Source organism: Lachnoclostridium phytofermentans (assembly GCF_000733755.1).
In the GTDB taxonomy this organism is placed as follows: domain Bacteria; phylum Bacillota; class Clostridia; order Lachnospirales; family Lachnospiraceae; genus Lachnoclostridium; species Lachnoclostridium phytofermentans_A.
The window spans coordinates 1-57671 of sequence record NZ_JPOF01000008.1 but is presented as its reverse complement, the minus strand read 5'-3'; the positions used below and the strand labels follow the sequence as shown (position 1 = coordinate 57671).

Here is a 57671-nt window from a genome sequence, read left to right as displayed (position 1 = left end):
TTGGATTTGTGGTAGAGTTGCTGGTGTTGCAGTAAAGTCATCAATATAAAAGTCTAAAAAATCCTGAGTTGTAGGTGAGGACTTCCATTCTGTTTCGACATAAACTTTTACATTAACAGCATCCGTAGGAATTGTATATTCGCCTTGAAGTAATGTCCATTGGTCTTTTGTAACTGCTAAAGTCTTGATTGTTTTGTACTGATCATTTACTCCATCATTGTACTGTAGCTGTAAACTAAACTTTTGTGTACTAGAATAAGAACTACCTATGTATTTTAAATAAATTCCAAATACATAGGTTTCACCTAACGTAAGTTCTGTTGTCATATCACAGGTTGCTCCATGCCATGTCTTTGAGCGATTGCTGATTTTTAAGCTGTTTAGCCCTGAATATGCTTCTTCGGTACTTTGTGCCACAACCTCTGCATTGTCACCTCTTGGCCCCCATCCATAGGTGCTAGCTTCATAGTCGTGATAAATAAGATTTCCATAGGTTACTGCTTCTTTCGTAGTTTCCGCCTCAACCTTTTGTATGTTATTAACGTTCATTGGAATAACAATGGCAACTGCCATTGCGAGTGCAACTAGTTTCTTGAAAAACATAAACACACCTCCTGATTGTTAATGAACAGTGACTTATTACCCCTTATTAAGCTTTTCGCTTGTCCGTCTGGTAATACCATTATTTTACTATAAATTGATAGATTTTTATAGTGCTATTTTACAATTTTTACTGTTTTTTAACCGCATAATTCGAGTTGTCAAACTGTGGTATACTATTTGAATGATAAAAGTAACAATTTAATCTATTTTCTAGAGACAGATCTCTTAATCCATCATAAACTTGTCATTCAATGTATTGGTGATTAAACGATAAGAAATCTACATAAATTTTTAGTGGTTAAAAAGGTTGCTCTAAGGTTTTAGTGGTGTATCCACTTTTCTATTAGACTCATATTAAATAAAAAGGTGACTTGTGATACTAATGCTATATTTCTTCGTTAAATGTCGTTTAGTGACTTTATAGTTATTTCACAGTTCTAATATCTATTTTGTTATGTGTAATAGATTAATAAAAATCATGTATTTATAAGCTTATTCACTTGGATTATTACTTATCATAATTTTCATACAAAAAAAGGAAAGCTGGAATCATGTTTTTTTCTTAGTCATAGAATATAAAAAAGGAACGTATCATCTAAATTGAATACATTCCTTTTTATCATGTTATATGGTACTAATTAGCACGTTATACAAAACTAAATCGTACTTTTAATAATTTCAATAATCTTCCTTTTCGTTCCCCTTGGAGCATAAGTAACTTCTGTGATAGGATGACCTGTAAAAAATCGATACCATATCAAGGCCGCAGCATAACGCCCATAATCGAAGGAAAGATGATAGCCGTCTCTGCATAGAGATCGACCACCTCTTAAATAATCAAATTCCTCTACCTCTGTACGAAGCTTTTGGATGGCATCACCGGCTGGTACAATTGGTAAGCTATATTTTTTCGCGTAATGCTCGATTACCTCACCTATCTTTTCATACATGATTTTTTGATTATTATCATACCGACCAAAATCCTGATGCGTCGATTCATGTTCATAAGCCCAGGTTTTATGTAAGATTATCTTTGCAAATGGATTGCTCTTCTTTATATGCGATATCAGCTGTCCTAGGTATGGTTCGTAGGAATCTTCAATACCAGATAAACCACTCACTTGTTGTACCGTTATGTAATCCCAATCTTTGTAGGAAAGTGCCTCCCTAATCGATATCTTTCTTAACGCCTTACCATCTTTTTGAAAATCATATTCTTTCAAATCGCCGATTAGACACTCTATATGCTTCTCAAGACTACAGCCACCAATGTATAGATTTCTTACATAAAGTTCACCTTGTGAAATTCTTTGTAAATAGCAGGTTGCATCTTCAGAAAAACTATTTCCAATCGCTAATATTTTCATTATAGTTATCCCCCATTCTAACCTTGTCGTTCCATTATACATTCACAATTTCCCGTATCCTTATACCATTAATCCAGCCATCCTTAGAATATGTTTCGCATTTGTTGTCCTACATCTTCCAGGCTTTATTTTATAATCAAAATGTAGTTCATTATTTCTATAGAATTCTTCAAAGTGATAATTACTACCTAAAATCTCAGCTTTCTCAACTAAACTACATAATTCAAAATCATGAGTGGAAACTAAACATATGATATGCTCTTTATTTAGCGCTTTAATAATCTCGGTTGCACCAACAATTCGATCCGCAGAATTCGTACCTTTAAAGATCTCATCGATTAAAACTAACATTGGTTCGTTTTTATAAGAATATTCTATGATCTGCTTTATTCTTAATACCTCAGCGTAAAAGGTCGAAATTCCTTTTGAGACATCATCTTGAACTCTCATCGAAGTAAATATCTTCATATTCGATACTATCATTTTATTCGCACAGACCGGAGCACCTGCATAAGCCAAGATGCAATTCACACCAATTGTTCTCATGAATGTAGTTTTTCCAGACATATTAGATCCCGTTATGATGCCAGTTGCTTTATGAATTTTAATAGAATTCGATACAACTGCATCTAATGGAATTAATGGGTGAGAAATATTATCCGCCTCAAATATAACGGAACTTTCTTCATCAAACGTTGGGAAACAAATGTCTCTGTTATAAGCAATTGCTGTTAAGCTAGTCAGTGCTTCTACTTCACCAATGATAGAAAAGAGGTCTTTTATACTATCCTTATAATTCTTTTTCCATTTCTCAAGAGCGAAAATACAATGAATATCATACATAAGAAAAAGTTGAAGAACGATATGTATATAAGGATTGCTACGTACCAAAAAAGCTTCCTTTAAGAAATTTAATTTCTTAATTCCTTTGGTAGCTTCTTTGCTGCTTTTTATAGGAGCGCAAAGTTTGTTGATATAAGTAGATTCAAATTTAACCGTTTGAATATACTCTACTATATTATAATACTCTTCCATGTTATTGCAAAAACGAAATACATCGTTAATAACTTTATTATTTTTATAGCTACTGTAGTAACCTAGCGCTAACTGGATGAAAAAAAGCATAAGTGCATAGCTGACAGAAAAATATCCTTTTAAACTAAGTACAAACATAAGTAATGTAAACAAAGAAAATAGAATGGAACCTCTATATAGTCTTTTAGAAATTAAGCTATCCTCCCGCTTTAAATAACTGACAAAAGCTTCATACCATTCCTTTGTATTCTTCTTACAATTGATTCCAATTACTCTGCTCAATGTTTCAATCTCAGTAGTAATATCATTTTTATCAATTAACTCTTTGACAGCTTCCTGTCGTAAACTGATATTTTCTTTATCAAACTCTTGATTTTTAAGGTAGTCCGCTAAGATTTTTCTTCCTTCCTGCGTATGAGCAGTACAAATATATTGATATAGTGAATTTAAACCATAAATATCCAAATCACTTTCCACTACCATTTCTTCCTCTAAAAAATCATTCCCGTTCTCATCAAATTCGCGCCAAGTATTCTGAATACGCGCATTCCTTTTTTGAAATACCCATAACTTCGCTTCCAAATATATCTTTTTCTTTTTAATTGCTTCATGTATAATAATTAAAGTAATAAAAACGAGGCACGAAAATACAAAAAAAATAAAAGAAATTCTATTCTTTTCTAGAATACTTATAATAAAACATAGGATTCCTATAAAGGTTATTAATAGCCTAGTATTCGCAATTCGATTACTTAATCTGCAAATTTTGTAATAGTTTTTATCAATATCTTTTATGATTTCGTTATTATCTAACATTGCATCTCCTATCATGTCTAAAACGTGTACTACAAAATAACACGTTTACATTTATTAACATACTATCACATAATACAAATTTCCGCACTATAAATACACATGTTACATTGCAAAGTGATACACATAAGGCATGATTTCATACTCTTTTGCTTCCTTATAAAATTCTTCTAGCTCCTAATAACCAACCTGTACCTAACTCATTTATTTTTTTTTGTAATTCTTCCATTGAATGATAATGAAATATCCTATATTCTTATTCATTGGCGATATTACTAATAGCATCTACAAAAGAACTTACTGATTTATCTATATCGTCTTTCGTTGTTACCCAAGAACAGACACTTAATCGAATGGCATATGTCTCATGCCACTTTGTTTCTCCACACCAACATATTCTAGAATCTTGTACCTGCTTGAGTATATTTTTAGTCGTTTGCTCGTCCTTATAGTTCACTAATACCTGATTAAAAACCACATCATTTAGCACTTGGAAACCTACTTTTCTTAACTGTTTGGCGAAATAAACTGCATTTTCATGCAAATTATTCACTAAGCATTGGATTCCTTCTCGCCCTAGATATTTTATTGCAGCCCAAAGCTCTACCGCACGCGCTCTTCGAGACATATCTGATGTATATAACATTCCGTCTCTCTTAGATCCATACAGAATATATTCACCTCTGGCCTGCATAGCTGCAATAATCTTATCTCTATGTTTACATAAAACAATTCCACAATCATATGGTACATTCAACGTCTTATGTGCATCGACAGACCAGGAATCTGCTTTGCTTATCCCTTTGGTTAGATGCTTTGTATTATCTGAAGCAGCTGCCCACAATCCAAAAGCTCCATCAATATGTATCCAAGCTCCTTCTTTTTGAGCAATGTCACATAAGGTATCAAAGTCATCATAGGCTCCTGTATTCACATTCCCTGCTTGAAGTATCAATATTGTCTTTTCATCTAACGATGGAAGCTTATCTATCATCAACCTTCCTTGACTATCTGATTCAACTTTTACTATTTGATTGTATCCAATCCCCAACAGGGAAAGAGCTTTTATAATGGTTGCATGCGCGTCCTGTGAAAGTACAACTTTTATTTCAGGAGCACCAAATAAACCTTGTTTACTTATATCCCATCCTGCTCTATTAAGTAATGTATTTCTTGCTGCCGCTAAGGCACATAATGCAGCATTGGAAGATCCACTTACAAATCCTGCTGCTGTACCTTCTGGAAGTCCCAATAATTCAACAATCCATTTTTCACAGATTTCTTCTAATTTTGAGGTAATGGGGGACGCTATGTGAAGTACTGCATTCTGGTCCCATACATCCGTTAACCATCTAGTTGCCAATGAAATCGGTAATGCACCGCCATTTACGAATCCAAAATATCGCCCACCTGTCTGAGCAACCGTATTACTCGATCCATAGTCGTGAAGCATCTTTAGTATTTCAGTATCCTTACATCCCTCAGTTGGCAAAGCTTCTTCGAATCGTTTTAACAATTCTAAATCATCTTTCTTAGGATAGACTTCTCTTTCCCCCACATTATCCATATAGGAAAATGCACACTCTTTTGCATATTCATATATATCTTTTTCTTCCATTTGTTTTTTCATATCTCTGATGATATTGTTACCCATTTTGGCCTCCTTATTTTTGTAGTACAAAGTTACTCCCCTTAGTACCTTTGTGACAAAGTACAGAGGCGAACAGGCGATTAACCCTGCAAATGATTTCCACGACTAAAAGAGCAAAAAACCTTTTTCAAATATTTTTTCTCCGATAATATAGATTTTCATTTAATAAAAATCCTTTATGCTCCCAGAAATTATTTCCCTCATGATTATTAATAACGGACAATAAATCTATTTCTTTTACCTCTTTAGATTTAAATTCATCTAATACCTTATCAATTAACTTATTCCCAATACCTTTACTTCTGTAATCACTTCTGACAATGGTATGGTATATATGCCCCCTTCTTCCATCATATCCAGCTAACACAGATCCTATTATTTCAGAATTTTCTATAGAAACAATACATAAATGGGGATTATAATCAATGAATTTAGATATTTTTTCATATGTATCATCTTGAATATTAATTCTTATTTCTCTTGACGAACTCCATAACTCATAAATTTCATAATAATCTTCCTTTTTCATATATCTTATAATCATTTTTTTTCTTTCTATGGCTTAACAATTTATCATTATGATAGACGTTATTCCACTTAGCATAATCTTCTCAAAGAGAACCTCCTAATATGGCAGCGCATATTGCAAATCCAAGTGCTGCACCATTTGCTTCTTCACTTTCATATATATCACCCCATACGCATCGCTGTTTTTTCATAAGTAAAGTCATTATAACCACTAATTATTATCGGGACAAAAACATAGGATTCTTCTTGTAGTTTTTGAATCAAATCCAATCCATCCATTACTGGCATTCGAATATCTGTCAGTAATATATCAGCTGGATTCTGTATAAATTCTTCATAAGCTTGGTAACCATTACCACAAACTGACACGATTTCTAACTCTGGATGTTTTCTATGTACATAATTACTAACGAAGTCTGTGCCAATAATCTTATACATCCTTCCCCTCCAATCCTTTTCCACTTTTTATTATCATTTTATCATCTATTAGACTTTCTTGAAAGACTACGTATAAATTGGTGTATCATAGTTTGATTTATGGTATGGTTACAACGGATTCGCTATAGCGTATATGAGTGGTGATTAAGGAAAAATCAGATACCAGAATAAGACATAATTAGAATATAACTAATATCTACAGTATAATTAGCGATTACAATTAAGTATTAAAAATAATCCTAGTACAATTGCAGTTCTCATTCGTCTGTAAGACTAAACCATCGATGCTAACAATAGGGTGCTCAATATCATTTGGCATGATAATATCAATCGTACCAATTGTTCCGTTTGACATCAGTACATTTCTATTCCTTAAATTGACACACATATTATTAACAAAAACATCGCTAAGCGAGTTATCAAGACCGGAATACTCTTGATAATTAACTCCTGGAAAGTTTTCGTATGTACACAAATATTTCTATAATCGTGATTGAATTTCTTTAACTTCCATATTTTATATTCATCTAGCACTTCTCCCTTTGGCAATAGCATTGTTCTTCCATTATAATTATATATAGATTCTGTAAGCACCAATCCCTCATATAGATACTCAATAGCCAAAGGATGTAAATTCTTATGAAACCTCTTCATTAGCATATACCTTTTTTCTTTCTGTTTTAATAAATTTGCATCCAAAATAAGAATATTTAGTATCTATCTTTGAATTCCATACTAATAAGCATGTTACAGTTAAGTCTTGCTTTAGAAAAATTAGATCAAAAGGTATATCTTGATAGAACGTATTGCTTAAGGCTTTTATCATGACTCCTGTTTTACTTATGTTTTCAATATCCACTTCAATATATTGATTTAGCTTAACTTTTTGTCCACGGATATACAGTTTATCCACTAGACCCTTCGCTTTTATTGAATATCTTTGTGCACGTCGATGCTCTACATGTCTTCCTTTGTATAGTCCTATTTCAATATGATCAGAAAATGAACGTTTTACTTTGCCATGGTATTCAAAGACTTGATTTTTACATAAAATAAGCAAATTCAATTCTTTATAGGTAGTAACATCGAATTTGTTAGGAATTTGAATTGATAAAAGTTCATTATCAAAATCAGTAATTTTAGTATCAGTTAGTACTATGTTATAATTAGCATCTTTTATGATAACCCTACAATTATTATAATTATGATATCCAATCAAATTAGTCACCTCAACTTTGTAACTTCATAAGTCACTTATTTGCTGTTTTATATTTCCAGACTATTCTGGTGTAAAGTCATAAATCAGTAAAAAATAAATTACTGTTAGGAATAAAACTGTTCCTTCGTATTCTAAAGAGATAAATCTCATCATTGTTGCAATTGCTTTTCCTTCTTACAAATCACGCAATAGAAACTTTCCTATAAAATCACTACAATGACTCCTAATAAATATCACTGTGCTTAGATTTATACATCCGTTTATTATCATACATACGTTGATCCGCAAGCTCTATTGCTCTAACTAAATCCCCCTTTGCTTCATTCATGGTTGCATACCCCATGGCATAACTTATTTTCACTTTTAAGTTTCTTTTTTTGTTCTCCTTTAACGTAAAATCTTTCATTTTCTTCATATAGTTTTTAATCTGGTTTACGTTTAATATATTACAAAATACCCAAAACTCATCGCCTCCCACTCGGTAACATTTCCCTTTAGATTCAAAGGTATCTCGAAGTATGGCTCCAAAAATTTGCAGTAATAAATCCCCTTCTGAATGTCCATAGGAATCGTTTGTTTGCTTTAAATTATTTAGATCGAATACTAAAATTGTCATTTCCTCTAGTTGAGATAAATTTTTCTTATCTATTTCATATGCCACTCGTGAATAGCATAAAGTTAACGAATCTTTTAGCGCTAGCATTTTATAATATTCTTCTCTTGCCTTTTCGGTACTTTGAACTACAACGGTTCGTATGAATTGCAATATTTGAAAAAACATACAGAATAAAATTGCTATTTTAACAAAAAAAATATTATCTTTATTTTTTTCGAAAGCAAATAAAACAAGGTCAACAAAACCTCCCAATGATATAATTCCCATACTATAAAGAAACGGAGTATAATTTTTTTCTTTTATATTGTATATGATACATAATATTACTAATAGAATCCCTACTAATTGTATGATATGTGTAACTCTAAGCATTATCCTTAACTCAATGTTAAAACATAAGCATAAAATAATTTGCATTATACTATTGACCAATCCAAGATATGCTAAAGTCTTGCACAGCTTGGACTGAAATGCATTTAAATCCCAACTAATTAGCATGAGCAAAATAGGCATTATCATAGAAAAGCAAATCATATCTAAGATATAGATAATTCTAGATGCAGGAATTAAATATACAATCGTATAGGTTTCGCACATAAAATAAATTGCGCAAGTTAAAGCCCAAAGACCTCTTAATAACATTTTCGGGCAATTTTCATGACTGCGTTCCATAAAAGCAAAAATAAACATAAAGAAACTAGAAAATAAAATTAGTAAATTAACAAGTAAGGATGGCAAATCTGAAGCTATCACTGATTCTAAATGTTCGGATTGTGGTAAAATTATAATTTGGGGAACTTGAATTCTAGATAATCCATGTTTCACTACCTTTATATGAATTTCTAAAACTTCGCCATTCGCTCGTGAAGGTAAAGGAATTTTTGCAAAATAATTGCCCAAAGAATATGGTTCATTTTTTACTGAGTATAATTCTTTGTCATCGAAATAGAACGTCATAAAGGTATGATTCGCCTGCAAAATTAAAGATGGATTCCTTTAGTTATCAAACTGATATGTTAAAGATGCCCGAAGAATTATCTCCCCTTCTACCTCTAAATATGCTGGAAGATAAACATTTTGAATGCCATTTATAGATTCTACTTCTACTTGATTAATTACAATTTTTTTAGAACTAGTAGGATTTTTTATTTGATAAGATTGATACTTTATCATACTATATCCAAATAATATCAAGAGTAATGATATGGTCAAAGAAATAAAAAAAAAGTGTTTTTTTCTCAATTGTGTGTTCTCCTAATGATAGAAATCTTTTTTTCTTAAAATCATAGTCTTTCATAATATATAGTAGCACGTGTAATATGCTGCTAAGATAACAATACGGTTTATATCAAACCGATGCTTAAGTTCTATAAAGACATTATCGTTTAAAACTTTCTTTTTCCTGCATACTCTTCCAAATAATCTTTCTGATGAAAACCTAGTATTCTTCCAATTATAGAGACTGGGAATATTCTGATTTCACGATTTAACTTGGTTACACTGTGGTTATAAACTAATCGGCTGGTGCGTATCATATTCTCAAAGGTTTCCACTGCATTCATTGCCTTTTTGTAGTTTAAATCTGCTATTAATTCGGGATACTGATCACTCATCATGACAATTCCACTAAGAGTCTCAGAAATAATCCCCTCCTGCCAATACACATCATCGGGGGTGGATTTTACTGTTATGGCACTTCTACTAGATTTAATGGTTCCAATCAGCATTTCACTTTCCTGCTTGGCATAGCCTTTCGTCAAATCCAAAAGTGTAGTTAGGGCATCAAAACGACCGGAAAGTTGCACACTAATTTGATTCATGGTATTGTTAATATCTTCAACTAATGCGACAATCTTTCGTTTGGTGGATCTTACCCAGAGGAAAGCTGTCACAACGATTATAAATATCACTATTATTGTTGACAACATGAAATCTCCTTCCCATAAATAAGAGTATCATTAAAATCTTATAGCAAAAGTATAACAAAAAAACTTATTCATAACCGTTTGCAGTATGAAACACCTTGTTTTCGACACGAATCATGTATATAATGATTTCGAAGCTTAATATTTCATAATAAAATTTGATAATAAAATTAGGTATAAAGGAGGTTTTTATGTTACATATTGCCTTATGTGATGATAATATAGATGAACTTTCTACTATGGTTACCTTGCTTGGTGAGTATAAAGAATCTAAACCAATCCAGTTTGAATACGCTGTTTATCATAACGGTTTAGAGCTCATACCTATTCTAGAAAAAGGAAAAAAATACGATATCTACTGCCTTGATATCATCATGCCTAGCTTTACAGGTATTGATTTAGCAAAGGAAATCCGTAGATTTGATAAAAATGCACAGATTATTTTCTTTACTTCTTCTACCGAATTTGCTTTAGAAAGTTATTCAGTTAGAGCGCTTAACTATGTGTTAAAACCTGTTACTAGGGAAAAGTTGTTCTATACGCTAAACGATGTACTAGATCAAATAGTAAAAGTTCAAGAAACTGCAATCGTTGTAAAAAGTAAGAAGGGAATACAAAAAATATTACTATCTAATTTGATATATGCAGAAGCAATGGGTAAAAAGGTTCTTTATCATCTCATATCTGGTAGCGTAGTGGAATGTATTGAGCAGTTTTCCACCGTTTGTGATAATCTTCTGAAAGAAAGCAACTTTATAAAGCCACATCGCTCCTTTCTTATTAATATGAGTTACATAGATACCATTAAAAATACAGAAATCATGTTGCAGAATCTTACTAGTGTCCCAATTGCCCAAGGGAAAGTAAAGAAAATAAAAGAATGCTTTTTGGCGTTTCAGATGGAGGAAGAATAGATGGATACTTTCGTAATAATTAATTTTGGATGTGTTCTTCTATTTGGTATTACATTATCCCTATCCTTTGGAGGGATTTCTTTTCAACAAAACATCAGACAATATCTAGGAACATTTTGTGCCTTTGGTCTGACTCAACTCATAGCATTTTATTCCTTAGGAAGCGAATTTCTATTTAAATCTTATCCTCTTCTAACCCACATACCTTTGTTCTTCCTGCTAAAGTGTTATTTCAAAAAAAGTAGTTATATTGCTGGGATTGCAGTACTCTCTGCATACTTATTTTGCACCCCAAGAAAATGGATAGGAACATTAGTCTCCAGCTTTTGGAGTTATGATATGCGTATTTCTTATCTTGTTCAAATCTTGATAACTATACCGCTTTTAATCGTGATTGTAAGATATATATCCCCCTATGTGGCTCGACTTAAGTTTGAAAGCAACAAAATATTGCGACTGTTTATTATCGTGCCTCTAATCTACTATGGAATAGAATATTTCATAACGGTTTATACCGACTTACTCTATAACGGTGGTGCCGCTACAGTTGAATTTATGGATGCTTCCATCGTGACTGTTTATTTTATATTTTCGATTATTTATCTAAAAACACTTTATGAAAAAAAGGAAATTGAAGTTGAGTATGCCGTTTTAACAATTATGACAAAGAATTTTGATAAAGAAATTGCACAATTAAAAACATCGCAAACACAGCTTGCTATCTGCCGCCATGATTTAAGACACCATCTAAACTACTTAAATGCTTGTATTTCTGAAAACAAATTACAGGAGGCCGCTTCGTACATAGAACAAACTTGTGAGGATATCAACAACACTAAAGTGGTGCAATATTCTCAGAATGAACCACTTAATCTCATCTTATCTTCCTATGTGAATAAGGCATTGGAAAAAGAAATTACTATCGAGGTTCTTGTATCAGCTACAAATTTTATAAGATTTCAAATTACCGACTTGTGTAGCCTTTTAGCAAATGCCATAGAGAATGCAATTCATGGCTGTGAACAACTAACAGACAGCAATTGTCGTTATATTAAACTGCATATGTACGAAAAAAGTAATAAGCTATGCCTTAATATCCACAATAGTTATGCGGTCTTACCTACCTTTGTGCAAGGACTACCAGTATCGTCAAAAGAAGGGCATGGAATCGGCGTAAAAAGCATGATTTATGTAGTTGAAAAATATCATGGTGTATATGGTTTTCATGCAAAGGATGGGCGTTTCACTTTTCAGATGTCTATGTGATTTTAAACAACTCAAAAGATAAAATGCCGTTTATGTATAAGATTAAATTAATCGCCCTTTGTGCTTACCAATATCTTACATAACAAGGACGAAACCTACTATTTAATGCAAGTTTCGTCCTTGTTTTACTTAATCACTAATTTACTTTAACACTATAGCTAATCTCCAACAAACCATATTTTATTGTGATCTTTGCTTTCCCTTTACCAATAGCTTTTATTACACCTTTACTTGATATTGTAACAACCTTCTTATTAGAACTCGAAAAGGTCACTTTACCACTCTTTACTTCTAAGGTTCCCGTCTTTAAGGTATCCGCATCCTTGAGATAAATTTTAGTAATATTCAAAGAAGTACCTCGCTTTAGCTGAAGCAATTTTGAATAATCTTGTTTTGATAGAGTAATACTATCTACTTTTTTGTAATCATTGACTACTTCTGATTCATTTAATGCATAGTTATAAAATCTTAGTTCATCTAAACTACCTTCAAAATAATTCATGCCATCGTATCCAATTAACAATTTGCCTGAAGCATTGCATATTTCAGTACCGAGTTCCTTATATCCATCTACAGTTACCGTTTTTACACCATTGACATAAATAGTAACTCTATTCTCTTTTATAATATACGTATAATGTAACCATGTTGCCTTTACATATTTATCATAAAAATTATAAAAATTTAAATCTGCTATTGTCTGATATTTTGGTTCACTATTTTTCTCTGTATAACTATACCATTCAAAACTAGTATTATATAACTCAAGACTATCGTCACCATTTTGTGCAGAAAGGCTAATCACAAAAGAAGGCATAGTTTCATTTTCTAACATAGCATGATTTTCACGATATAATACTGGCATAGTCTCAGGTTTTGTAGGGCAAGCCCAGAAGGAGACTGTCATTTCCTCTTCCACATTAAAATCATCACTATAAGGAATCTCCATATAATTTCCTTTGCTGATGGTTATTCCTTTGCTATTCTTAGATGATGTATAAGTAGCTTTACCACCATTCATAACCCCAATCCCATCATGATTGTTTCCTGAAGAATCTTTCATATTTCCTTCAAATTCATAATGAGCAATTAGTTTTTTTGATGGATTCACTGCTTCATTATTGGATTTAACTGCTAAATCATATAATTCATTCACTTCCTGATAACTTAAAGATCTGTTATAAAGTCTTAATTCATCCATCATACCTGTAAAAAAGGTTTTTGAATTTTCATAATCATATCCGATGTAAAGCTCACCACTTGATCCGATTAACTTACCACTCATATTCTTTTTTTGTATCAGTTGGTTATTGCGATAGATACGTAATTCTTTACCATCGTACGTTGCAGTTAATAATGTCCATTCTTTTGCATCGATATATACTGCATCATTATAATTATTTTCATTTTCAAAATTCAAATTGCAAATTAATCTTGAATTAAATTCTGAACGAAAGGTATAAGGGTGAGGATAATATGCGACCTCATCCTCATCTGTCGAGGTTTTACATAAATATGCTCCATTTGAGTCATTTCCTGTATCTTCGTTATATACCCAAACAGAAAATGTAAAACTATTTGTAAAGTCAAATAAATCACTATCGTTTACAGAAAGATAGCTTTGACCATCAAAAACGGCTGCTTTTCCATGTATCCCTTTTACATAATTTATTTCTTTTGCTGCTGCTATTGCATTAAAGTCGTTACCTGAATAATCACACAAATCGCCGTCAAACTTGTAATAAGCAACTAAACCTGTTGAATCATTAGCATATACTGAATGTTCCATTGGTAAACCAAATAATGTCACAGCAATCGCAATTACAGTAATTAGAAACGTTTGTTTTTTCATCATAAATCTTCTCCTTTAAATTTATTTGCGACGATATTGCTTGTTAATGTTCCAACGAATATCCCTCCAATTCACATATGTTGTTGGTATTTTCGTCATGCGTTTTAGTGCATCTTGTTCAAGCTTATAACTCTTCATCTTGTTTTCAATAATTTGAAACATATCATAACATTTCTTTTTTGTAATTCCATCCCATTCGTAGGTAAACTGATATTTTATTGGAGCTTTATCAAAATCTATGGATAAGTAAAACCATCCTTTCTTTACCACTTTATTCTCTATTGCAAAAAGTTTCTATTTCTTTTTTGCTCGTTTTTATTCATATATTGCCCCTTTTCTAGTATTGATCTTACATTTCTTGTAAGCTGTCACGAGATATGCTAATATAGGAATAGTTAAGAATATATATTGAGGGATGATTTATTTGAAAGGGCTGACAAAATGTATAGAAAAAATCAAGTTAAGTTAATGGGCGAAGGTCCTTACCCATATCCGATGGATAAATTAGATTCTTATCTTGAGATACTTGGAGAAGAGCACTTTTCAATCTATGTCGTAAAACAAGCATTCCAATTTGAAACAAACTCTCATCACCATGATAGTTATGAATTTTTAATACCCTATACCGCAATGCCTTTTGTTTCTGTAGATGGCATAACTTATTATGTAGACAGTCAGATGATTTTTCCTATTGATTGTAATCAAATACATGGACCAAGCAATTCAATGACTAACATCTTTTTTTCCTGTATTATGATTGAACATTCGTATTTTGAAACTATAGCACATAAAATAGATCCCAAAAATAGTATCCAATTTAAAAATAAAATGATTCCTTTATACCCTGAATTAAAAGAGTTAATCTCAAAATATATAAAAGAAGCAACTAATAAAACAATTGGTTACCGCATTGCATTAGATGCCTTAAGCAATTTAATTACCGTCAGCATTATAAGAAAATATCAGGAAGTCTTGGGTTATTCTAATAGATCGAATTCTATTGAAGAGAGAAAATCTAGCTTTGAAAAATCAATAGATTTTCTTAAAAATTATTACTATACCAATGATTTTACAATCTCTCATGTCTCAAAAATTGCTAATATGAGTGTTTATTATTATACACGCTTATTTAAAAAAAATATGCAACGTTCCCCTTATGATTACCTTATTGACTTAAGAATTCAAAAAGCATGTGAACTTTTAGTAAAATCCCAGTTAAGTATTACTGATATCTGTTTTCAATGTGGATTTTCAAATCATAGTCATTTTTCATCAACGTTCAGAAAACGTATGAATTTGACGCCCTCAAATTATCGCAAAAAATTTACAGCAAAACTTACATAACATTCAATAATATAAAGAATTACAAAAAACATACTTTCAGTATTCCCCAAAGCGTATTGAAAAATTTACATATTTGCAGTATACTTTTATGTTAATACAATGTTGAAAAGGAAGTTAATCATGAAGAACGCAAAGAGTTATCTCCTATTATTTAGTATGGCTTTATCTATGCTAGCAGGATGCCAAAAAAACACCTTAGAAGATGGGAGCAATACCTACGAAGCTAAAAGACCTATACAAATTGATCAACAAGTGACAAACTCCCCTGTTACCGAAGAAAATACAACTTCATGGATAGAGCTGCAGAATCCGATTATAAAACAATTGCCTGAAGAAAAATTGCCAACAGAACAGCCAAAATCAACTATCATAGAATCACCAACTAAAGAAAAAATTGATGTAACTTCTGTTGATGTAACTTCTAATAAAGAAAATGATGAAATAGCTGACTCCACTGAAGAAACTCCAATAACACCTATTGACTACCAAAAAAAACTTAAAAAGGGGATGGATGTGGATTGGTCCAAAACATCGAAAGGAAGAGAAGCTTATAACGAGCAAGCTGTTATAGATTTCAAGTCTAATGGAATCTCACATGTTCGTATTAGAATAAAAGATGAAGCGAACGACGAGTTGTTCCAGTATTTAGATAAGCAAATTGATGATTGCTTAAAAAACGGATTAATACCCGTCATTGCCTACCAAGCAGATGAATTAAAAAATGCTCCTACACAAAAGAATATTGATAAGGTGGTTAAATGGTGGAGAACAATAGCCAAAAGATATAAAAACAAATCCCCTCTCTTATCCTTTGATTTATTGATTGAAGTTTCTGACGCACTCAACAAAGAGCCTGAAATATTAAATGAAATTTATGAGCAATTAGTTACTGATATCAGAAAAACAAACCCTACCAGAATCCTTATTATGTCGCCAAGACTTCGCTCCGATGCTTCTTATCTTTCCGAGCTAAAAGTTCCAACAGAACATAATAACTACATGATGGCTGAATGGCATTTCTACGCATCTGGCCCCTCCAAAACAAATGAGCGTAAGCTCTGGACCACCGGAACAAAAGAAGAACAAGACAAAATTACTGAGAAAATAGACTTAGCGTTGCAGTGGCAAAAAGACACAGGCATACCTACCTGGGTTGGCGCATGGATGGCAGGAAACTATAACGATGCCAATGATTACACCGTTGAGGAGCAAGTAGTTTTTGCCAAGTTTATGACACAAGCTCTCTCAAATGCCAATATACCATTTGCAGTTAATTCTGATACTAAATTTTATGATCGGGAAACGAATCAATGGATTGAAGAAATGCAGCCAGTGTTTAAAAATGCCTTCACTGTAGATACCATTTATAATCAAAAATAAATAATAACAGTTAAGAAAATATGAGATTCAACATTAATACAGGAATAGTAAAATGGTTTAACGCAGAAAAAGGGAACAGAGGCGAACAGGCAATTAACGTAACTAAAATATAATTATCTTTAACAACATAGGAAACCCTAGGAGAGATTCTGAACTAAGCTTAAGGGATGTATGTTGAGATTTTGATTCATCATTATTTGACAAAAAGAAGGCCCTAACCTACAGTTTTATGTAAGTTTGGACCTTCTTTTATATTTAGAAAAGACTCTATTCTAAAATGGACAGGTGCTTTTGGTTATGTGTTAAGAAGAAATGATTTCTATGACTAAAAGTTTGAAACCTTTATCAAATATTTTTTCTCCGATAATTTAGATTTTCATTTAATAAAAATCCTTTATGTTCCCAGAAAGTATTTCCCTCATGATTATTAATAATCGACAATAAATCTATTTCATTAACCTCTTTAGATTTAAATTCTTCTAATACCTTATCAATTAACTTATTCCCAATGCCTTTACTTCTGTAATCACTTCTGACAATGGTATGGTATATATGCCCCCTTCTTCCATCATATCCAGCCAACACTGATCCTATTATTTCAGAATTTTCAATAGCAACAATACATAAATTGGAATTATAATCAATGAATTTAGATATTTTTTCATATGTATCATCCTGAATATTAATTCTTATTTCTTTTGATGAATTCCATAACTCATAAATTTCATAATAATCTTCCTTTTTCATATATCTTATAATCATTTTAATCCTTTCTATGACTTAACAATTTACCATATAAATACATATGCTTGAAAAGTAATTTATTAAATGTGTTACTCAAATTCCATTTTAAATGTCTTTGTTAAAATAAAAAATAAAATACATATTATCCCGCAAATTAAATATATTTTTGAAACGCAAATGAATGTAACAGTTATACCTATTATCCAAGACATGATAGGCGTTATTCCGCTTCCTCCAGCGTTAAATAATGCTCCTGCCCTTGATAAATAATTTTTATCCACACAACTCATAAACTGTACTCTTAAAATAGTATTTATTACACTAATACCTACTCCAAATAGAAAAGATTCAAGCATACAAATTATAACCAGTAAAATACTATTATGATTAAATATATGTGTTAGCGATAAACATATATAACTAACACCAATAAGTTCACCAAACAGAACTATAGACTTATTTGCAAATAGATTTTTAGTTATAAATGGCATTATTTATTAAGTAAATAATACACCCTTAGATGAGAAAATTATGATTTGTACACAGTCATACGTAGCGCCCTTAGTTATTATTATTTTTATATAATATGCTCTTTGGTAAAATGTTAATTAACTCTTCTAGCATATGTTTTGATACAATAATACTATACTTGTTTTTGCTAGTTGAAATAAGCATGCTATATCTGCCATGATTTTTCTCAACTAATGAGATTTCTTCTATATCATTTTTATTAAGAGTAAAATTGATCGTCTTTATTTCATCGTCATTATGAGTTATCTTATTAGCGCTAATATTCATTAATATAAATGCATATAAAATTGTTAACGGTAATACTAAAAGAAGTAGTGTTATATTTCCAAATATAAGTAAAATATTTTTGACAAGGTAAAATACAAAAAATAAACCAATGGCAATTATACTAAATAACCGACTCCATGAATATGCATATATACTTTGTGTTTGGCTTTTTATTCTGAACTTATTTTCTTGCATCAGTAAAAAAATAAGAACACATAATGCAATATTCAAAAAGATTTCTAATAACACTATCAAAACAATATTAAGATTAAATATAGTATTAGCTTTTATTAATGGATAAAAAAACACTACCGAAATAAGACTTAATAAAGTAAATATTGAAATTTTATTATACATCTTAAACAATCTCCAATCTACCGCTGACGGCACATATAATAATTAAAATGGTATGCGTCCTCCACCACTTTGTTAATAAGTTTCCTACAGTCCATAAGTAAGTACTTTAAAAGCTGTAACAGGATACCCCGCTCTTTTTGCTCCTTCTATGTTAATACTTTATCTTTTCTATATCTACTTGATTAATTATACCTCGAAATGACATTAAATTCTCTAATATTAATACTTGCCCTTCTAATATTCCCATCTTTTTCTCCTTAACTTATAGAAATCTTTTAATTCGATGCCTATATCCATAATATTACATTTTGTATATAATTGTAAGTTGGCAAAATAGACAATAAAACATAAAAGGGAAAATTATTATAATATCCATTTTTTCCGAAGCAATTTTTCACATTTATCAATTTTTTACTTCTATTTATGCTATTTTTATTTCTTATTAGTGTAGATATATATGAACTTTTAAGACTATTATCTCTTTTTATGGATTTATAGATTTTACAATTTTGTACAAAATCACTAAAATGATTTCTCTTCAAACCATCTAACGGCAATCAGGATATACCACAGAATAAGAGGTAGAGATTTTTCCCTACCTCTCATTCTGTGATTAATGCAATTTTTCTTATTTCTGTACCTGTCCTCCTTCATAATCATCAAATCACTAGATGACTAAACTGATAAAATACGACTTCGCACCTTTATTCATAAGCTATTTTCGATTGAAGGATGATTTTATGTAACCTGCTAATTCATAACTTTGTCGTTGCTAAACTAATAATTACTATCCTAACCCTGCTCTTAGAAAAACTTTTGCTTCCTTGCTTAACATTTTAAAAATGAACTTTTAATAGTTTCTATGTTTAAAAGGAATGTATGATTGTTTAAGTGTCCCTTTTCTCAATTCAACTGTGATATTCACATTAATTTACTTTATTTTCTTGTTTTATCATTTTTACCCCATTCGTCAATATGCAAAAGTAAAATGAAAAAGTAAAAAATAAATAATAAATAATAATTAATAGTAATAAATAGTATCCCTAGAACTATAAATCTAATTTAAAGCAGACTAGAGAAAAAATATCACTTACTACCTATTCAGCTGATAAGATACCTCTAGTCATAGAGTAAGAGCCAGAGCATCTGCCCTACCTTATCTTGTATAATTAATGCAATTCACTTATTTCTTTATTTGTCTCCCTTCATGATCCATCTCATAATTCTCTGTATAGATCAACTCAGAAATCGGCACAATCTCATACCCTTTATCTTTTAACCCAACAATTAATTCTTCCAACGCATCTGCTGTAAATTTAGCACCATTATGGCAAAGTATGATAGAGCCGTTTCCTAAGTGTTTGTTATCCACAACCTGTTTTACAATATTATCTTTACCGTAATCTTTCCAATCAAGGGAATCCACATCCCACTGAATACAATAATAACCACATTCTTTTGTCGCTTCAATCAAAGTATTATTATAATCACCATAAGGTGGTCGAAAGAGTTTCATATCTTTTCCAGTAAGTGCTTTTACCTTATCATGTGGTGTCATGATTTCCTTTACCGACTGCTCTTTCGTAAGCTTAGACATCTGCTTATGGTTTTCACTATGGTTGCCCAAATCATGACCTGCTGCCGCGATTGCTTTTACATCGTCTGGATATTTTTCAACCCATCCACCAGTCATAAAGAAGGTAACCTTAACATTTTGTTTCTTTAATATTTCTAATATTTTAGCAGTATCTTCATTCCCCCAAGCTGCATCAAAAGATAGAGCCACTTGCTTTTTCTCTGTTTTTACACAATAAATCGGTAACTCTCGTTTCTCTCCTGCTGCCCTCGCTATCATCTTTGGGACAAAATAAATTCCTGCTACTATAACTAACATGATGGATAGTACTACAATTCCGGTTTTGCACCATTTCCCCAGTTTTTCTTTATCAATCTCAAATTGCATGGTAATACCTCAATATAATATGTATTAGTATATTTATATTGAGAAAACAAGTGGTTATGCCTTCCTATATACATTATTTTAATGTCCCCCTGCATAATTTCGCCGGCTTTATGGTGACAAGGATAAAATATGAATTGTATTACCTCAATCTTTAAGTATCCTTGTTAAAGAAGCTATAAAAAGCATCTTGTATGGACTTGTCCACTGCAAGATGCTTTTTATATACACTTCTAATTTTCTTCGAGCCACAATCCTATATAAATTATTCCCATAAAAACAAGATACGTTAGAATAACAAAATTCTCTACTCATCAACTCTCATAATGCGTAACGCTATAAATTCTTTACCTGGCAGAGATACTGTTGGATTATAGTTCTCCGTTTTTACCAACTCCGTTAATTACCCACCATCTATCTACTGGCTCAAGCTCACTCTGTCCACTCTCTTCGACTATTTTTCTCAAAAATGCAATTCTTTTTGGACTTTTTCCTCGTAGCGTACCACCCTTTGCCCACCAAATAATATCCTCTGGATGTGTAAAGGTTTCTCCATGGGTCATGTAAGTTCCCGATGTTATTGCTTGCCAGAACTTATCTACTAATTCTTCTGCAGATAATCTTCCCCAGCGCTGGCTGGGATTCCCTTCATATCCAACTTCATCATAAATAACGGGGTTCTGATAAGCGTCCTGGCATAAAACGAATCCTATAAACTCCATTCCCATCATAGAATCCTTCCACCTCTATATGTTTTTCATTGCTTTGAAAAACAGTATATGGGAAAAACAGCAGTTTCACGCCTAATACAACTGATGAATGAGCCAACCTCCCCTAAAGTTAAAATAGAAATGACAACACAATTAAACATAAGAAAAAGTGTTATCTAATTTGCAGCTACTATTTTAATAGATAGTGAACCTTATGAATTAAAACTCTCAGTTACGACGAATACCTGCAATCAGAACCAGCTATTCATCGTAACTGAGAGTTTTTTTGTTTTACTATAAATGATATTTTCTTTTGGAAGACTGTGTAAGCTTAGCATAAAAATCTTCCAGTATAAATCTGGCGTCAGCATTTTAGTAAACCTTAATTGGCTGATACCTGCCACTATGGCTCTACCTTCACTGTTTTATGCCTCTTATAATCAAAATAACTACCTTCTAGCATTGGTAATAATGTATTCGTTACTCTTATCTCTACCTCATTCTCATGCCGTAACAAAGCAAAAGGGCAAAGCCACTCGTAAGGAGCAAAGGCTTTGACTCCAAGAGAAGTACCATTTACCAGCAATTCAATACAATCAACTGCCTCCTTCGCAAAATCTGGTATCAATTTTATATTCCCGTGATTGAAAAGCTGATCTAATTTAAAATTAGTATAAAAGGAAAATGTTCCACTATACCAAGGAAATCCTTCTATATAAGTATCTCGGTAGGAAGCTTTTTCTGGCATAGCGCAAATCCTTCCTTGTGAAACTCCAAATTCACCTAAGATATACATTGGATCGCGTATTCCGTCCCAATCTTTTGCTATCGTAACTTGGACTTCCATCATATTTTTCCCTCTCTGGATGAAATGTGTAATATCACAAATGCAATTACACCGATCATTTATAAAGGTTGGATAAAACTTCGTATTCTCAATTAACTTGCCATTGATATGAATCTCATACTCTGAACCAATGGTTCTTTCATCCTTCATTAAATATAGCTTACTACTTATATCATCGACCCAAAAATCTGTTTTGTAGTACAATTGGAATGGATATTTTACTTGCAAACGCTTTGGTGTACCAAATCTACCGGTAAATGAGAGTGTATTTCCAGATAACCATTTAAATTCATCACATAACTCGATAAACGTTTTTGGTTCACAGCATCTCCAATTCACCTGATCTATTGATACCAAAAACTGCTCCAAACGATATACATTTTTTCCAACTATCGATATCCTCATCGGATTTGAGGTTTTAAGTAAAACAGTCGTAAGGATTTCAGGTGATTCTACTATTCTACCCGCCATTCTGTCGCTAACCTGCGAATTTGAGCGACAGCACGAATTCAAGTGTGAAAAATCTTGATTTTTCACACTACCTTCTCTTAAATCAAATGTGAGAATCTTAGATTCATACGCTTTTAGAGTAATACGGAATATCTTCTGTTCTTTTCCTTCATATAACCTTATTATGTTCCCTGTTTCAGCATCCATTTGAAAAACCGTCGAAAATGGTACTTTTAACTGAATCTCAACCATACATTTTTTTCGTCCATGATTTCCTATCATGATATAACGGTTTTTCTTATAATCTACTCTTACGGAAGTATAGAGTTCTTTGTCATCCCCTTCTAACACACAAAATTCTGCTTCATTTACAGATGATTGTCTTAACAAATCCAGAAATTGATTATAAAATGCTTCTTGACTGAGGGAACCGTCAGTTGCGAGAAACGATACCTTGCCATTTTTTATTACGTTCCATCTTCCCGAAGAAAATCCCTGCCAATATTCCGTTCGATTTGAATTCTTTGCTCCAAATATTTTGCAATAGGTACTTTCTACTTCTAAATCCTCATCGATTACCTCATAAGGTAGCATACCTGTCGCTATTACGTTACCCCCTTGTGCTATAAACTGCTGTATCTTTGCAGTCGCAAAGCTTTCAATCGATGTGAGTGGTGGTAAAATTAATACTGAGTACTTTGCCCGTCCTATTAAAATTTGACCATCTTCAATTTGAGCTTCCTTCAAAATTTCAGAATCTAAAAAATCAAAACCAACATGAGCAAAAAGCATGGTTTTTGCTAAGTACATCCAGTCATCCAAGAGACTTTTTAGTTCTTTTTGCTCCTCTTTATCAGTTCCGGCGTAAGTAAACCCTTTTCTTGGATTTCCAAGATGCGTCCATAACGAAGTTACAGGATCAAGCAATGCCACATTGCAGACTGCTTCCGTATTACTAACAAAGGCACTTAACCTAGCTGAATAATCAGCTAAAATATGATAATATGGCCAATATGGATTCTGAATAAATTGTGAGGGAGGAGCATCGTGTTTTGTGATACTATCAATGGTATAATAAAACGCATGTGCAGTGAAAAAATTGATTCCCATAGCTGCCATCCAATCAATCATCCACTTCGCATCCTGTATGGTCATAGACCAACCTATGCTATGAAAACTCTCTACCATAGCATAGGTTCGGTTTTTCTGTCTGGCTAAGGAAGCAATTCCAGGTACACAACTTCGATAATTTTTTAAATAGCGATTATATACTTCTTCTAAGGAAATCCCTAATTTTTCATGGCAGGCATCCCCCCCTGGTACATCACTATAGATCTGTGTACTTCTTCTTATGGATGGAAGCTCTGTTACAAACATCCATCCATGTTCCCCACACCAATCTGAAACCTGCTTGTGGTAAGATTCTTGTAATAATTCATGAGCCGATTGATATAACTGATATCTGATTTTTGCAGCATTTGGATAGCTTTTATCATGAAGTGCCGGAAGAACTTCTAAAATATTGTAATTATAATGATTCCTTATATAATCAACTAAGTGTCTTGACCATGGAATTTCTCCTAAAAAGCTTACTTCATCAGAAAAAATCCCCTTGATTCTTGTACCTAATTCTTTCCCTAAGAATTGAAAATAACGCTCATGTGTGGTACGAAGGAAAGTTTTCACTGCCTGCTTATCACATGGATCAAAAAAATTACCATAATATTTATAGTCATCTAAGGTTTCCTGTAGGTAAATCTCTAACCGCCACGTCCCTTCTGGAAGACAGAAATTTATAATCTTTTGGGGCCCATAAGAAAAAAAACGCTTATTTCCATACGCTGTTAACCCTGTTCGCTGATAAATCTCTTGTTCTTGTCTAATACCAATTGAATCAAGAAGATTTATTGTATGACCTCTCATTGGTTGATTCTTTTCATCTAATCTGACTGCTGCAGCATATAGAACTTTTGACCAGCCTAACGTAATTTCCTGTTCCTTTTCTCCTGCAATCATAAAACATTGATATTTTATCTGCGTATGCACAGCATCTGGCTTCTCCAAAAGAACCTCTCCACCGCTCATACCACTTGGATAAGGATATTCATCATAAAGCCATAACTCTAACTCATATTCTTCTGCTTTATTACAAGCATAGCAGATTCTTTCAAACCACCTCTGACCTAAGTATGGTATTTTCTGACCTTGCCGCGGACAAATAAAAGCACCCGCTAAACCTTGTTCCTTCATTTGCCGTAATTGATCCTCGATTTCCTCGCAAGTCAGCTCACCATTCCAGAACCAAAAAGGTTTCATTCTATATTGGTTTGATGGGCGAACCCATTCAGATATAAAATCCATATACCCTCCCTCCTTATACACTTTTTACATTTCCGAATAATTAATTTCACCCTTAGCTAATTCCGCAGCACAAAAAACTACTTTTTTATCCAACGTAACTTTGTAATATTCCGATTTCTGATATTCAACGCATAACTCATGTCCGTTTAACTGAACCTGACTAAGAGAAAAGAATTGCAATCCGATATCGATAGGATCTATCTTTATCCCATTCTCTGTTGGTTCGATTCCTGCCACATGTCTGATAATTAAATCAATATAGTAAGAATGCAAATAGTCGACTTCATCACTAAGCATCTCCCCTGTCACACTGTCATAGTGCTCTACAAGATATGGTTCTTCCAAGTTGTGATTCCGATAGTGTTCCAAGGAGTATTCCTTAAGATATTTTGCAAACTCCTTATCATATTTATGATCTTGCAATTTACTCTGTTTTGCAATCGCATCTAATGCGATGCACGTTGTATACGGCCAGGATGGTCCATCCCACATACATCCATTTCTGCCTTTAAAAAAGTCACCTTTCCAACTTCCCTGCGGCATAAATACGGGACAGTCTTTCGAGACAGATGCAAAAGCAGATCCTACAGCAAAACTATCCTCTGAGAAATAATAATCCAAAAGTTTTAGATGCGAATCATTCGTTATTTCTGCCCACATCGGATAAATCCCTACTACATTTTTTACAAGTGCCATTTCTTCCGTTTCATAATGAAGGTCATAAAAGAAATTACTTTCTTTATCCCACATTTTACTTAACACTTCTCTTTTTATGTTCTCTTCAAGCTGATAAAACTCCGCCGCATCCGAATCTTTTATTTCGTCACATAACTTTGCAGTTCCGAGTGCATTTAAATACAGATAGATTGCTAAATCAACCCGTTTTAAATAAGTATAACTTCCTTCCTCTTTGGCATTATCCGGATAGTCATTAAAATACCAATAAGAAGGTTGATATTCCTTTCCTGTTCTTCGATGATTATAGCAAATCGGAAGGTTATCCATGTTATTTTTAGACTTCTCCCACACGCTGCGTACATTTTTCTTAAAACCAGGGAGAATTTTTTTCATAAAATCAATGTCCTGATGAATTAAATAATATTGATAGATCGCCCATTCTGAATAATTACCATAAGCAACTCCAAAACGATCCAACATCATTGTACAAAATATCCCATCTTTATCTGCACAATCTAGCAAAGAAAGAATGGCTTCTTCGCATTCTTTTTTATGATTTCTCCATTTACAATCCGTAATATGTAACGGAGTCGACAATGGGATTAATTGCGTAAATTCATGACCTTTTGACTGATATAATTCTTTTGATGTTTTATGAGAACGTCCCTCATAAAAAGTTCCGTGCTTAAAATTTCCACAAGAAGGTTCCGCATAATTATGCCGCAACAAGAACCAACGATACCACCATGTTTTATTCAATAGGGCATCGTCAGAAGAAAATACTGGTACCTCGGAAAACCATGAATCATATTCGGACTTTTGCTTTTCTACATAGGAATTTTCATCCCGATTATCCCTAATATAGTTCTTTACTTCCAGGTTTTTGTCTTTGAAACAATCAGTTTCACTTTCTCCGATTGCAGCTATTATCGTGAACTCTATGCTGGAATTTGCAGGTAAATTTACATAACCATCCCTATGAATCCCATTGTCAGAGCATACGGTACCGATTAACTTTAACTTATGGTTCTCACAGTCTCTGTAAATATTGATGCAGCCATCTTCTCTTTCCCAGCTCCAAGCCTCTGAGATCGAAAACTTAATTTTTTTCTCGAAGGATGTCTTATTCGTCCATCTCTGACAAGACACTGCATAATCCTTCCAAGTAATAAATTTTTGTTCTTCAAACTCTATCCTTGAACTCTCATATTTTATAAACAAATGACTGGGATACCAGACTGCCTCAAGAGGTTCCAATACATTCGATATTCCTTCACATTCCGTTGTAAAGATGCCAGGCAAGTTCATCTTGTGAATAAAATCAATCCTTCCAGAAAATCCAGGCACCGGGTCAAGGTAGTCAGCAAATAACCTGGCTCCCGTAGCTCCTAATAAAAGTTTTCCGGGAAGGGTTCTTAGGGTACGATTTTTATGTTGTAAATATTGATCTATATGTTCACGCTTCATATCGATTGCATCTCCTATTCAAGACAGATAATAATCACTTATTTTGATAATAATAGTACGATAAGGGGCTGTGATAGCAGCCCCTTATGAATCATAGCAATCCTTTACTTATTTTGTGTCCCACTGTACCATTCATTCGCTTCTTTGGTTAATTGTGTACCACCATTCTTGTACCACTTCTCAATGGTAGCATCCCAAGTCGAATCAATATCAACATCACCACGAATTGCTTTTACAATATATTCAAGTGGATAAGCATAGATTAAATCCGGATTCTCAGTTGCTGCTTTTAAGGATACCTTTACCGCATCCGTAACCGTATTTAACTTAGAGAAAGTTGGAAGGTCGATTTCATAACGTTGATCCATTCTCGCTCCACCGATAATTGAAAGGAAGTCTGCATTTGCGTTATACATTGCCCATAAGCATTGTCCATTACCGATTGCCTGTCCCTGTGCATTATAGTTTTCTTTTTCACTATAATTATCAATCCACTGTCTTCGTGTTTTATCCTCATTCCATTCCCATATATAGCCTTCTGGTCCATAATGGTTGACAACGATATCCGAATTGGTTGATTGCTGCTCTAAGATGTTCATAATCTTGTACATTTTTTCACGATCTTCTTCTAACTGAAGACCAAAACATACATAACCGGAAATATTGCTGCCTGCATAATATCCTGAATTCTCACCCGCAGGTCCTACAATCTGATCAATCAGAATGTAATATGGGTCAATCATATCGCTACTAAAATCTGTAACATTCTTCTTACCATAAAGTGCTTCCTCATTTCCCTCATTGGAAGCAAAGAAATTCTGCCAGCTTTCATTCGAAGCTACCCATTTTGCATTTACATGTGCATCATTATCCCACTGATAATCATCATAGGCAAAACCATCTACAAAACCAGTGATACCATTCGCAAATTTATATGCAATGTCTGTTCCTGAAGTACGGCTCTCATCTGTTACAAATTCTGGATCGATTAAGCCCTTTTCATACCAACTGTTTAAAAGTTTTAAAGCGTCTTTACATTCCTCTGTTACAAAACCAAACACTGCCTCATTGTCTTGTACCGTCCAGCAAAAAGGATTGATGCCATAGGCCCCAAAAATGGAGGAAAAGTATCTCTTTCCATTCTCTTTGTCTGATCCTGAGGTAAGTGCATAAGTATCATTGATTCCATTTCCATCTGGATCATTATAGGTAAATGCTGTGAATACTTCTTCCAGTTCTTCTAATGTGGATGGTACTTTATCAAATCCACAAGCTTTCAACCAATCAGCTCTAATTACTGCTGCCTGAGCAATACCACTTGCTGCTTTTATTTTTGTTATTCCATAATTTTTTCCATCAATCATGGAATAGGTGAAGAAGTTTTCATCTTGTTCTTTACACATTTCATAATAGGATGGCATATTCTCTTTAATTTCATCTTCTGTAAGACTAGCCAAGATGCCAAGATTTTGATAAGTTCCAACTTCTTCAATTGTACTTAAAAACATGACATCCGGAATCTGTCCTCCTGCCAGTAAGGTACTTAATTCATCTGCATTTTCAGCACGTACAATTTCTACATCCACTCCAAATAATTCTTCAAAAGCCTTTTCTCCCCAGGAATCATCTTCATAAGGTGGATACTGATTATACCACACTATCGTCATGGGTTCTTCCACGGATGGAGTTGTCCCATCGGAAGAATTATCCGTACCATTCTTCTTGGAGCATGCTGAGAAAGTCAATACAAGCAATACACTACATAGTAACAATGCAACCCATTTTCTTTCATTTGTTTTTTTCATAAACTACCTCCTATGCATTAATATATACTGATTAAAGTACAAGTACTTTGAATCCATCCTGAAACTTTAATTTTCGAATACTACAAAGTAATGTTAATCAAATTATTCTTTTACCGCACCAAGTGTCATCCCTTCCACAAAGAATCTCTTAACAAATGGATAAATAATCAATACTGGAAGCACCGTTACCATAATACCTGCTGCTTGAATTGAGTTTTCTGTTGGAAGATTTGCTTTACCGGTTGTCATCCCTGTTAGCAATAAGTTGCTCTGCTCAATAACAAGACGACGAATCTGTACTAATACAACTTGCTTTTTCATGGTAGTAAAATATAATTGAGAATCAAACCACGAGTTCCAGTGAGTAAAGAATACCCAGGTTCCTACGGCGATTAAAGAAGGAATGCTTAGAGGTACGATTACTTTTCCAAAAATCTGAACCTCACTTGCACCATCTATCCTAGCCGCCTCTTCTAAGCTTTTTGGTATCGTCGAAAAGAAACTCCTTAATATAATCATATAATACGTATTAAACAATGGTAGTAAAACTAAAAGCCAAATATTATCAAGTAACCCCAATTCTTTAATCATAAGGTAGGTAGGAATCAATCCACCCTGAATAAACATATTAACCATAAAAAACATCGTAAAACCTTTACGTCCTGGCAAGTTAGACTTTGATAAAGCGTACGCAGCCAGCGCCATAAAAAAGATAGATGCACTGGTTCCTACTACTGTTCGAAATATTGTGATTAAGTAACCAGATTGAATATATGGTGATGAAAATATATTTTTGTAGGCAGTTAGCGTAAAGCCTGCCGGCGTTAACATAAATGGATTGTCACTCGAAGATATTCCCCCATAAGTGGACAATGACAGCATGAACAAATACCAAACTGGATAAATAATGGAAATTGCAAAGCATAGTAGTAAAAAGCCTATCACATAATCTGCAAATGTGTATTTTTTCTTTTTCTTCTTTGATTTTCTCTGCATTACACTACCCCCTCCTGACCGGCACGCTTCACTATTTTATTCACTGTAAATACCAGTAACAAGCCAATCACATTCTGAAATAGATTCACTGCGGATGAGTAACTATACTGCATACTATTAATACCAAGTCGATACACATAGGTATCTAATATATCTGCGACATCCATAACTGCTGAATTATATAAGTTAAAAATCTGATTAAAGTTACCACTTAACAATCCACCTAGTTTTAATATTAATACGGTACAAATAGTTCCAGACAAGCACGGTATGGTAATACGAAATAGTTTCGACCATCTTCCCGCCCCATCAATTGATGCAGCTTCATATAATTCTGGAGAAATACCTGATATTGCAGCAATAAAAATCAAAGCATTCCAACCAGCAGATTCCCAAATGTCGGATAAAACAACCCAAACGATAAACCATTTTTCTTCTGCTAAAAAGTAGATTGGTTCTCCTCCGAGCATAACAATAATTTGATTTACAACACCTGTATTCGGTGAAAGCATTACTGTCATGATTGATGCAATGATAACCCAGGAAAAGAAATGAGTTAACATAGAAAAACTTTGAACTGCGCCCTTAAACAACTTATTCTTTACTTCCGAAAGTAACAACGCCAGTATTAAACCACTTGGTGTTACAAATATTAATTTTAGAGCACTGATAAAGATTGTATTTTTAAAGGCTCTAGCAAAATTAGCATCACTAAATATCTTACGGAAATTATCAAGACCAACCCATGCGCTGCCCCATACACCTTCTACAATGTTATAATCTTTGAATGCAATACTAATTCCGTAAATAGGGAGATAGGCAAACAAAATATACCAAATTACTGCTGGTAGCAAAAACAAATACATCCATCGATAATGATATAATTGCTTCCCTATCAATTGAAATTTGCTCTTTTTTTGTACAAGATTCATCTGATTTGGATCTTTTTTCAATTTAGTCCTCACGCTACTCACATTCCCTTCTCATATTTTTCTCTCGAATGTTTTTATTTCATGGCAATTCAGTCATCAATAAATCTTCTAAATAAATTGGAGGCTGCTTAAAAAAATAACTATTTTAAAATTGATATTTCATGCCTTCATCTAAAGCCTTCTCTCCTCTGATCCAAGCTTCATCAATGCGTATGTACTTCATGCATTTACGATTCCCCCACGTATAAGCTACGTGAATTTTTCCATCCCCACTTTGCATCATCACTGGATATTCATACCTTTGATTATTCACACTATTTAATCGTCCACAAAATCCTTCTGCACTTTCTATTATTCTGCGATAGTCCCAAGACTCACCATTGTTATCAGAAATTGCAACCGTAATTGGGGACCTCTGTCTTGGCCATTTTGTTACATCACGATTTTCACTAAAACTGCAAGCATTATAGACTATTGCTACTGCTCCACTTTGTAAAGCAATTGCAGAGATACTTGCATTATTATTGGGAAGTTCCGTCTTCACTGGTATCGTCCAATGCTCGCCATAATCATTGGAGGTGGACTTATAAATAAAATCTGCACCACGGCTTCGAAATAAGGCAAGTAACTCCCCGTTTTCTCTCTCAATAATATTGCAATGCACTAAGCTTCTACTTTCAGGTACTTCTACACTTTTCCAGGTCTTACCTTGATCATCCGAAATCTGGATAACCGTGATATCGCTTCCATTCTTAGTATCATCATCAAAACAAATCCAGGTCCCAAACACCAGACGTCCATTCGATAGAATCTGAATTTTCTGTCTGCAAAAAGATCCTGCATCCGAAAACATTGTTACTGTATTTCCCCATGTATATCCATTGTCTACTGACTTTCTGCATCGAATCTCTGAGGTATATTGCAAATTACAATGTGCAGGTAACTCCTTCGTTTTTGAAAGCATTGCAGTATACATAACCCATAGTTCTCCATTGGGGTGCAAGAATAGAGAAGGATTTTGTTCTGCTCTAGCTGCATCATCCGATATAAGTATTGGCTGTGTCCATTGACTTTCTCCGGCAGGTAACCTTGACAGGTAGATACTGACATCTGCATATCCTTCTCCTTTTGAACCAGCAAACCAGCAGCACAGTAAATCCTTATTTGGCAATTCTAAAAGATCTGCAGCATGACAAGTCTGATATGGATTAGGTAGTAAGGATTCTACTGTATCAAGTCTATTGTTATGGTATAAGTAACCATCTACCTCCATCCTATTAAGTTCTATATACTCTCTCGCCATATCCTTTTCTCCTTTCCTTAGATCGTTTTTGTTCTCTGTTATTAGCAAAACAGATAGCATAATCGATTGCATTTTGTAAACTCAATTCATTGGCTGTTCCACGACCAGCCTGATCAAATGCTGTTCCATGGTCTACAGAAGTTCGAATTATTGGTAATCCTAACGTTATATTCACACCTGCAACCGCATCCCACTGTTGTTTTTTAGAATCATATACAAAGCCAACAACTTTTAAAGGAATGTGCCCTTGATCATGATACATAGCAACTACAATATCATACATTCCACCTCTTGCTTTAGAAAATACAGTATCGGGCGGTATCGGTCCTTCTGCAAAAATACCCGCTTTTACAGCTGCATCAATGGCAGGTGAAATTTCTTCTACTTCTTCATTCCCAAAGAGACCACTTTCGCCAGAATGTGGATTTAAACCAGCTACAGCAATTCTTGGTTCCTCTATTCCTAGATTGATACATGCATCATGAGCAATTTGAATCACTTCTAATATTCGGTCTTTTTTTACCAGATCACACGCCTCTCTTAAAGAAACGTGGGTAGAAACATGTACTACTCTTAAATTTTCATGAACCAACATCATCGTATATTTTTTTGTATTCGTATAGTTTGCATAAATTTCGGTATGACCAGAAAAATGGTGACCAGCTAGATTTATAGCTGCTTTATTGATAGGATTTGTAACGGTTGCATCGATTTCATTCCTCATGGCCAGTTCAATTGTCTTTTTCACATATTGGAATGCAGCTTCACCTGCTTCCTTTGAAACTTCACCAAGCTTTAATTCCTCAGCCTTTATTAGCCCCATATCTAAAACATCAATTGTTCCATAAGTAAATGTTGCTTGTTTGACACTTTTGATTGCATGTATCTTTAGCTCTGATTTATTAAGAAAACTCAAGACATTTTTCAAAACAGATGCATCTCCGATTATAATTGGCTTACATCGTTTATAAATCAGTTGACTACATAGTGCTTTTACTGAAATTTCTGGGCCAATCCCAGCTGGATCTCCCAATGTAATCCCTATAATTGGTCTATTGTCACTCATTTGTTATCTCCTATATTATTTCATTCCAAGTTTTTCATTTGCAGTTAAAACACATTTTATTGCTTCTATTCCTTCTTCTGAAATATGATAAAAAGGACTCCTGCAATTTCCTACTGGATAGCCTAACATAGCAACTGCTGTTTTTACAATTGTGTTTGGATTTCCAAATCGAAAACAATTACGGAAACTACGAATTCTATCCTGTGCCGCTCTAGCCTGTTCTAAATCGCCTTTCCTAAAAGCTTCATAGATATTAACCATATTCTCTGGATAAACATTCGCACAGCCTGCAATTCCTCCACTACCACCAGCAAGTAAATTCCAAAGAATTAGAGAATCGTTTCCAGATAGTACTGTAAAATTCATATCCTTTGTTGCCTCTATATACTGTAACATCTGATCAAAATTCCCACTGCTGTCTTTTACTCCAACGATATTATGGATAGCAGCAAGACGTTCAACCGTTGATGTCGCCAATGCATTTCCAGTTCTAGCGGGAATGTTATACAACACGATCGGAAGCTGAACCGCTTCTGCGATAGCTTTGTAATGTTCATATAATTCTTCCTGGGAAGCCTGTGCAAAGGATGGAGTAATAACTGAAAGTACATCACATCCCATCTTTTCCGCTTTGCGTGCTAAACGGATGGTATCCCTTGTTGTAATGCATCCAACTCCGGCATACACAGGCACTCTTTTTGCGGTTTCTTCTACAACCGTTTCTAGCACCTTTTCCTTCTCATCCTCATTTAATGCATACCCCTCACCATTGGTTCCTATTGCAAAGATTCCATGAACCCCAGCATTTATCAAACGATTTACCTGATTTCTGAGTTCATTTAAGTTAATACTTTCGTCCGTATTCATTGGTGTTACTATTGGTGGGATGATTCCTTTTATCTCGAACATAACTACATTCCTCCTAAATTACTTGTAAATACAACTCTCTTGCAGCTTCCCTTGTAACTTCTCTTTTATTATTCATCAACAACCTTTCTACCTCCATTCCTGCTTGTACTAAGGTATCTAAATCACTTTCTTTAATACCATAAGAACGAAGTGAGGTTTCAATTGATAATTTATGAAGGATTTCCTCCAACCGTTTTAATAGCTTCTCTGCTTTTTCATCCTTTGATAATAGCTGAACTTCCGGTGAATGAACAAAATCATACACTGTCGCAAACTCCTCTAGGCAATAAGGCTTATTATATTTTAATACTGGTAACAGCATAATTGCATTCGCAATTCCATGAGGAATATGATACTTTCCTCCCAACGGATACGAAAGAGCATGTACCGCTGTGGTACCAGAAGCAGATATTGCTACTCCGGCATAAAAAGATGCCAATAACATGTTACCTTTTTCTTTTATTGCATTAACGTCCTCACATGCCTTTTCAATATTAGAAAATATTAGTTTAAGAGCCTCTAAAGCAAATAGGTCACTAAATGAATTTGCTTTATTCGAAGTATAACATTCAATTGCGTGTGCGAGAGCATCAACTCCAGTGGATGCTGCAATTTTTTTTGGTAGATTTCGTATCATACGACCATCCAATAGAACAAAATCTGCAATCATATCGGTATGAACAATTCCTACCTTCAATTCTTTTTCTGGTATGGCTACAATACAATTTGGAGTTGCCTCTGAACCTGTTCCTGCTGTCGTTGGTATCATGATAGTTTTTATTGTCTTTTTACACAAATGCGGACTTTTTAGAAGATCTCTTACTTTTAGTGCCCCATTTCCAGTAACAGAAGCCAGTTTTGCAATATCCATTACACTGCCACCACCGATAGCAATAATAATATCCGCTTTCATAGTAATAAATCTATCTATGATTTTCTGCGCTTGATCGCAAGTTGGTTCGGATGGCAATTCATTTAATATCTCTAAACTTACACCGCCCTGTGTCAAATAACGGATTGGTTCTTCTAAGATACCTGCCTTTTCAATGCCTTTATCCGTAAATATAACTGCCCGATTGTATTTCCCCTGGACTATACTTACCAAAGATTCTAATGCATTCTCACCATGATAGACTACACCAGGCATTCTTAGTTCATAATTTGAATTCATTCTTTTCCTCCTGTTATGTCAAAAATTATACATCAAATTTATGATTTTGTTCCTCCTTATGGAAGATAAAATTATCTGTTGCGAATCATTTCTCCCTGGAAGGTAAAATTAACTACTTCGAATCATTTCTCCCATCTTAATTTCTTGAAGTAACGTGGTTAAAAGTTCTACACTGCCAAAACCACCTGACTTTGAAATAAGCCAAAGCTTCTTATTACCAATCTGTATAGTGGAGAGCACCATTCCTTCATTTAATTCGCAAACTATATTGATATCATTGCAATTTGTATACTCTATAAAACTTAACAGCGTATCTCCTCCTATTATCATCAGCGTATTGTCAACTTCTAGTTCCAGCAGCTTGCCAACTATTTTTCCTAATGAAGTTGCTATGTTAAGCCCTAGCTCTCTTCTATCTGATAGTTCCTCAGTGAAAGATTCATTTAGATTAACGGTTTCTGTATCAATGATACAATGTTCTCCATTCAAACATTGTTGCTTTAATTTTTCTACCCACCGCTTCCCCTCTTCTGTGCATAGAAAGTCTTGTCTTAACTGCTGATCTACAGAAAGAGTAATTCGGTGAAACCCATGTAATTGTGCAAATTCTACCTGAGCTTTCGAAATTGGGTTTACACTACCACAGATAACTAATAAAGGCTTGTCCAAAACCGGCATGTTTTTTCGCTTCCGTTGAAATCCAATAACTTCTGCCAATGCTGCTGCAAACCCTGCGCACCCTGCCATAACGGATAGCATATTTTCTTTCTTTAAATGTCTAGCGATACGTTGTAAATCTTCCTCTGTATCTGCATCAAAGATTCCTATTGTCTTCTTCTTTACTTTTGTGTAATAACTTTCTGATTTATGATAAACACAAACATCGTCATCTGTGTTTTGAAACAAATCTGGTATGTATGAATACTTTACTGGTTCAAAAGGATCTTTTCCAAAGACACTCTCTTTTAGCGGTACACCATCAATATAATGTGAGCCACCCACTGTCACGCGGTTCATTTTCGGGAGAGCAGGTAAAAATGCAAGAAAATCTTTTCCACTTGCATGGAGTAGAGCGCTTAATTCGCTACAAATATTACCTCTCAAACCAGAATCTGTTTTTTTATATAAGTATTGAACTCCTACTTTTACCGCCGCTTTTACTATTTGATATACAATTTTGTATGCTTCCTCTTCACTTACGTGCCTCGTCTCTGCATCTACTACTAGCACTTCGATGAAATTATCTTTATATTTTGTAAAATCCACCTGCCTATGTACTAAAACAGTAGGCATGATACCATAATTCACAAATTGTACTCCGGTATCTAACGCTCCTGTAACGTCATCTGAAATAATCAAAAGCTTAATCAATTAATTCCCCTGCTTTCTTAGTGTTTATTTTTGAAACACTTTTATGCTGTTATTTCATTTTTACTTCTTTTTCTTTTTTCCGTTTCATTATAGTCTATATTACACTCGCTTTTTCATGTGGTCAATATAAAATAGTTTAATATATAAGTTTATAGTGTTTATATTTGAAACATTTATATTTTCTCTTGATTATTTTACATTTTATGATATTATTGTATTAAATTTAAACACTAAGGGAGAGTATTGAGAATGGCTGAAAAAATTAAAATTCTTGTAATTGCTCCATACAAAAGCCTTCAGGCTACTATGGAGAAACTTGCAAACAATCGCACTGATATAGAATTAACTATTTTTGTTGGAGATTTGCTAGAAGGTGTCAAGATTGCTAAAAAGTTCAACTCCTCCAGTTACGATATTATAATATCAAGAGGCGGGACAGCAGAGCTTCTTCAAGAGTCGGTATCCATACCAGTTATTGAAATACCTCTTACTATTTATGACATACTCCGTACCATTAAGCTTTCTGAAAATTATAATAGTAAGCACGCTATTGTAGGGTTTCCGAGTATTACAAAAAGTGCACGTTTTTTATGCGATTTACTTCAATATGATATTGGCATCTATACAGTTCATAATTCTTCTGAAATTACAGAAACCTTAGAACTTTTACGCAATAAAGGTTATCGTATGATACTTGGTGATATGATTACAACCTCCATGGCGAAGGACTTTAATCTAGATTCTATATTAATTACTTCTGGCACAGAAAGCATTGAAGCCGCTTTCGATCAGGCTGTTAAGACATATCATGACATCGCACGATTGGAAGAAAAAAAAGAGTTCTATAACTCCATACTAAAAAATTTATCTTGTAAAGTGGTCGTATATGATGATCAAAAAGAGCTTGTCTACACTAATCAGGATGGTCTCACACCCGACATGCTATCTGTATTAAAAAACAACATTGATAAAGTTATTGTAGAAAAACAACGAACCTTTTTTAAAGAATTTGACAAGCAACTCATGCATACGATTGCTACTTGCATGAGCTATCAAAGCCAAAACTATGTCGTTTATAGTATAAAGCTGCAAAATATGTCCTTTATTCCGTCACGCAATGGTTTACGATACCTCAGCAAAGAATCAGCCTCCAACAAATTTTACGAAAGCTTCTATGGTATCTCAAATACAACAAGCCCACTTCGTACATCGATTGATCAGTTCAATCAAACCGATTATCCTATTATGGTGATTGGTGAAGAGGGTACTGGAAAAGAGCAGATGGTCTACCTCGTCTATTCCCAGAGTAAACTACAAGACAATCCACTTGTTATCATCGATTGCCCAAAGTTAAATGATAAGTCCTGGAGTTTTCTTATTGATAATTACAAGTCTCCTTTTAATGAAACAAATATAACAATACACATTAGAGGCATAGATATATTACCAGAACGTCAATACCAAGAACTTTTTACAATCATCAATAGTACAAATCTATTAAGTAGAAACCACCTGATTTTCACTTACAGTTGCAATGAAAATAAAGATATGGCGGAACGATGTAAGCAAATTGTGAATGAGTTTTCCTGCCTCACTTTACACATTCCTCCATTGCGTTCTAATTTGAACAATATTCCAAACCTAGCAAGTCTTTATATTGGTTATCTGAACCTGGAGCTCGGAAAAGAGATATCAGGATTTGAACCTGGCGCACTAGATTTATTAAAATCCTTCTCATGGCCTCATAATTATAACCAATTTAAGCGAATACTGAATGAACTTGCCGTTATTACAACTACACTTTATATAAAAACTGAAGATGTTGATAAAATACTTAAAAGAGAAAAAAGACAATTTGAACTAGAGAATTTAGATACGAATAATTTAGATATTTCCAGAACACTAGAGGAAATCAATATTGATATTGTCGAACAAGTATTACATGAAGAAAAAGGGAATCAAAGCAATGCTGCAAAAAGACTAGGTATCAGCCGTACTACCTTGTGGAGAATGATACAAAAGCTTTAAGATCTTCCTTCCGCTATTCTTACAGTGAATCTAGTGGTTGAGGATAGAAAAAGTAATAGGAAAAAGTTTGAAAGGAGATGGCCTTGCCATCTCCTTTCACTTTGCATATCTAGCAATTCTGGCTTGCCTAAGTTTACCAGCTTTCTCCTATCAGACTGTACCAGCTGCAAAGGTTGTAAACTGAGTATTTTGCTGTCCTGAAACCATATTACCTATATGTGTATATAACTTCGCAATGTTTAACGATATCTTTTTCTAGTGTTAATAAGTCTGAAGCAATGGATCAACAGCAAGAGAATTTGCTATCTCAGTAAAGATTACACCTAATGCATAGGCGCCTGCATCTGGATATCCAATACTTCTATCACCTACCGTACCAGCCCTTCCCATACGTGCAGCAATTTCCTCTGTTTTCTTTGCACCTTCTACAGCCTTAATAGCTCCAAGCGTAAATGCTTCCACAAAATCTATAGTGCTCTTATCAAAGGATGACCAAGCATCTGCGCAAGGAACAAGTGCATCAATCAGCGTTTTATCTCCCACTACAGCACCACGTCCAAAAGAACGTTCTCCAGTAGCTTGGATTCCTGCTACCGTTGCTTGTAACATGGATGCAAAATCTTCCATTGTTAATTCATTTTTATCTAATACATTTCGACTAGCTGCTCGAAAAGCTGAACCCCAAATTGGACCTGATGCTCCACCACAATGTTCCATAATAATTAGGGAGCAAGCATCTAAGAAGGAACTAATGGTTAGATCTTTAGTTGCAAGAATGGATTTCCACTCCTTCTTTAACTGCCGAAATCCTTTTGCAACACTCATACCAAAATCTCCATCCCCTGCATGAGAATCAAGTTCGCAGAATGGGATTTCATTCTTTATGATAACATGACTCATCGTATCTACAATATATAGCATATTTTGAAGATTGATGTTTCCGTTAATTTCGCTATACGCACTAGGAGTTTCCATCTCATAAGATAATACTTCTTCCGTTTTATTACGTTCAAATGGTTCATAGTATGGTGCAGCAGAAGTATTACTATCTAATTTAAGTGCAGGAGTATTACAGGAAGCCTTATATAAGGTTTCTAATTCATCATCTAGTTTTAAAATCGAGATAGAAGCTCCTTCCATATCGATACTAGTCATATAATTACCTACTAAAGTATGAGCAACCGTGATTCCTTTCTTATGCAGTATTCGATTTACAGAAGCATTCAGTAAATATAACTCCATCAGTGGCGTTGCTCCAAATCCATTGACTAATAATGAGATTCGATCTGGTTCTTTTGTAGTCCCTAGATTTAATTCCTTACATAAGGATTCTACCATTTTACTTGCTAATTCGTCAGCACTCATTACATTGCAACGCTTAATTCCTGGTTCTCCATGGATACCAACACCGTATTCCATTTCACTTTCTTGTAATGTAAACGTTGGTGTACCCTTTGCTGGTACGGTACAAGAGCTAAAAGCAAATCCAATGCTTTTTACATTAGCTATGGCTTTATTCGCTACTCGTTTTACCTCTTCTAGTGAACTACCTCGTTCCGCCATTGCGCCTGCAATTTTATGAACAAATACAGTTCCTGCAACACCTCGACGTCCAACGGTATACAAACTGTCTTTCACTGCTATATCATCGTCTACTTTAACATAATCAACTAAAATACCATCTTCCGATGCTAAATGTGCTGCATTCTTAAAATTCATCATATCGCCGCTATAGTTTTTAACAATAAGCAAAACACCTTGTTTTGTTTCCATTTCACGAATGGCTTGATATACCTGAATTTGGGATGGAGATGCAAATACATCACCACAAACCGCAGCATCTAACATGCCTTCTCCGACAAAACCAGCGTGGGCCGGTTCATGGCCGCTTCCTCCACCACTGATCAGACTTACTTTATTCCTATTTTTATTTTTTCTATATAATACTTTATACTTAGGCAGCATTTCTAATTCTGGGTGAGCTAGTACAATACCATGACACATTTCTTTCACTACATTTTCTGGATAATTAATTATTTTCTTCATAAGCTTACTCCATTTTTTTCTTGAAGGCTTTACCAATGCTATCTGCTGTTAAGATTGCTGCTAGAACTTGCTCCTCAGTAATCGGAAATGGCATAGAATGTATGGATTCTTCTGGTATACATGCTTTTTTTGCAACTTGTCTTAACTCTTCTTCCGTATAAGAATCAATCCCTACATCACTTAGGCAAATTGGAAGTCCAACAGAGAAACAAAACCTTAGAACTTCCTCTAATTCCTCTTTTGGTGCATTTTCTAATACTAATTGCACAATGGTTCCAAAGGCAACTTTTTCACCATGATAGTATTTGTGAGTACCTTCTAATATTGTCATACCATCGTGTATGGCATGAGCACCCGCAAGTCCGCCACTTTCGAATCCTAATCCAGATAAAAGTATGTTAGCTTCTATGATATTTTCTAATGCAGGTGTTACTTGATTGTTATCACAGGCATATTTTGCATGTAATCCATCTTCTAATAGGGTTTTATAACATAATTTAGCTAACTCAAGAGCTGCTTTTGTTGCTTTTGCGGGACCACACAGATTTTCTCTAAATCCACATGGTAATCCTGCATTCACATTAGAATAAGAATTACTTGTTGCACGTGCTTCAAAATAAGTGGAAAGAGCATCTCCCATACCGGAAACAAGAAAACGTGTTGGTGCTTTCGCTATAATCGTTGTATCGATTAAAACAACATGGGGATTTTGTTTAAAATATGCATAATCATCAAATGCTCCCTCTTCTGTATATAAAACTGCAGAATGACTTGTCGGTGCATCTGTAGCAGCAATGGTTGGAACTATAATTAATGGACCACCTTGTGCAACACATTTCGAGGTATCGATGGCTTTACCACCACCTAGTCCAATAATACAATCGCAGTTGTACTCTGCGGATACTTCTCTAAGACGAGCAACCTCCACACGAGAACATTCACCACCAAAATTACTTTCGATGAAAACAACTCCATATTCTTTACTTGTCTTATCTAACTGATTTTTCACACGCGCAATATCATCCTTATGTGCTATTAACAATGCTTTTTTACCATAGGTGGATACAAAATATCCTAAGTTTAATAATTCGTTCTCCCCTTGTACATATTTACTAGGGCATATAAACGCTTTTCTCATCTTAAAAACCTCCCTGTCCTTAGTTTATCTGATCTAAGGCTATATCTCCTTGAACCATTACCATTTGAACATTAATATTGTCATCAAATACTATAATATCTGCATCTTTACCAGGAGTAATGCTACCCTTTTTATGATCAATTTGCATTACTTTTGCAGGGGTAAGACTAATCATCTTAATTGCATCTACTAAAGGAACCTCTGCTAATTGTATCATCGTTCGCACAAGACGATCTGCGGTGGCAACACTTCCTGCAAATGCACTTCGATCTAATAGTTTAGCAACTCCTTCTTCTACAATAACCTTCTGACCTGATGTCAAATTGCCAAGGATGGATTCCCCTTCTGGGCATCCTGCTGCCCGCATGGAATCCGTTACAAGGCAAATCTTATCAGCACCTTTCGTTTTATAGATTAGTTTTAATAGGCTTTCTGGCAAATGTTTTCCATCTGCTATAATTTCCAGGTACATATCATCAATTAAATAACCACTTTCTACGACTCCAGCATATCGATAAGAATTAACTCTCTTTACCATGGACATCCCAGAATAAAAATGTGTCATCAAGTTATATCCATTTTCAAAGGCAGTTACTACCTCTTCGTATATAGCATTGCTATGACCTATGGAGCATACAATCCCTCTTTTTCTTAATTCTCTACCCATCTTAAGTGCTCCTGGTAACTCTGGTGCAATGGTCCATCTTACAATGTCATCACTATAATTGATAATTTTGGTATATGCTTCTTCCTCTGGGTCCTTAATGTGTTTTGGATCTTGTGCGCCCTTTTGTTGCATGGAAAAATAAGGGCCTTCTAGATGAATGCCAAGAATATTAGGGATACCTTTGGTACCTTTACTTTCCTTAATAAAATCTAACGTACGAAATAAATCCTCCATATTACTGGTTAATGAGGTTGGTAGAATGGATGTGGTACCAAAACGCATATGTGCTTTCGCACCTTCTAGAATGGCTTCGAGCGTTCCATCCATAAAATCATGCCCGCCACCACCATGGGTATGTAGATCAATAAATCCTGGTGATATATACTGTCCTTTTACATCAATTACTCGTTCAAAGCTATGTTCATCACCATATTCTCCAACAAGTATTTCTTCAATCATGCCATCTTTAACAATAACACTAGCATTCTCAATTACTCTCAGTGGAGTAATTACTTTTCCATTGGTTAAGACTATTCTCATCTCTTCCTCCCTTAACGTTAGCCCTGAAATAGTATGAACTGTATCAGCATAGATAAATTTCATAAGCTTCTAATTACTTACTATCCACTAATTCGTAGTTACTAAAGTGGGAAGGAGTTGGTATCTACATAGAACTTACATTTTTTATGAGTTCTAAGTATAGATGCTGGACAATCCGTTGTAATATGTCCTCTTAAGGCATTCTTTACTGCTTCTCTTTTGTTTATCCCAGGAACCATACAGAATAGATTATCTCCAGATAGCATTGTTGGAATGGTCAAAGTAACTGCATGAGTTGGTACATCATCGATTGTTTTAAAACAACCATCATTCACTTGTTGTTGTCTACACATCTGATCCAATTCCACAATCTTTACCTTTTGGGGATCCTTAAAATCTGCTACCGGTGGATCATTAAATGCGATATGACCATTTTCTCCAATACCAAGACATATAATATCGATTGTACCTTCTTCTAACAACTGTGTATATCTCTCACATTCTACTTTCGGCTCTTTGATGTTTGGAGTAAGTAAATTTACTTTTCTTGGTTTTACTATGTCAAATAAATTTACCTTTAGGAAATTACTAAATCTTTGGGATGCATTGTTTTCAAGCCCAATATATTCATCCATGTGGAAAGCATCCACTCTATCCCATGGAATATCTTTTATCCTAGTTAAGGTAGATAAGAATTCACTTTGAGAAGGCGCTGCTGCAAAAACCATTCGTATGATGTCTTTCTTCTCTAATAAAGCCTTCATACAATCAGCAACTTGATTCGCTGCACTTCTTCCCATATCATCTCTTGTTGTATATACAAACAATTGTAGTTCATCTATTTTATCAGTAAAAATTGGGTTACACATAATAGTCTCCATTCTGTCACAATCCTGCGAATTTGGGCAACAGCACAAATCCCTGTGTGAAAATCTTGATTTTTCACACTAACCTTCTGCTCTAAATAGGATTTACTATGATAAATTATAGAAATTTTCATTAAAATGAATCATTATTGATTTTTGAATTTTTTATTTTACGTAAGATTTACTTACTTTATATTCACGCGCCGTAACACCTGTATGCTTTTTAAATGCTTTCGAGAAACTTCTTGGATCCGTATAACCTACACGAATACATATTTCAGAGATTAACTGTTCTGTTGTAGCTAACATGACTTTAGCTTTTTCCATGCGAACTTGAGTTAAATAATCTGAAAAATTCATATTGGTTTTCATTTTAAATAAACGACTAATATAATATAAATTTAAGTGAAATAATTCGGATATAGTCTCTAAGCTTACATCTTCATAATTCTCGTCAATATATTTCTTAATACGTTCTATTATGTTTAAATCCTCTTCGCATTCCTCTATATTCTCCATATCGCATTCCATATGAACTTCAGAAAACACTTGATTTAGTTCTTCATACTTGGTCGGCTTAAGAACATAATATCTTACTCCATATCGCATACTAGCTCTTGCATAATCAAACTCACTATGGGCACTAATCATTACCACCTTTATTTTAAGCTTTTTCTCATAAATGTACTTGGCTAACTCAATACCTGTTACATTAGGCATCATAATATCACTAAGTAATACATCTACTTGATTATTCTCAATAAAATCAATGGCTTCTTTGCCATCGGCACAGATTCCAACAACTTCAAATCCTATTTGTTCCCAAGGAAAATAATTAGCTAAACTTGTACGAATCGTAACTTCATCATCAACAATGAGTAATTTATACATAGCAATCTCCTATATCTCTTATTAAAACTAACTCATCCTACCCTTTTTTATTATCTCTTCTTTAAAAGAATCCATATCTACAATAACACCTTCTTGTCTAGATACTTCTGCAGCAAATGCCATAATATGGCTATCTACCGATTTACTAGCATTTGTTCTTGCACTATCCCAATTACCACTACGTGCAATTTCAACTACATCTTTCATAAGCATGGCATCTCCACCGCTATGTGCTCCTGCATGTACTTTGGGACGTATGGTAGTTTCTTTTTGGCTTCCAAAGTGGCGTATCGTGATATAATTTTTTTCCATATTAGCACGAATATCACCTTTTGTACCAAGGATACGAATTTCACGAGTTTCTGTGGTGTTAAAACCATTTAAGTTAAATGATACAGTAATATCATCCTCATAAAGTATATTTACAATCTGATGATCTACCACAGCATTATCACAATGGAATACGCAACGGCCATAATCTCCTTCTCTAACGGCTTTGGTACGTGCTTCTAGGGAAGTATCCACACTAATCATACTGGTTGGCCAACCTGTTTCCTCTGTTAGATATTGCTTTAATGCAGAGAATGGACAATCTTTTTCTATGGAACATTCCATACAACGTGTTGCAGAACCAATTGGAGCATTTTCTTTCTTAAAATATGTTAATTCACCAAAGGAACTGATTTTCTTGCATTTCTTACCTGTTAACCAATTTAGAATATCTAAATCATGACAAGATTTTGCAAGAATAATTGGACTTAACTTTCTAAAATTACCACGTACATAACTATGAGCGATGTGAGTATAGGACACATTCTCTGCGTGATGTATGGATATTATCTTTCCCACTTCTTCTCTATCAACAAGTTCTTTTAGCGTACTAAAGATAGGTGTATAACGTAGTACATGACATACCAATAACTTGCAGTTGTTTTCCTCTGCTATTCTTACTAGTTCTAAGCATTCCCAGGGATCCGGCGACATTGGTTTTTCAAGCAAGCAATGAAATCCTCTCTCTAATGCCATCTTTGCCATCTCAAAATGATCCGCATCTAGATTGGCTACAATAACAATATCAATGTCTTTTACTTGTTCTAACATGGTTTTTGCATCCACGTATCTGTTTTCTTTTGGGACATGATATTTATCCCCAAATTGTTCTAACCTACCTGGAAGTATATCACAAGCACATGTTACTACTGCTTCTTCTGGATGGGAAAGAGTATAATCTGAATAAGCTGTCCCTCTAAACCCACATCCTATAATACCGAATCTTACTATATTATCCTTTTTCATATCAATCTCCATTCCGCCGCCTTAACTTCAATTTATGGCAGTCCTCTACTTTCCTTCACACTAACATATCTACTAACCTTTTAATCCAGTTGTAGCGATACCTTCAACGAAATAAGGTTGTGCTATGAAGAATATCAAGATACTTGGTATTAAACTCACTAGGGTATTGGCAAGAAGTGGTCCCCAAGATACACTGGATGTACTATCAATTAAACTTCTTAGGAATAGTGAAACTGTAAATTTGTTAACTGAGCTTATGTAGATTAACTGATTGATATAATCATCCCATGTCCATATAAAGGTAAAGATTGCAACAGAGAATAATACCGGTTTACATAGTGGCATAATGATAATTCTATAGATGCCAAAGATATTACATCCATCAATATAAGCTGCTTCATCAAGGTCTTTTGGTATACCTCGAATAAACTGAACAATTAGGAATACGTGAAATCCATTAATTGCACAAAATGCTGGTACGATAAATGGTAAATAACTATCCACCCAACCAATTTTACCAAACATAAGATATTTAGGAATTAATGTTACCTGAGCTGGAAGCATCATAGTAGCTAACATAAACATAAATAAGATTCCTTTAAATTTAAAATTAAGTCTCCCGAATGCAAACGCTGCTAATGAACTAGAAAGCACTGTCCCTAGGATAACTAGTCCCACCAATAAAAATGTATTTCCTAAAAAATATCCAAAACTATAGGAAGGATTAATATTCCATCCGTCAATAAAATTCTGAAATGTAAAGTTATTACTTATTAGTTTAAAATCACTGGAAAAGATCTCCGAACCAGGTTTAAACGCACTACTAAAGAGCCAAATCATAGGAAAAAGCATTACAAAGCTTCCTAGAATTAATATAATATGGCTTATTATACTTTTTCTTGATTCTTTCATTGAAAAGTACCTTCCTTTTCATTAATTTTCATAATATACCCACTTCTTAGAGGACCAAAATATAATTACAGTAAATGCAAATATAATTAAAGTTAATATCCAAGCTAATGCAGAAGAATATCCCATTCTATGTGATTCAAATGCAGTTCGATATAGATGAAGCATGTACACATAGGTGGAGTCTGCTGGACCTCCATTGGTAATAACAGAAACCTGTGTAAACACTTGGAATGCATTGATAATTCCCATGATTAAATTAAACAGAATATTGGATGAAATCATTGGAAGTGTAATCTTAAAAAACTTTCTTATCTTACCTGCACCATCGATATCACCAGCTTCATATAATTCATTCGGTACTTGTTTTAATGCTGATAAAAATACAACCATGGCTGAACCAAACTGCCAAGCACCCATGATAGCTAATGTTCCTAATGCCATTTTAGGACTTGTTAAAAAATCAAATGGGCCTATCCCAAAAATACTTAATATATCATTCACGAAACCATCCCTTGATAGTACTATTTTCCAAGTAACTGCCATAGCGATACCAGCACCGATAATGGAAGGTATATAATAGATCGTACGATAAATTGCCATACCTCTAATTTTTTTATTTAATAAAATAGCTACAAATAATGCTGCAACCATCTTTACAGGTACAAACATAATTACATACTTCAATGTGATAATTAAGCTGTTTTTAAACATTCTATCGTCAAAAAACATTTCTTTGTAATTATCAAGCCCGATAAACTTTGCACTACCGTAGATGGAATAATCGGTGAATGAAAGCCATAATGATTGAATCATTGGCCATATAGTAAATAATAAAACACCAATAATCCAAGGTAATAGAAATAAAAACGCTGCTTTATTATTATACTTTGATGTATCTAGTTGTTTTGATTTTATTCCGAACACAGGATGCTCCTTTCGTCCTACTATATAAGGACTAAAATAGGCAGCAAGAGGAAGAAGGTATTTTCCCTCTTGCCGTTTTATTAAATTTTATACTCTAATCAACTATTCATAGAATTTGCTTAATATCTTATTGCATTCTTTTTCAACCACATCTAAAAATTCTTGAGGATTATATTTTCCATACATCATATTTTCAAATTCACGTTTTAACAAGGAATGAATTTCCATATAACCTGCAGGGAATGGTTCATTCACAATATCGTCGGATGTAGATTTTTCAATGCAATCGAACATTAATTTTTCAGCGTCGCTTAGAGATTCTGCAATACGTTTACGAGTAACACTGTTACTTGGTACACCACGTTCTAGTGCAAGAATATCACCAGCTTGTTCATTATTTATTAAGAAATCAATTAACTTTCCTGCCTCTTTCGCATTGACACAATCCTTTGTAACACTGTAAACCATAGATGGATTAATCCAAAATGCATCTTTTTCTAAGCCCTTTGGAGTACGCTCAATACCAAAATTAATATCTGAAGACATATAGGTTTGTGTCATCGGTGAGAAGTTAATAATCATTGCTACTTTTTTCGTCTGGAAATCATCCACATTCTGTGGGTTAGATGCAGTGATTTCAAGTGGAGGCATAATGCCTTCCTCTAATGGCTTCTTGATAAATTCGACTGCTGCAAGGCCTTCTGGAGTATTAAATGCGATTGATTTTAAATCCTCGGACCATAATTTCCCACCACGTTCATATAGGTATTTTTTAAACCCAAGATCTGCTCCTACTGGATCTTCTACATAGGATGTACCCCATACATCAATTTTTCCGTCACCATCGGTATCCATAGTAAGTTTTCTAGCTGCTTCCATGTAATCATCCCAAGTCCAGTTCTCTGTTGGATAATCGATACCGGCTAAATCAAAATACTCTTTGTTATAAAAAAGTAAAGAAGTACTTACACCAGCAGGTATTGCATATAATTTTCCATCGATACGATACATATCTAGAGTTGCTTCTGACAAATTACTAATATCGATGATTCCTTTTTCAATTAAATCATCTAAGGGCATTAGCTGCTCTCTTGCAACATATTCAGCAACATTGGTATAGGACATTTGAACAACATCTGGCCCTGTATTCGCTGCTAATTGAGTCGTCAATTTGTCAAAATAACCGTCCCAACCGGAATATTCCGTCTCTACTACAACGTTAGGATTGATACTTTTGTAAATTTCCACTGCTCCAACGGTAGCCTTATGACGAGTTTCTCCACCCCACCACATGAAACGAATCTCTGAACTCTTATTCGTTTCTGTCTTATTCGCTCCTTCATTCGCTTCATTTGTCGTATTAGCCTTAGAACATCCTACAAGCGCACTAATTAATAATAGAGCAATACATAGTAAGGCAACTCCTCTTTTTTTCATAAAAAATCTCCCTTCCATAAGTAACTTTCATTAATTATTACAAATTTATTGTATCATAAAGGCATTTTTTTAGTGAGTTTGCACTTTATCCTATATTGACATCTAATTTGACTTAATTTTTAAGTTATGTGTTCTGAATTTGACATTAGTGCAAAAACAGCACTCATTGGATTTTATATTTCATCCATAGGATCCGTAATAAAATTGACAATCTCCTCTTTATTATCATAGGGCAAATGAATTTTAATTTGAGTTCCCCATCCTTCTTTACTTTGTATATTCATAATGCAACGTTCCTCATAAACGAGTCGAAGCCTTTTATATACATTTTTAACTCCAATATGTATACTAGGAGTTTTATTGGATTCCTGATCTAAAGTACGCTTCATTTGTTCCAACTTCTCTTTTGGAATCCCCTTGCCTGTGTCAATGATTTCAAGACATATATGATCACCATCACTTTTAAGAACTACCTTTATTTTACTCTTACCATCTTTCTCTTTAATTCCATGATAAATGGAATTTTCTATGAGAGGTTGTATAATGAGTTTAATAATATAATAATCCTCTAAGCTCTCATCAATATCCCATATCATCTCGAATTTATCTTGGTAACGCTCTTGTTGAATTGCCACATAGCTTTTTGCATAAGCTAGCTCATCTTTAAATGTCACCTTCTCATTCGGATTGCTTAAGGAGTACTTTAATACATCTGAAAGATTCCCTAACATCTTACTGACATGATTGGTAATTCCTAGATGTTTTACAATTCCCCAGTTTATGGTTTCCAGAGTATTAAATAAAAAATGGGGGTTGATTTGTGATTGAAGTGCCAAAAGTTCCATTGACTCATACTTACTTTTCTTTTCATTTAATTGCGCTTTTACATAACGACTTTCAATAAAAACTCGAATCATGTTTTGAATAATATAGCCATATTCATCCTTTACTTTAGAAGGTAACTCTGGTAGTGGGGCTGATGCATCTGCTGCTTCAATAATTCTGTATATTCCTAGTATTCGATCATAATTACGCTTTGATCTTATGTACGAAGCAATAAGTATTATAAAAATACTTATTATGAATATGATACCTATGGTAAAGCTTATACGATAAGAAAACTCATATAGCTGACTCGTGGGTACACGAGAAACATAAGAGTATCCCCTATCCTTAGATTCCACTGTGATTCGTTCGTTACTACCATTATCAATTACGTCACCATACAAAAAGTAATAGAATTCATCCCCTTCTTCTGCTGATATACTTACTTCTTGTCCAGATAATAAATTTAACTTACTTAATCTCTCATCCAAATAAGATGTCTTAATATTAAGAACTACAGTACCCACTTGTTTTAAACCTATATAAAGCTTTCGATAGGCGGTAATAACATTCGTAGGAGTTTCAAAGGAATACCTTTGTATGCTTCTTGCTTTCATCATAAGCATATCTTTACTGTCTTCTAACTCTTTGGCATCTAATAACCAATCATTGTCTAAAAATTGATTCGGTGTAACCTTTCCCTCATTACTTACAATAAAGCTGTCTTCCGTATTGTTGATATATACATAGATAGAGTGGATATACAATCTAGAATTAGTCAATGTATTAATAAAATTAAGCATTTCTTTCTCCACCATTCGCTTCTCTGATGTCTGAATATTTGCGTCCACATAATCGGTATACTGTGATGCTTTTGTATAATATTCAAAATTCAAACTAAGTGAATTTACTTCCGTTAATATGGTCTCTACATTGCTCCGGATCTGTATTAATAAATTTTCATTATTTTTATTTAATTCGCGCAAAATAATATCATGAACATAATAAATGGTAAATATCCCTATAAATAGTAAGACTGTAAATATTGGTAATGCAAATGAGATAAAACTTTTAATAAACCATTTCTTTTTCATAACGAATCATCCTTTCACTGATTTACTACCATCATTTTGTCTATAAATAAAAGTTGACACCTCTAATTTTTCGACATTTTTCGTCATATATTCCTTCATTATATTTTATAGTCACAACATTATCAACAAGTTAAAAGTACTAAAGCATATAATATTCATTATTTTATACAAAATAATAGCATTTCTAACTTATTCGTACCAAAGGTATGTTTCGAAGAAATTAATTCTATTGGAAAAATCATTCTTTTTAAACGTGGTAAAGTTTTTTCATTTCTAGCATCTAACATAGAGAAAATTAATGTATTTATTTCATCATTGGATATTCTAGTATCTTTATTTACGGTAAACTTGAAACCATTTTAAAATTAATGGAAGACAATAGAATGAGCAAACCTTAATATAGAAAAAAGTGGATTAGAAAATCTTAGTAACATGATTTTCTAATCCACTTTTTTATTATTGAATATGTCAACCTGAAAAAGATAGTCTTTCAGCGCTCTTACCTTCTGCAAGCGTTTTTAGTTAACGCAATCTTTATTGTAATTAATTTTATTCACTCACTAAAAGGTGTTCAAAAAAGCTTTGGTTCCATTCACGATCCATCACTGCTTTCTCTTCTGACATAGCAAATCTTGAATAACCTAACTCGGGAGTGATGCCACGGTCATAGGTCGTATCAAAATAAAGATACTTCCCCTCGTATTTGATAACGTTCCACATATGATACTCACCATGTGATTTTCCATTCACATTATAACACTCAATCCCAAGCTTATCCAAAAGTAAGCGAACGGCCCATGAGTATCCACCACAAATTGCTAGATTATCTTTTAGCGCACCATATGCCGTCATCGATTCATAAGGCATTTCATCTCGGTTCGAATAATATCTGTGGTCATATGCTGTATTTGCTGCCACATAGGAATAAACAGCATATATCTTTTCCTCATCGGTCATAGAATCGGTAACAATGTCTTTCAAAATCTCATCTGCAAGTAAATTAGTTTCTTCGATATAGGATAACGACTCTTCTCTAGTCTTGTAATTAGCCGGTGACATGGTTATTTGAGTGGCATCTTGATTCAAACTACACAATATATAACCATAACCAGCCTGTTGTAACGCATTTTGCATATCATCAACATTTAGCTCTTTGTTCATAATCATAATATCAACCGAAGTTTCTGTAAGATTATCTTGAGCAATCGAAATCAGCTCTTTCAGCGTATATACTTTTCGTGCATCTTTTTGTAACTCGTTCTCCTCAAAACCTAACTTATATGGCATATACTTTATGGAACATGTTACAATTTGGGTATCTTCATCATACTTTGTCTGTATCTCATATGCATATTTTAATTCTGATTTTTCTGATAGTACGTTATGATATGCATTTAATACGTAATGCTCAGGAAGCTGGTTATTAAGTTCTGCTTTTTCTATATCAAACGAGAGTTTCTCACAAAATAAAGGTATCGCTTCTAATAAAATAGCTTTCACATCTTGCTGCGATTCTACCGTATTCAGTGTAGTTTCAAGCTCTATTTTCTTTTGCTCAGAAAAATCCACGCTTTTGGTAGGTTCTGGAGTGATTGTAGCCTGCGGTGTAGATGTTATCGTTTGCTCGCTTACTACAGTGGGCGTGGGTGATAGTTGATGATTTGAATCAGTTTCCGTAATATTACAAGCTGTAAGTAGAATACAACATAACATCACAATTACCATACAATATCTCTTCATCGTTTTAGCTCCTCTCGCTTCCTTATCTTTATTGTTTTCAGTTTTGTTTTCACCATTATACCTTCTTTAGGTTGAATTAACCAGCCCATTCAAAAGCTTTTAAAAGGAAAGCATTTAAAACAATATATGTGCAATCAGTGTAATAATAGGTAACGTAACCAAGGTACGTTCGACAAAGATAAGGAATAACTCACCAAATTTTATAGGAATCTTAGAAGCAATCAGTAACGCTCCTACTTCAGATAAATAAATTAGCTGAGTGACGGATACCGCAGCTACAATAAAACGTGTCATATCATTTTCTACAGCAGAAATCATAACAGATGGTAAAAGCATATCTGCAAACCCTGCAAATATTGTTTCTGAAACAGCTGCCGCTTCCGGTATTCCAAGCATATTTAAGAATGGTAATAATGGCTTCCCAAGTATTTCAAAAACTGGTGTGTATTTCGCAATCACAAGTGCTGTGGTCCCCATCGCCATAACAATCGGAATAACAACAAGCCACATATTTAAAACATTGCTTACACCATCCGTCATCACACTTTTTATTACCTTTTTGCCTTCTACTGTTTCTAGAGCCTTATGATAGGCAACAGAAAGACTTTTCTGACTCTTGGCATCTCCAAATGGAATTTTATTATCCATTGTAAAATCATCTTCTGCTCTATCCCCTCCATTTACCCCATCCACATAGCAATCTTTTTTCCTAGAAAGAGGTGGAAGTTTAGGAATCACAATAGCTGCTACTAGACAGGCAAAGGTTACTGTTAGATAAAAAGGTATAAACATATGTGACAATCCAACGGTATTAATTACAACTAAGCAAAAAGTTATGGATACCAACGAAAAGCTAGTCCCAATAACACAAGCTTCTCTCTCTGTATAAAATCCCTCTTCATATTGCTTGCTTGTTAGTAATACTCCTATCGTACCATCACCTAGCCAAGAAGCAATTGCATCAATAGCAGCTCTTCCAGGCAGGTTAAACAATGGCCTCATTACCTTAATTAATAAGGTTCCTGCAAATTCTAATAATCCAAAATTCAATAACAGTGGTAATAAAAAACCTGCTAAGAAAAATATCGTAAATAGGATTGGTAATAATTCATAAAACACAAGGCCACCAGTATTTTCAGAATAGATTAGCTCTGTTCCAATATGAAAATAAGTAAAAACGCATAACAGAAAGGAAAACCCTCTTACAGCAATCGATATGAATGAAATCTGAAACAGTGAACAAAATACGGAATTCTTCTTTAACATAGCAATCACACTACTCTTACTATAACGAAACATAAAAAAAGTAATAACACTTCCAAAGAAGGAAACTCCCACTAGCCCTAAGACAATCAAAGGCAAAGAAGAAAAATATCTATCTTGTATAAAATCGGACAACAAAGCAATTGGTATCGTAATCTTATTCCCGATTTTTATTGGAAACATAAATAATATTACACCAAGTAAGGATGGTAATATAAATTTAAAACTGGTTTTGTAACTATATTTCTTTTTTACATAATTATTCATTTCTACCTCTCTTTATCAGTAGCACAAAACTAAATTTACTGGTATTTGGAGATTTTATTATAAATAAAAAAGAATAAAAATGCAAGCATATATGCATATTTTCACATTTTACCATATTCGAGTGTTGATCATGTAGAAAGGGGCTGTGAAAAAAGCACCTAACTAGAAAAGAGGATTTTTAATTCACGTTAGTGAGTTAAAAATCCTCTTTTTGTGGTAAAATTTATCTGCAATGAAAAATCAAACCACAACTTATTCTAAATCAAAACAAGGCATTTTGCCAATGTTTATTTCAGATTTTCTTGATATTTGTGATCCGGTTTTGACATTTGACGAATTCATGGAGGGAATTGACTTAGCTAAGTATCTGAGAAACATACCAGAACATGAAACTGGGCGCATCAGATATAATCCCGTCAACATGCTGAAAACGGTGCTTTTTGGATTTATGACCCAGGGCTACATGTCACTAAGAGAACTGGAAGATAACTGCAGAGTAAATATCAGATTCATGTATTTAATTGATAACGAAAGACCTTCCTACAGGACTTTTTCCTATTTCATCAATGATGTTTTAGGTGACTCCATTGAAGATATTTTCAACGATATCAATAAAAAGATTTTTGAACAGGAAAATGTAGACCTCAACCACCTTTACATAGACGGTTCAAAATTTGAAGCAAATGCGAATAAGTACAGCTGGGTATGGAAAAAAGCTACTGAGAAATCCAGATACCGACTGTTTGAAAAGATAACTGCCCTTTTTCATGAAATCAATACAGACCTTGAATGGTCAGGGCTTAAAATAGAAGCAAACGTAGAGTATGCACCTGAACAGCTACGTGAAATAGCTGATCAGTATGCCAAGGTTTGGAACGTTGATAGATCCGATTTTGTTTATGGAAAGGGACATCGAAAAACCTGTCAGCAGAGGCAGTATGAGAAGCTTTTAGAGTATGCCTCAAAGCTGGAGGAATACATAGAAAAGGTGAATATCTGTGGCCCTGCACGTAACAGTTATTCCAAAACAGATCATTCCGCCACATTTATGAGGATAAAAACGGATTACATGGGAAATGATCAGTTACTTCCGGCATACAATGTACAGGTTGGGGTAGCTGATGAATATATAGCAGTTGTTGACGTTAACCAGTATCGTTCAGACATGGACTGTTTTGTACCACTCATGGAGCAATTCAAAAAGACATATGGATTTTACCCGAAATATCCAACTGCGGATGCCGGATATGGTTCATATAATAACTATATTTACTGTGAACAGCATGATATGGAAAAAATACATGAAATTCACTATGTTCAAGAAGGAAACCGAAGATAAAAAATACCATAATGATCCGTTCAGAGCTGTCAATTTCAGATTTAATTCGGAAGGATACATGATATGTCCAAATGAAAAGAGATTTATTTTTTCTCACCGAAGAGCAGTACGTGGAAATGAATACGGACGTCAGGAAGAAATCTATGTCTGCGAAGACTGCAGCAACTGTCCATATACAGCTCAATGCAAGAAAACAGAGAATAATCGTACTATAAGAATCAATCAAGAACTGACAGCGATGCATCAGGAAGTGATTGAAAATCTTGAAAGTATACATGGTGCACTTTTAAGAATGAATCGATCCATTCAGCAGAAGGAACATTTGGAATCATGAAAAATGATCGAAACTATAAAAGAATTGTCAGAAAGAGGAATCAATTCTGTACGATTAGAGATTTTTTTTAGTTTCTATCGGACAAAATCTATATAAATATCATAATAAAAAGATGCGACTTCAAAAATCAGCATAAAATCCAAAATGCTGATTCTATGGGGTAGGGGGATTTATGCTCTTTTTTAGAGTGTTGATTTAGATTAAAAACAACTAGAGACGTCGGTTAAACCGACGTCTCTGTGTTAGGGGCTTTTTTCACAGCCCCAATAAGTTTGTACTGCGATTAAATTAAACCATGCGCTCTCTCTCTTTTCTTTGTAACTACGAATACTACTCCTGCAATAGTTACGATACCAAGTAATACAATAACTGGCATCCTATTCTCTCCAGTCTTTGGTACATCCTCTGTAGCAGTGCTCGTAGTTGCATCGGTAGCAACCGATGTTTCTTCAACTGCAGGTGTACCTAAACTTGAAGCCTGATCATCGGATAAAAACATGTCTTTAATGGAATAAACACTACTTCCGCCGTCAAGCCCTGTAAAATTAACCCATGAAATTACTGCAACGCCATTTTCATCGACAGGAAGAACTACATCCTGATATTCCTCTGTTAACATGATACCTAGATCTTTTAGATGAAAGGTTGCAGCATCTGAAACCACGATTTGTGCAGCAGCAGTGTCTCCTGTTGCCTTCATTACAATATGTAAGTACTTTGCATTTACTTCGTAATCACCTAAGTTAAGCTGTGTCCAGTTACCAGGTCCTTGTATTGTTCCATCTACTTCTTCCCCTGCATTGACAAATCCGCCACTTAAGATCTTACCATCCTTCATTAAATCCGTAGCTGCCAATGCATTCACAGTAAACAAAGTCATGATAGCAAGTGCCGCAAACATAGTTGCAATAGATTTTCTTAATTTTCTCATTGTAAATACCTCCTCATGTTATTTAGTTTGACGTAAAACCAAAAATCTTTTAAGATATTTATTGTATATATTGTATAGTTTAACGTTTAACTAAATAGTACCATTACTTCCTTATTATGTCAATATGTATTTTAGATTCTTATAAAAACTTTCGGAAATGATGATTGGGATCCGATGGGTGTGAAAGACCTTATCCGAGCTGCAAGCAAAGAAGATGGAAAGGACTATTTTCCATTCCAACCTTATTATCAATTGAA

The 57671-nt window shown here is 34.0% G+C and carries 47 protein-coding genes and 1 pseudogene (1 of these 48 running past the window's edge); 6 read left to right on the top strand and 42 right to left on the bottom strand.

What is annotated here, in order from left to right:
- The 11 genes from CC92_RS0118950 to CC92_RS0118900 form a co-directional block, all read right to left on the bottom strand.
- Positions 1-603 carry the 5' portion of an endo-1,4-beta-xylanase gene (locus tag CC92_RS0118950; protein ID WP_051650619.1) on the bottom strand. Its footprint begins 1656 nt before the window's first position, so 603 of the gene's 2259 nt are visible here — the first part of the coding sequence; it begins with the start codon at positions 601-603; its stop codon lies off the left edge, out of view.
- Positions 604-1259: 656 nt separating this feature from the next.
- A complete protein-coding gene (locus CC92_RS0118945) occupies positions 1260-1970 on the bottom strand; it encodes a DUF4886 domain-containing protein (RefSeq protein ID WP_051650620.1) in 711 nt (236 codons plus the stop codon).
- Positions 1971-2030: 60 nt separating this feature from the next.
- On the bottom strand, positions 2031-3821 hold the full coding sequence (locus CC92_RS0118940; protein WP_029501945.1) for a MutS-related protein: 1791 nt from the start codon (positions 3819-3821) through the stop codon (positions 2031-2033).
- A 253-nt stretch (positions 3822-4074) separates the two neighbouring features.
- A complete protein-coding gene (locus CC92_RS0118935; RefSeq protein WP_029501946.1) occupies positions 4075-5472 on the bottom strand; it encodes a pyridoxal phosphate-dependent decarboxylase family protein in 1398 nt (465 codons plus the stop codon).
- Positions 5473-5596: 124 nt separating this feature from the next.
- Positions 5597-5998, bottom strand: a complete 402-nt coding sequence (locus CC92_RS0118930; protein WP_162175505.1) for a GNAT family N-acetyltransferase — start codon at positions 5996-5998, stop codon at positions 5597-5599.
- A 161-nt stretch (positions 5999-6159) separates the two neighbouring features.
- Positions 6160-6435, bottom strand: a complete 276-nt coding sequence (locus CC92_RS0118925) for a response regulator (RefSeq protein WP_029501948.1) — start codon at positions 6433-6435, stop codon at positions 6160-6162.
- Between the two features lie 220 nt (positions 6436-6655).
- Entirely contained in the window at positions 6656-6790 is a 135-nt protein-coding gene (locus tag CC92_RS23270; RefSeq protein WP_278245210.1) for a hypothetical protein, read from the bottom strand.
- Positions 6791-7072: 282 nt separating this feature from the next.
- On the bottom strand, positions 7073-7654 hold the full coding sequence (locus CC92_RS0118915; protein WP_029501950.1) for a hypothetical protein: 582 nt from the start codon (positions 7652-7654) through the stop codon (positions 7073-7075).
- Positions 7655-7877: 223 nt separating this feature from the next.
- Positions 7878-9227 carry a GGDEF domain-containing protein gene (locus CC92_RS0118910; RefSeq protein ID WP_029501951.1) on the bottom strand — a complete coding sequence of 450 codons (1350 nt, stop codon included), beginning with the start codon at positions 9225-9227 and terminating at the stop codon, positions 7878-7880.
- A gap of 39 nt (positions 9228-9266) precedes the next feature.
- Positions 9267-9512, bottom strand: coding sequence for a hypothetical protein (locus CC92_RS0118905; protein WP_029501952.1), 246 nt, complete (start codon positions 9510-9512; stop codon positions 9267-9269).
- Positions 9513-9655: 143 nt separating this feature from the next.
- Positions 9656-10198, bottom strand: a complete 543-nt coding sequence (locus CC92_RS0118900) for a LemA family protein (RefSeq protein ID WP_029501953.1) — start codon at positions 10196-10198, stop codon at positions 9656-9658.
- Between the two features lie 188 nt (positions 10199-10386).
- On the opposite strand from CC92_RS0118900, the gene CC92_RS0118895 reads away from it, so the two are divergent.
- A complete protein-coding gene (locus tag CC92_RS0118895) occupies positions 10387-11109 on the top strand; it encodes a LytR/AlgR family response regulator transcription factor (protein WP_029501954.1) in 723 nt (240 codons plus the stop codon).
- Positions 11110-12375 (top strand): sensor histidine kinase, encoded by a 1266-nt coding sequence (locus CC92_RS0118890; RefSeq protein WP_029501955.1) that lies wholly within the window; start codon positions 11110-11112, stop codon positions 12373-12375.
- A 136-nt stretch (positions 12376-12511) separates the two neighbouring features.
- Here CC92_RS0118890 and CC92_RS0118885 read toward each other — a convergent pair whose 3' ends face one another.
- Both CC92_RS0118885 and CC92_RS0118880 read right to left on the bottom strand, forming a co-directional pair.
- A complete protein-coding gene (locus CC92_RS0118885) occupies positions 12512-14230 on the bottom strand; it encodes a LamG-like jellyroll fold domain-containing protein (RefSeq protein WP_029501956.1) in 1719 nt (572 codons plus the stop codon).
- Positions 14231-14248: 18 nt separating this feature from the next.
- A complete protein-coding gene (locus CC92_RS0118880) occupies positions 14249-14497 on the bottom strand; it encodes a hypothetical protein (protein ID WP_029501957.1) in 249 nt (82 codons plus the stop codon).
- A 171-nt stretch (positions 14498-14668) separates the two neighbouring features.
- Here CC92_RS0118880 and CC92_RS0118875 point away from each other — a divergent pair, with 171 nt between their 5' ends.
- Complete coding sequence (locus CC92_RS0118875) at positions 14669-15571, top strand: helix-turn-helix domain-containing protein (protein ID WP_029501958.1); 903 nt, start codon at positions 14669-14671, stop codon at positions 15569-15571.
- 120 nt (positions 15572-15691) lie between these two features.
- Positions 15692-16951 carry a glycoside hydrolase family 5 protein gene (locus tag CC92_RS0118870; RefSeq protein ID WP_051650621.1) on the top strand — a complete coding sequence of 420 codons (1260 nt, stop codon included), beginning with the start codon at positions 15692-15694 and terminating at the stop codon, positions 16949-16951.
- A 345-nt stretch (positions 16952-17296) separates the two neighbouring features.
- On the opposite strand, the gene CC92_RS0118865 is transcribed toward CC92_RS0118870, so the two are convergent.
- The 16 genes from CC92_RS0118865 to CC92_RS0118790 form a co-directional block, all read right to left on the bottom strand.
- Positions 17297-17698, bottom strand: a complete 402-nt coding sequence (locus CC92_RS0118865; RefSeq protein WP_162175506.1) for a GNAT family N-acetyltransferase — start codon at positions 17696-17698, stop codon at positions 17297-17299.
- Positions 17699-17784: 86 nt separating this feature from the next.
- A complete protein-coding gene (locus tag CC92_RS22725) occupies positions 17785-17985 on the bottom strand; it encodes a hypothetical protein (protein WP_155998280.1) in 201 nt (66 codons plus the stop codon).
- A gap of 271 nt (positions 17986-18256) precedes the next feature.
- The gene (locus CC92_RS0118855) at positions 18257-18850 is read right to left on the bottom strand and encodes a hypothetical protein (protein WP_029501962.1); all 594 of its coding nucleotides are present in this window, start codon (positions 18848-18850) and stop codon (positions 18257-18259) included.
- A gap of 1183 nt (positions 18851-20033) precedes the next feature.
- Positions 20034-20813: a polysaccharide deacetylase family protein gene (locus tag CC92_RS0118845; RefSeq protein ID WP_029501963.1), complete on the bottom strand. Its 780-nt coding sequence runs from the start codon at positions 20811-20813 to the stop codon at positions 20034-20036.
- A 368-nt stretch (positions 20814-21181) separates the two neighbouring features.
- Positions 21182-21541: a hypothetical protein gene (locus tag CC92_RS22720; protein ID WP_029501964.1), complete on the bottom strand. Its 360-nt coding sequence runs from the start codon at positions 21539-21541 to the stop codon at positions 21182-21184.
- On the bottom strand, positions 21474-21611 hold the full coding sequence (locus CC92_RS23675; protein ID WP_420323179.1) for a DUF5060 domain-containing protein: 138 nt from the start codon (positions 21609-21611) through the stop codon (positions 21474-21476). The genes CC92_RS22720 and CC92_RS23675 overlap by 68 nt, the downstream gene beginning before the upstream one ends.
- Before the next feature lie 312 nt (positions 21612-21923).
- The gene (locus tag CC92_RS0118835; protein WP_029501965.1) at positions 21924-25178 is read right to left on the bottom strand and encodes a hypothetical protein; all 3255 of its coding nucleotides are present in this window, start codon (positions 25176-25178) and stop codon (positions 21924-21926) included.
- 24 nt (positions 25179-25202) lie between these two features.
- On the bottom strand, positions 25203-27323 hold the full coding sequence (locus CC92_RS0118830; protein ID WP_051650622.1) for an MGH1-like glycoside hydrolase domain-containing protein: 2121 nt from the start codon (positions 27321-27323) through the stop codon (positions 25203-25205).
- A 104-nt stretch (positions 27324-27427) separates the two neighbouring features.
- The gene (locus CC92_RS0118825; protein ID WP_029501967.1) at positions 27428-29128 is read right to left on the bottom strand and encodes a hypothetical protein; all 1701 of its coding nucleotides are present in this window, start codon (positions 29126-29128) and stop codon (positions 27428-27430) included.
- A gap of 102 nt (positions 29129-29230) precedes the next feature.
- Complete coding sequence (locus CC92_RS0118820; protein WP_029501968.1) at positions 29231-30124, bottom strand: carbohydrate ABC transporter permease; 894 nt, start codon at positions 30122-30124, stop codon at positions 29231-29233.
- A complete protein-coding gene (locus CC92_RS0118815; protein ID WP_242841322.1) occupies positions 30124-31077 on the bottom strand; it encodes an ABC transporter permease in 954 nt (317 codons plus the stop codon). Before CC92_RS0118815 ends, CC92_RS0118820 begins: the two co-directional genes overlap by 1 nt.
- Before the next feature lie 124 nt (positions 31078-31201).
- Positions 31202-32359: a sialidase family protein gene (locus tag CC92_RS0118810; RefSeq protein WP_029501970.1), complete on the bottom strand. Its 1158-nt coding sequence runs from the start codon at positions 32357-32359 to the stop codon at positions 31202-31204.
- On the bottom strand, positions 32334-33392 hold the full coding sequence (gene pdxA / locus CC92_RS0118805) for a 4-hydroxythreonine-4-phosphate dehydrogenase PdxA (RefSeq protein ID WP_051650946.1): 1059 nt from the start codon (positions 33390-33392) through the stop codon (positions 32334-32336). Before pdxA ends, CC92_RS0118810 begins: the two co-directional genes overlap by 26 nt.
- 48 nt (positions 33393-33440) lie before the next feature.
- Complete coding sequence (dapA, locus tag CC92_RS0118800) at positions 33441-34334, bottom strand: 4-hydroxy-tetrahydrodipicolinate synthase (RefSeq protein WP_029501972.1); 894 nt, start codon at positions 34332-34334, stop codon at positions 33441-33443.
- Positions 34335-34347: 13 nt separating this feature from the next.
- Positions 34348-35505: an iron-containing alcohol dehydrogenase gene (locus CC92_RS0118795; protein ID WP_029501973.1), complete on the bottom strand. Its 1158-nt coding sequence runs from the start codon at positions 35503-35505 to the stop codon at positions 34348-34350.
- A gap of 108 nt (positions 35506-35613) precedes the next feature.
- Complete coding sequence (locus tag CC92_RS0118790; RefSeq protein WP_031420682.1) at positions 35614-36876, bottom strand: four-carbon acid sugar kinase family protein; 1263 nt, start codon at positions 36874-36876, stop codon at positions 35614-35616.
- 249 nt (positions 36877-37125) lie between these two features.
- On the opposite strand from CC92_RS0118790, the gene CC92_RS0118785 reads away from it, so the two are divergent.
- Entirely contained in the window at positions 37126-38904 is a 1779-nt protein-coding gene (locus tag CC92_RS0118785) for a sigma-54-dependent transcriptional regulator (RefSeq protein ID WP_029501975.1), read from the top strand.
- A gap of 261 nt (positions 38905-39165) precedes the next feature.
- Here the strand turns inward: CC92_RS0118785 and dhaK are convergent, their stop codons facing one another.
- From dhaK to CC92_RS0118715, 12 genes are all read right to left on the bottom strand, one after another.
- Entirely contained in the window at positions 39166-40950 is a 1785-nt protein-coding gene (gene dhaK / locus CC92_RS22310) for a dihydroxyacetone kinase subunit DhaK (RefSeq protein ID WP_081841787.1), read from the bottom strand.
- A 4-nt stretch (positions 40951-40954) separates the two neighbouring features.
- Positions 40955-42088 (bottom strand): glycerol dehydrogenase, encoded by a 1134-nt coding sequence (locus CC92_RS0118770; RefSeq protein ID WP_029501977.1) that lies wholly within the window; start codon positions 42086-42088, stop codon positions 40955-40957.
- Positions 42089-42107: 19 nt separating this feature from the next.
- Complete coding sequence (gene nagA, locus CC92_RS0118765; RefSeq protein WP_029501978.1) at positions 42108-43295, bottom strand: N-acetylglucosamine-6-phosphate deacetylase; 1188 nt, start codon at positions 43293-43295, stop codon at positions 42108-42110.
- Between the two features lie 101 nt (positions 43296-43396).
- Entirely contained in the window at positions 43397-44164 is a 768-nt protein-coding gene (locus CC92_RS0118760; protein ID WP_034218365.1) for a glucosamine-6-phosphate deaminase, read from the bottom strand.
- A 162-nt stretch (positions 44165-44326) separates the two neighbouring features.
- The gene (locus tag CC92_RS0118755) at positions 44327-45052 is read right to left on the bottom strand and encodes a response regulator transcription factor (protein WP_029501980.1); all 726 of its coding nucleotides are present in this window, start codon (positions 45050-45052) and stop codon (positions 44327-44329) included.
- A gap of 27 nt (positions 45053-45079) precedes the next feature.
- Positions 45080-46348, bottom strand: a complete 1269-nt coding sequence (locus tag CC92_RS0118750) for a Gfo/Idh/MocA family protein (protein WP_029501981.1) — start codon at positions 46346-46348, stop codon at positions 45080-45082.
- Positions 46349-46420: 72 nt separating this feature from the next.
- Entirely contained in the window at positions 46421-47260 is an 840-nt protein-coding gene (locus tag CC92_RS0118745) for a carbohydrate ABC transporter permease (RefSeq protein WP_029501982.1), read from the bottom strand.
- Positions 47261-47281: 21 nt separating this feature from the next.
- Positions 47282-48184, bottom strand: a complete 903-nt coding sequence (locus tag CC92_RS0118740) for a carbohydrate ABC transporter permease (protein WP_029501983.1) — start codon at positions 48182-48184, stop codon at positions 47282-47284.
- A gap of 102 nt (positions 48185-48286) precedes the next feature.
- Complete coding sequence (locus tag CC92_RS0118735; RefSeq protein WP_029501984.1) at positions 48287-49621, bottom strand: ABC transporter substrate-binding protein; 1335 nt, start codon at positions 49619-49621, stop codon at positions 48287-48289.
- 173 nt (positions 49622-49794) lie between these two features.
- On the bottom strand, positions 49795-51540 hold the full coding sequence (locus CC92_RS21920) for a sensor histidine kinase (RefSeq protein WP_029501985.1): 1746 nt from the start codon (positions 51538-51540) through the stop codon (positions 49795-49797).
- Between the two features lie 549 nt (positions 51541-52089).
- The gene (locus tag CC92_RS0118720; protein WP_029501986.1) at positions 52090-53280 is read right to left on the bottom strand and encodes a transglutaminase domain-containing protein; all 1191 of its coding nucleotides are present in this window, start codon (positions 53278-53280) and stop codon (positions 52090-52092) included.
- A gap of 114 nt (positions 53281-53394) precedes the next feature.
- Positions 53395-54810 carry a YjiH family protein gene (locus CC92_RS0118715; RefSeq protein WP_029501987.1) on the bottom strand — a complete coding sequence of 472 codons (1416 nt, stop codon included), beginning with the start codon at positions 54808-54810 and terminating at the stop codon, positions 53395-53397.
- A 232-nt stretch (positions 54811-55042) separates the two neighbouring features.
- Here CC92_RS0118715 and CC92_RS21220 point away from each other — a divergent pair.
- A pseudogene (locus CC92_RS21220) lies at positions 55043-56619 on the top strand (IS1182 family transposase).
- A 147-nt stretch (positions 56620-56766) separates the two neighbouring features.
- Here the strand turns inward: CC92_RS21220 and CC92_RS0118705 are convergent.
- Positions 56767-57414 carry an LPXTG cell wall anchor domain-containing protein gene (locus CC92_RS0118705; protein WP_029501988.1) on the bottom strand — a complete coding sequence of 216 codons (648 nt, stop codon included), beginning with the start codon at positions 57412-57414 and terminating at the stop codon, positions 56767-56769.
- Positions 57415-57671 lie beyond the last annotated feature (257 nt).

Bases quoted from the DNA above. Each gene is read 5' to 3' on its own strand.
- CC92_RS0118745 (WP_029501982.1), bottom strand. From the start codon at position 47,260: ATGAAAGAATCAAGAAAAAGTATAATAAGCCATATTATATTAATTCTA.
- CC92_RS0118855 (WP_029501962.1), bottom strand. From the start codon at position 18,850: ATGTATAATAAAATTTCAATATTTACTTTATTAAGTCTTATTTCGGTA.
- CC92_RS0118830 (WP_051650622.1), bottom strand. From the start codon at position 27,323: ATGAAGCGTGAACATATAGATCAATATTTACAACATAAAAATCGTACC.
- CC92_RS0118890 (WP_029501955.1), top strand. From the start codon at position 11,110: ATGGATACTTTCGTAATAATTAATTTTGGATGTGTTCTTCTATTTGGT.
- CC92_RS0118835 (WP_029501965.1), bottom strand. From the start codon at position 25,178: ATGGATTTTATATCTGAATGGGTTCGCCCATCAAACCAATATAGAATG.
- CC92_RS0118760 (WP_034218365.1), bottom strand. From the start codon at position 44,164: ATGTGTAACCCAATTTTTACTGATAAAATAGATGAACTACAATTGTTT.
- CC92_RS0118875 (WP_029501958.1), top strand. From the start codon at position 14,669: ATGTATAGAAAAAATCAAGTTAAGTTAATGGGCGAAGGTCCTTACCCA.
- CC92_RS0118925 (WP_029501948.1), bottom strand. From the start codon at position 6,435: ATGTATAAGATTATTGGCACAGACTTCGTTAGTAATTATGTACATAGA.
- CC92_RS0118940 (WP_029501945.1), bottom strand. From the start codon at position 3,821: ATGTTAGATAATAACGAAATCATAAAAGATATTGATAAAAACTATTAC.
- CC92_RS0118845 (WP_029501963.1), bottom strand. From the start codon at position 20,813: ATGCAATTTGAGATTGATAAAGAAAAACTGGGGAAATGGTGCAAAACC.
- CC92_RS0118895 (WP_029501954.1), top strand. From the start codon at position 10,387: ATGTTACATATTGCCTTATGTGATGATAATATAGATGAACTTTCTACT.
- CC92_RS0118910 (WP_029501951.1), bottom strand. From the start codon at position 9,227: ATGACGTTCTATTTCGATGACAAAGAATTATACTCAGTAAAAAATGAA.
- CC92_RS23270 (WP_278245210.1), bottom strand. From the start codon at position 6,790: ATGTCAAACGGAACAATTGGTACGATTGATATTATCATGCCAAATGAT.
- CC92_RS0118715 (WP_029501987.1), bottom strand. From the start codon at position 54,810: ATGAATAATTATGTAAAAAAGAAATATAGTTACAAAACCAGTTTTAAA.
- CC92_RS0118750 (WP_029501981.1), bottom strand. From the start codon at position 46,348: ATGAAAAAGGATAATATAGTAAGATTCGGTATTATAGGATGTGGGTTT.
- CC92_RS0118705 (WP_029501988.1), bottom strand. From the start codon at position 57,414: ATGAGAAAATTAAGAAAATCTATTGCAACTATGTTTGCGGCACTTGCT.
- CC92_RS0118900 (WP_029501953.1), bottom strand. From the start codon at position 10,198: ATGTTGTCAACAATAATAGTGATATTTATAATCGTTGTGACAGCTTTC.
- CC92_RS0118930 (WP_162175505.1), bottom strand. From the start codon at position 5,998: ATGAAAAAGGAAGATTATTATGAAATTTATGAGTTATGGAGTTCGTCA.
- dhaK (WP_081841787.1), bottom strand. From the start codon at position 40,950: ATGAAGAAAATAATTAATTATCCAGAAAATGTAGTGAAAGAAATGTGT.
- CC92_RS21920 (WP_029501985.1), bottom strand. From the start codon at position 51,540: ATGAAAAAGAAATGGTTTATTAAAAGTTTTATCTCATTTGCATTACCA.
- CC92_RS0118945 (WP_051650620.1), bottom strand. From the start codon at position 1,970: ATGAAAATATTAGCGATTGGAAATAGTTTTTCTGAAGATGCAACCTGC.
- CC92_RS0118825 (WP_029501967.1), bottom strand. From the start codon at position 29,128: ATGAAAAAAACAAATGAAAGAAAATGGGTTGCATTGTTACTATGTAGT.
- CC92_RS0118810 (WP_029501970.1), bottom strand. From the start codon at position 32,359: ATGGCGAGAGAGTATATAGAACTTAATAGGATGGAGGTAGATGGTTAC.
- CC92_RS0118785 (WP_029501975.1), top strand. From the start codon at position 37,126: ATGGCTGAAAAAATTAAAATTCTTGTAATTGCTCCATACAAAAGCCTT.
- CC92_RS0118820 (WP_029501968.1), bottom strand. From the start codon at position 30,124: ATGCAGAGAAAATCAAAGAAGAAAAAGAAAAAATACACATTTGCAGAT.
- CC92_RS0118935 (WP_029501946.1), bottom strand. From the start codon at position 5,472: ATGGGTAACAATATCATCAGAGATATGAAAAAACAAATGGAAGAAAAA.
- dapA (WP_029501972.1), bottom strand. From the start codon at position 34,334: ATGTTCGAGATAAAAGGAATCATCCCACCAATAGTAACACCAATGAAT.
- CC92_RS0118770 (WP_029501977.1), bottom strand. From the start codon at position 42,088: ATGAGAAAAGCGTTTATATGCCCTAGTAAATATGTACAAGGGGAGAAC.
- CC92_RS0118735 (WP_029501984.1), bottom strand. From the start codon at position 49,621: ATGAAAAAAAGAGGAGTTGCCTTACTATGTATTGCTCTATTATTAATT.
- CC92_RS0118870 (WP_051650621.1), top strand. From the start codon at position 15,692: ATGAAGAACGCAAAGAGTTATCTCCTATTATTTAGTATGGCTTTATCT.
- CC92_RS22725 (WP_155998280.1), bottom strand. From the start codon at position 17,985: ATGAGTTGTGTGGATAAAAATTATTTATCAAGGGCAGGAGCATTATTT.
- nagA (WP_029501978.1), bottom strand. From the start codon at position 43,295: ATGAGAATAGTCTTAACCAATGGAAAAGTAATTACTCCACTGAGAGTA.
- CC92_RS0118720 (WP_029501986.1), bottom strand. From the start codon at position 53,280: ATGAAGAGATATTGTATGGTAATTGTGATGTTATGTTGTATTCTACTT.
- CC92_RS22720 (WP_029501964.1), bottom strand. From the start codon at position 21,541: ATGATGGGAATGGAGTTTATAGGATTCGTTTTATGCCAGGACGCTTAT.
- CC92_RS0118795 (WP_029501973.1), bottom strand. From the start codon at position 35,505: ATGAATTCAAATTATGAACTAAGAATGCCTGGTGTAGTCTATCATGGT.
- CC92_RS0118755 (WP_029501980.1), bottom strand. From the start codon at position 45,052: ATGTATAAATTACTCATTGTTGATGATGAAGTTACGATTCGTACAAGT.
- CC92_RS0118865 (WP_162175506.1), bottom strand. From the start codon at position 17,698: ATGAAAAAGGAAGATTATTATGAAATTTATGAGTTATGGAATTCATCA.
- CC92_RS0118885 (WP_029501956.1), bottom strand. From the start codon at position 14,230: ATGATGAAAAAACAAACGTTTCTAATTACTGTAATTGCGATTGCTGTG.